Source organism: Pseudomonas sp. SC11, assembly GCF_047039205.1.
In the GTDB taxonomy this organism is placed as follows: domain Bacteria; phylum Pseudomonadota; class Gammaproteobacteria; order Pseudomonadales; family Pseudomonadaceae; genus Aquipseudomonas; species Aquipseudomonas boreofloridensis.
Map to the genome: position 1 here is coordinate 5,125,680 of NZ_CP178183.1, position 57,671 is coordinate 5,183,350.

Genomic DNA, 57,671 nt, shown 5'->3' on the forward strand with positions numbered 1-57,671 from the left:
GCGTTGCAAGCAATTCATGTCCAGCCACCGCTAACGGAGCAACACATGCAGACCTACAAGAAATTCCTCCTGGCCGCGGCCGCCACGCTGGTGATGTCGGCCAACGCCCTGGCTGCGGAAAAACTGCGCATGGGCATCGAGGCGGCCTACCCGCCGTTCAACAATAAGGATGCCAGCGGCAACGTGGTCGGCTTCGACAAGGACATCGGCGACGCCCTGTGCGCCAAGATGAAGGTCGAATGCTCGGTCGTCACCTCCGACTGGGACGGCATCATCCCCGCCCTGAACGCCAAGAAGTTCGACTTCCTGGTGTCGTCGCTGTCGATCACCGACGAGCGCAAGCAGGCGGTGGACTTCACCAACCCGTACTACTCCAACAAGCTGCAGTTCATCGCGCCGAAGAATGTCGACTTCAAGACCGACAAAGACTCGCTCAAGGGCAAGATCATCGGCACCCAGCGCGCCACCCTGGCGGGCACCTGGCTGGAAGACACCTACGGCAGCGACATCACCATCAAGCTGTACGACACCCAGGAAAACGCCTACCTCGACCTGACCTCGGGCCGTGTCGACGCCATCCTCGCCGACAAGTACGTGCAGTACGACTGGCTGAAGAGCCCGGAAGGCCAGAACTACGAGTTCAAGGGCGAGCCGGTGGTCGACAGCGACAAGATCGGCATCGCCGTGCGCAAGGGCGATACCAAGCTGCGCGACGAGCTGAACAAGGCCCTGGCCGAAATCAAGGCCGACGGCACGTACAAGAAGATCAACGAAAAGTACTTCCCGTTCAGCATCGAATGATTCACCCCGACCGGCACCGCCTTTGCGCGGTGCCCGTCCCTTGAATGCACCCTGCCCATGAATATCGATCTGCACGGATTCGGTCCGGCCATGATGGCCGGCACCCTGATGACCGTAAAACTGGCGCTCTGTGCCCTGCTGCTGGGGCTGGTCCTCGGCCTGCTCGGCGCCTTGGCCAAGACCTCCCCGTTCAAGCCCTTGCAGTGGCTGGGCGGCACCTACTCGACCCTGGTTCGCGGCGTGCCCGAACTGCTGTGGGTCCTGTTGATCTATTTCGGCACCGTCGGGCTGATGAACAGCCTCGGCGAGGCCCTGAACATGCCGGGCCTGGAACTCAGCGCCTTTGCCGCCGGGGTGATCGCCCTGGGGCTGTGCTTCGGCGCCTATGCCACGGAAGTGTTCCGCGGCGCCATCTTGGCGATTCCCAAAGGCCATCGCGAAGCGGGCCTGGCGCTGGGACTGTCCAAAGGCCGCATCCTGTCGCGCATCATCCTGCCGCAGATGTGGCGCGTGGCCCTGCCGGGGCTGGGCAATCTGTTCATGATCCTGATGAAGGACACCGCGCTGGTGTCGGTGATCGGCCTGGAAGAAATCATGCGTCACGCGCAGATCGGCGTGACCGTGACCAAGGAGCCGTTCACCTTCTACGCCGTGGCCGCATGCATCTACCTGTGCCTGACCATCGTCGCCATGATCGGCATGCATTTCCTTGAACAACGCGCCGCTCGCGGCTTCGCGAGGGCTGCGCAATGAACTGGGAAGTGATCATCAAGTGGCTGCCGCGCCTGGCCCAGGGCGCCACGCTCACCCTCGAACTGCTGGCCATCGCCGTCATCGCCGGGCTGATCCTGGCCATCCCGCTGGGCATCGCCCGCACCTCGCGCCATTGGTACGTGCGCGCCCTGCCCTACGGCTACATCTTCTTCTTCCGTGGCACGCCGCTGCTGGTGCAACTGTTCCTGGTGTACTACGGCCTGGCGCAGTTCGACGTGGTGCGCAGCAGTTCGCTGTGGCCGTACCTGCGCGATCCGTTCTGGTGCACGGTGCTGACCATGACCCTGCACACCGCCGCCTACATCGCCGAGATCTTGCGCGGCGCCTTGCAGGCCATCCCGAAAGGTGAAATCGAGGCCGCCCGGGCGCTGGGCATGTCACGCGGCAAGGCGCTGGTCTACATCATGCTGCCGCGCGCCGCCCGTATCGGCCTGCCGGCCTACAGCAACGAAGTGATCCTGATGCTCAAGGCCAGCGCCCTGGCCAGCACCGTGACCCTGCTGGAACTGACCGGCATGGCCCGCACGATCATCGCCCGCACCTACCTGCCGGTGGAGATCTTCTTCGCCGCCGGGGTGTTTTACCTGCTGATCTCGTTCGTGCTGGTGCAAGGCTTCAAGCTGCTGGAGCGCTGGCTGCGCGTCGATGCCTGCCAAGGGCGCTGACCCCCTTCGCGGGTGAGTCGCCCCGGCGATCCACCCGCGCCCTTCCCTCACCGACGCACCGTCATGCCTCAGCCCACCTTCCTGCGCCCCGAACAACTGAGCACGCGCTTCCAGGCCCTGGACCTGTTCCTGCGCCAGCACGAACACCTCTGGAAACCCCGCCCGTTCACCGCCCTGCACCTGCCATGGGAATCCCAACACCCGGAGCTGGCCCAGTGGCTGCGCACCCGCACCCTGGATGAGGCCGAAGCCGCGCAGCAGCACCTCGAGCGACTGCCCGCCCCCGCGCCCTTCCCGCAACTGGCCCACGAGGCCGTGCAGTTGTCCGCCCTCGGCGAGCTGCCGCGCAGCGAGCTGCACGCGCCCGGCCATCGCCTGGACGTCCACGTGCCCGGCCGCAAATGGCAGCAGATCGAAGCCTTCGGCAGCCACCTCAGCTTCGGCCAACCCGCCCAGCACTGGCTCGACTGGTGCGCAGGCAAAGGCCACCTGGGCCGACGCCTGCTGCAACCTGGCCAACACCTCACCTGCCTGGAGTACGATCCAGCGCTGGTGACGGCGGGCCAGACACTCAGCGATCACCACCGACTCGCGGCCCAGCATGTGCAGCAAGACGTACTGGCCCCCGGCAGCGCCGACCATCTGCACCCGGACAGCAGCGTGGTGGCCCTGCACGCCTGTGGCGACCTGCATGTGCACCTGCTGCAACTGGCCAGCGCCCAAGGCTGCCGCCAGATCGCCGTGGCCCCGTGCTGCTACAACCGCATCCAGGCACCGCAGTATCAACCGCTGTCCCTCGCCGCCCAGGCCTCCCCGCTGCACCTGAGCCTCGACGACCTCGGCCTGCCCTTGAGCGAAACCGTCACCTCCGGCGCCCGCGCCCGTCGCCAGCGCGACCGCTCCATGGCCCGGCGCCTGGGCTTCGACCTGTTGCAGCGTCAGCAACGCCAGACCGACGACTACCTGCCGACCCCCTCGCTGCCCACGGCCTGGCTGGAAAAATCCTTCGAGACCTACTGCCGCGACCTCGCCGCCCTGCGCGATGTGCCGCTGACCGGCAACCCCGACTGGACCGCCCTGGAAGCCGCAGGCTGGCAACGCCTGGCCGAAGTGCGCAACCTCGAAGCGCTGCGCAACCTCTTCCGTCGCCCACTGGAACTCTGGCTGGTGCTCGATCGCGCGTTGTTCCTGCAGGAACAAGGCTACGACGTCAGACTCGGCGTTTTCTGCGACTACCCCCTGACGCCCCGCAATCTGCTCCTGTTAGGCGAACGAAAATAGCGGAGCAACCTGTGGATAAGTCTGTGAACAAGCTTTTGATGAATCTCTCCGTTCATCTCTAACCCGCGACGTTTTGCCTCTTTGCTTATTCCACATCGCTGATCTAACACCAGCAAAAACAGGCCTTTGCGCAAAGACCAACGGACTGTCATAAATCCTTGCCTTTCCCCCAAGCTGTGCTTCGCGCTTGTGCATAAGCCCCGCGCCTGCCGCTCACGACACCACCCCACACGCCGCGAAAAAGCGGCACAGCAGCCCCCGCCATCTCAGCCCATCCCCCGAGTCAAACAAGAACCCCATCACACCCACCACACCTCACCCTACCCACTGCCCCACGCAACCCGTTAAAATCACGCCCGCGCCCACCCACCGGCAACACCCACCTGCGCATCCGCCCACCCGGATAGCTTGATGAACGGATCTCGACTCGTGAAACAGACCACGCCCCTCACCTTCCTGGCCCTCGCCCTGGCCCTCGGCGGCTGCACGCCCAACAGCGCCTCCACCCCGAAAACCGCCAACCTCGGCTGGGAAACCCCCGCCATGCAGCTCGGCGGCGACCGCGGCCTGCCCCTGCAAGCAGACGCCCCGTGCCGCAAGCGCGGCTGCGACAATCACAAGCTGTTTTTCAACCCAGCCGAACCCGAGCCGAACGTCACCAGCATCCATCGCGGCTGGTAGGATTTTCTTCTTTCGCGGCGGTGACTTAGATGATTGCGAGCGAATTGCAAGGAAGTGGTTTACAGCAGCCCGGCGATCGCTATAATGACGCCCCTGTGCCGGTATAGCTCAGATGGTAGAGCAACTGACTTGTAATCAGTAGGTCCCGGGTTCGATTCCTGGTGCCGGCACCATATAAGGTTTCAGAGAAGGCTGTTTAAATCTCTGGAACATACGAAAAACCCGCCTTTTGGCGGGTTTTTTCGTTTTGGTGGTCCGTTGGGCTTCGAGGGCAGTCAGCGCTGGCAACGGTCTAGCCCTATGCCAAAGGTTGCCCCTAGCCCGCACCATGGCCCCGCTGATAGACACCACCTGCCGCATGGCCAAGCCCTGAGCGCGCGGGTACACGCGCTTCGACGGCAATAGCCTCTTCCAGCCCAAGCACACGCTCGGTTCAATGCCAAAAGCACGGTCATCCATCGCCGTTAAAGCAACTGCCCCACCTAATTCCAAAAAGCCATCACAGAACCCTGTGGGAGCGGGCTTGCCCCGCGATCTGCCGCAAAGCGGCAGCAAAACCTGAGTCCACTGAATCTTTGACACTATTGAATATCAGGCAAACAAGCGCTGAGCCCACCATCGCCGGACAACCTCGTCTCTCAAACTTTTCGCACAGAGCCCAAGACCCAAGCCGTGGTTAACGACCACCCCTTCGGAGGTGTTGCACTCGACTGGCATTCCAACATGGCGCCCAAATAGCTGCCCGACCACACCAAGACATCCTCCAGACCGACCACTCCATGCGGCTTCTGAATACCGTGATGAAACGCAGCACCATCGAAGCGACACTCAACATCTGTGGCTACCTGCAACGCATCCCGCTTGAAGCCAAACGGCTGAGACTGATAACGGCGCCCCCAGCTCACGACCTCAATGGCTTGATCAAGACACCATAGGTAACTCACCACCCAATCGCGACTACCAGTGCAGTTCGCATGCACCGAGGACTACAGAGGCTGCCCGCTCTTGCGCCTCATGTCGATGCTGTACCTATTCGTGCGCTCCAGCGAACCGCGCTTCGCCCGTTGGAACGAGTTCGACCTCAAGCGGGGAATCAGGGAGATCCCGATACCCGCCCGGCGCTGGATGGTGCGCTCTTTTCCACAAGAGGTACAAAGATAGCCGGGGATATCCACGTTGTACCCTTAACGCCGCAGGCAGTGGCTTTGCTTGAGCAGATCCAAGTGATCACCGGCAAGTTCGAGCTGGTGTTCGCGAGGGATGCCAAGCCGTGGAAACCGATGTCCGAGAACACAGTGAATGCCGCACTCAGGACGATGGGCTACGACACCAAGGTGGATATCTGCGGCCACGGGTTCCGCGCCATGGCTTGCAGTGCGCTGGTCGAGTCCGGACTGTGGTCGGAGACGGCTATCGAGCGGCAGATGAGTCACAAGGAACGCAACAACGCACGGGCCGCTTATACCCACAAGGCTGAGTTCCTCGAAGAGCGCCGGATGATCATGACCTGGTGTAGCCGTTTTCTGGAGGCGAACCGCGAGGACCATGTGACGCCGCATGAGTTTGCCAAGCAGACAGGCGAGAACGTCACGCGCCTACGCAGTGCCAAGAGGACCGAGTAACCCGCCGTACCACCACCTCAAACTCGCTGTGAAGTTACCCACAGCACCGCCTGAAGCTCCTCCGCGCGGGTCTTTTCAAACGGGGCTGCAAAGCCGCCCCGTTTGAAAGGACCATGCCTAAGAAAAAATCTGCTGGCACGGCGTACGTCTGTGGAAAACCACCGATGTCCACTGGGGGATAATTTTATCCACAGGCGCTAAATCCCTGAAATCGCTTTGCTTGACGAACATTGTCCACAGGACTAGACCGGGAATTGCAAACGCTGTCGATGGCAGCACCCCAGGTGACCCGAACCTTAAAGGTCACGCCGCTCCAGCGGTGGTTCTCCCCAAGGGCGATTCGCATCCGGCAGCTGGCCCGGTCACTACCCATGTGATGGATGCTATTACACATATACCGCTCGTGCGCCAGATACTCCATACCTCGCTGTCCTGCAGCAACCTATCCGCTTGGCCGACTATTGCGCCAACCTGTGCCCGTTTCTTTCTTCTGGAAAGAGACGGGCACTTCTACCACTGCTGCAACCCTGATCGCACCTGGCTTTGCGGCATTCCCCCTCGTGACAATCGGCGTGACAAACGCCGATGTCACCAGCAACAGCGCTGTAGATGATGGTGCCGCAGACCAGGGAATGGACTGCACCTGACTGACAGTCAGGCATGCCCCGGTCATCGCATTGCTGCTTGCACCTGGCTCAGGATCTCGCGGCACTGGTCTCGTCAGCCAATGCAGCCTCCACCCGCCCACCGGTAACGGTGTTCAGGAGGCCAGATCATGAGATGCCCTTGCTCCCGGACGTAAGGAGCCGCCAGTCCCGCGTTAGAGGACATCCCCACAGGTCGCAGGGGCCTTGATCCCTGATAACACTCAGCATTCTTGGCGGGATGACGTGGGGCGAGGATCGGAGATCGGAAGATGAGGTGACTGGCATGGCATTGGTGGGTAGACGCGATGGCCGCAATTTCGGTTACGGCAGACAATTGAGCTACGCAGGGCCGCAGGCGCTGAAAGCTATGTTTGACGGTGGCCATTACGGCACGGTCAAGGCGCACAGTGATCGATGGTTGGCATTCGTGAGGTGGTGCCGCTCCGAACAGGGGCCCGGCATCAATGATGCGCGGCAGATTGATCGCAAAGTGTTGGCCGACTATGCATTGGATCTGCGCGAAGTGGTTGGGCGCGGCGACATCGCCGTCAGCACCGCACAAAATCGGCTATCCAGCGTTAACAGAACCATGGCGGCGCTTCGCGGTGATCAGTGTGTGAAATTGCCAAGTCCGAGCGAGGCGTTGGGTATGAAGCGCACCGGGATTCGACTTTCAGTTCCGCAGGGCCAAGACCGCGGTCAAGTTCAGCAGATTGTCGATGTGCTTTGCCGCCAACATCAGTTCCGGGCCGCCGCGATCATTCTGTTGGCTCGAGCCACCGGGATGCGCTTGCGTGAAGCCATCTTGGCTGACCTGCCTCGCCTTTGTCATGAGGCTAACGACCTAGGCAGGGTTAATATTCAGGATGGCACCAAAGGCGGCCGTATCGGGGCATCAGCCCATCGCTGGGTTACAGTGGATGAGCATGTGCGAGTCGCACTTCGATTTGCAGAAGAGGTGTCGCCAGCAAGGAGCCGCAACTTAATTGCTAAAGGCGAAAGCTACCGGGGCATTCTGCAGAACATCGTACGCCCTGCACGAGAAATCCTTCATGCAAACGTCCTCAAGGGCTTTCATGAGCTGCGAGCGGCGTTCGCGTGCGAACGCTATGAGCTGATCACATCGCACCGCGCGCCTACTAACGGCGGTCAATGCTACCGGTTAGATCACCGGCTTGATCATCAAGCGCGAAGGCAGATCAGCTACGAACTGGGGCACAGTCGGATTGACGTAGTCGCGGCGTACATTGGTGGGCGGGCATGAGTAAGCGATTCGACATGGAGCTGTTCTTGGCTGGATTTCTGACCGGCTCGCACTCAACCCGACACGCCATCTACGCCAAGCGAAAATCATCCAGGCAGAAATCGCACAGCGCTGGCAACGAGAAACGCCATGGGGCTGGCAGAGGAAGCATGTGGCTTGGTTTCTCGAGCATCGCATGATCGACCGCAGTGCGACAACGCGGTACTACTACCTGCTGACGGTCCGGCTGCTCGCTCGACGTCTAGACACGGCATGGACCTTCAATCTGTAAGTACAGCTTACTTGTGACTGCAAGGATCGACAGCAATCAGCCACATAGATTTCTCATTATAATCAAGATGTTAGGTTGCAACCCTGATTAAAATGGCGACTTTTTTGAGCTACAGTGCGCAGTCGCCAATGACCATCCTTGGACTGAGTGATGCTGCGCTGACAACGGCACAGAGCAGCAATATGGATTTGCTGTACTCCCTGCACAAAGCGATCTGAAAATGGCATAAGGCCCTTTACGTGCCTGCAGTTGTCGAGGATGATAGCAAACTGCCAGAAAAGCCAAGGAATATGGTATGGAAAAGTTTTGGGTTGCTGCCTTAAAATACGGCGGGAGCGCTACTGTCGGAGCCTTTGTTGCTTACAGCATTTATCCCGCAATAATTTCTTCCCCTATTTTAAAAAACCTGAATAGCACTCAACTATACGGACTACTATGTCTAATCAGCGTGTTAACATTTCTTATTTGCACCCTTCTTATAAGCCTTGTGACAAAAAAGGCGCAAAGTGGCAACACAATAACAATCACTAATTCAAAGGTACGTGGAGGCATTACCGGCGGAAATCGAAGTTCCGGAAAGCCCGAATGAACAAAATAGCCATTAATAACTCGGACGTTAAAGGCCCAGTAATTGGAGGTGACCAAAATAACATTACATACGTCGTTGCAGCTGCTCCGGACCCCAGCATTATTAAAGCGGGGCTCGAGAGGATCAGTGCACTGTCAGAAAGTGACGAGGAATTTAGTGATTTTATTGAAGTCTTTAATTCCTATCTCAATGATCGAGTCGGCCGTCCAATCATCGGATTGAAGCAAAAACTTCTCAATGGAGATAGGGAAGACCTAGTTGAGGAAGCAATAGAACATAAAGATCGATTTGCAAAAATTGCAGCAAAAGCACAGCTATCACCCAGAAGACAGTACATTTACTTTTACATTCTTCAAAAGATAAAAGCAGCATTTGACGGCCAAATCCGGCCACTCATAAAAGCTGGAGCGCTTCCAGAGAATATAGATCAAACCATCTATCACAATATAGTAAACTCTATATTCTGCGAAGTAAATAGTGTCGACATATCTATCGACCAGCATTTGATTTATGGGATGCTATATTATTTAACCGGGAAATGTCACCTGGTCTGGGAGGCATGAAATGTTAATTTATCATCCCGCATACGATGCCAACCACTGCCTTTATAGATTACTGGCAATACTGCAAGCAACCATAGACTCTTCCATCACATGGGATCAGCTTAGAGTTCTAGACTATTATTACCTATTTCCGAGCCAATTAAAAAACATTCAGCCATGGCCCGCCAACATCAAAGAATTCAAAGTTAAGCTGAAGTCCATACCAGATCAGTTTGAAGACATTAACAACCCAGCTCGAGTTCTGTACGACCTTCAAGTCTTTCAGAAAACCGCAGCATTGGAATTGATTGCAAAAGAAATAATTTCGAAGACAGACTTCGAAGATGGCAAAATAAAGCTTAATTATAACTCACTTCCGGATGGCTACTTAAAGCTTGTGGAAGATGATTACTTCCTGAGAAGCGATGCTTTTGAAATTATCACAAAAGCTTTGCCTAAGGTTGATTTCAATGGAGCATCCGGGCTGAAGAAGCGCTCGGGACTAATGGAATATATTTATGACATCAAATAAATCAACATTATTTATAGATCGCTTTATTGTTATGAAATCTGGTCGTGCTGTCTATGATCAGAATTTTCATTCGGGCATAAATATAATTCGTGGCGACAATAGTATTGGCAAATCCACGATAATGGATCTACTTTTTTTGGACTAGGCGGTGATCTAAGGGAAGAGCGCTGGAACAAAGAAGCAGCTGCTTGCGACCACGTTATAACTCAGATTGAAATAAATGGTTATACGTTAACAATTTCAAGACCTATAGAACCTGCAAATAAACCGCCTATGCAGTTTTTCCCTGGCGATTACGAAAGCTCAGTTAAAAATCATACCGACTGGATTCAATACGGTGTAATTCGCACCGCCAACAAACATAGTTTTTCGCAACAGATTTTTGAGCTATTCGGCTGGCCTCATCATCAAACAGATGACAATTCAAATCTAACCATTCACCAGATACTACGCTTGATTTATGTAGATCAAGACACGCCAGTGAATAAAATTCTTAAAGCTGAGCTTGCATTCGATAAGCCGAGCATGCGCCAAGCAATCGGAGACTTCCTACTCGGGGTTGATGATCTGGGTACGTATGGGCTAAGACAGCAACTATCTAAAGCCGAGGCAGAGTTTAGCAAAATATACGGTCAGCTCGAAGCCATTTACAAATATATCTCACCTACAGAAGGGGTTCTGAGAGCTGAGCACCTTGATAAAGAAATTACAGAAGCGAACACTGAGCTATCTGAACTATTAACAGAACGACAGCAAACAGCACTGCAGCCAGATACTAACTCTAGCCCAGAAATTAAAGAGGTCGCCACCAAGGTTGCGGAGCAAATATCAACTTTGGCAAAAGAAATCGACATCAGAACCTCAAAGCGAGTTGAGTTAGTAAATGAGGTAGTCGAATCAGAGCTTTTCATCAAAGCCATTGACTTCAGACTCAAGTCCTTGCAAGAGTCGCAAGCAACCTACGATTTTTTTGGGGAGGTTAGATTTAAATTTTGCCCATGTTGCCTATCTCCTATTTCGCCCCAAAGCAATGGAGCATGCCATCTTTGCAAAACTGAAGTAGACGATGAAAAAAGAAAAAGCTCTTACCTGGCGGCACTGAATGACTTAAATTTTCAGAAGCGTGAAAGTGAATCAGTTCTAGCTGAGCTCCGGACACGATTAAAGGAGGCGGACAGATATATACAAGTAGAATCTCATCAACTTAACACCTTAAAGTCTAAGCATAAAGCTGCGCTGACGCTTAGCTCTGACAAAGTCCTGAAACTCTATACGCTTTCCTCTAGAATTGGAACACTTGAGGAACGGATAGCGAACTTAAAAAGCAAAATAAAACTTGTCTCTAGCGTCGAACAACTCATATCAACGCGTGACGAACTAAACAATAAAATATCTTACTTAAAGGATGAAATAAAAAAGAATACATACTTAACTGAAGCCAGGAAATCTAAACTAGAATCCAATTTATCTGAAAGAACGATCACACTTTTGAGGCAAGACGGAGGTTTTGAAAGCGACTTCATAGATCCTGAAAAATTCGAGTACGACTTTGGCAAAGACTTAATGCTAGTTGACGGCAGATCAAAATTCTCAGCAAGCTCTGAAACAATTATGAAAAACAGCTTCCACCTTGCGATTCTTCAGGAATCAATTTGGGACGAACAAATGAGATATCCTCGTCTATTGTTAATGGACAATATAGAGGACAAAGGAATGGGGCCGAAGCGGAGCCAAAACTTCCAAAGACTTCTAGTCCGCTCACTCGAGGGAGTTGAGCAGAAATATCAGATAATCATGACTACATCCATGATTGATCCAGGTCTAAATGAAAGTGGCTATTGCGTTGGGCCGTACTATGAAAAAGGAATGCATACGCTGCAATTATCTGGAGCATCGAACAGATAGATATCTAGGCGTTTTTATCAAGCCCTCAAATTTTATATTTTTCCATCACATTATCGAAAGCAGCTCAAAATGGACTTAGCCTGGATATCAAATCTTTTATCAACGAACACTACTATTCTTCAAGCATCCCTAATATCAGCAACAATCTCCGCCTTTGTTGCTTATGCTTTCAGAGTTCGGGAGCACCGAAAAAAGCTCATCGCGGATTATGATCACGAGCAACGAAAAGCTCTCCGACAGATCATTGGACGCTCACATGGCCGCTTGCTGCATTCAACTAACAGCCTAAATTATCGACTATGGAACCTATACACAAACCAGGACAAGGGGTGGTTAATTGCAGAAAATTTAAGGCGTCCGGAAAATTATTACCTTAATAGTTTTGTTTGCCGATTCCTTGCTGTCTTTGCCCTTATTCGCGAATTCGAGCGTCAAGCCGTTTACGTTGACGCGCGGATTGCCTCTAAGCAAGATTTGATTTTCGTCAAATATGTAGCAGCACTGCACTGGTGCATGACTGATACTGAGCTTTTTCACGGACTGGAATACGATACATTTAATCCCGTAGACCATTTTTTCTCTGACACTTTGCGCGAGTATTGCGAAATTTGTATTGGAGTGGATGGAGAAGTTCTAAAAGCTAATGCCATTCTAGAGCTTGGTGACAAAGTCGAACAAGTTTTCGTTTTCTTTCAAGGGTTATCAGCAACAGAAAATCGTTTTCGCTGGGATCGCCTTGTCTGTCTCCACCTATTGATTGCGACTTTTATTAACTCGATTGGATATCCCGAACATCGAACCTCTCGTGAAAAACTATCAAAAATTGCTGCACAGATTCGTAACAAGACCGCGTTGATCAATTTAGTCTCCTGGTTACCTCGGCATGGACTTGGTAGAGATTCTGACAGCAAAAAATTAATATCAGTATGCAAGAAAATATATAAAGGCACTGGTCATTCATCTTTACTAACTGCAGGCTCACGGATTTGATTCAGACCTCTTTTTAAGCTTATTCTTTTATAGACGAGCAGGCACACCCTCTTCAGGTATGGCGACAGGGCGCTTATGGAAGTTAGCATTTTTTGAGCTTTCGCATTCGCTGGCTTGGATAGCTCAGCACCCTTCTTTCATGGATATAGAGTATGCAACCTTGCCTTCAAGGCAACTGGCTGCAAATTAGCTCTGTTTGCTAATACATAAATTAAGTAAGCGCATAAGGATATTTTTAGAGATATAGCATCCAACTCTTGAAAACAAAATTCATACAATTCAGATTGTTATTGTTTTTTTCGACTCCTGGTGCCGCACTTGATTTCCACAGACTAGCCCCCCGGTCACATCTCAGACAACACCCGCATAGCCGCCGAAGCCAAAAACCCCGACCGGCTTTTCTGCTCAGGATGATTAGCAACATAGTCATCAATCCGCTGCAACGCACGCGATCCATAAACCCCACCTGCCCAACAGTGGGGTAACGGGCTACCGTAGCATCTCTGGCGAGCAGTTCCACGGTAACAGCGCTTCGTAGTCTGCTACGGACGAGGCGTGCGGTAGCCGTTCAAGTACGTGGCGCAGCCACGTATAAGGCTCTTGGCCGTTGACCTTGGCGGTCTCGACCAGGCTGTAGATCTTCGCGCTGGCACTGGCGCCGTTGACGGTGTCGCTGAACAGCCAGGCCTTGCGCCCTATGACAAACAGCTTGATCGCTCTTTCGGCCGTATTGTTATCGATGGGCAAGTAACCCGCTTCGACATAGCGCTCCAGTCGACTCCAGTTATTCGCCAGGTAATGCACTGCCTTGCCCAACGCACTTTGTGCGGTCACCTGCGACTGGGTTTTATCTAGCCAGATTTTCAGTTGTGTCAGGATCGGCAGACTTTTCTCCTGTCGACCAGTAAACCGCTGTTCATCACTGACGTCCTTGAGCTCGCGCTCGATGCCGTACAGCTTGTTGATCATCGCCAGCGCGATATCAGCCCGTCCGGTTTTACCTTTGGGCTGCACTTTTTGCGCGTCCACGAACTTGCGTCGCGCATGGGCCATGCACGCCAGTCGCTCCACGCCCGGCTGCAACGCCAACGCGTTATAGCCGGCGTAATCATCAGTCATGACATAGCCACGGTAACTTTCCAGCAAGCGCAACGGCACCTCCTGCGCACGGCTGGACGTGTAATCAAACAGCACAACTTTTCGATCCGGTGGGCCACTGGCTTGCACCCACATCCAGGATTGACTGGCCGGATCTCGATCCGGTTCTTTCAACACCTGGACACGGGTTTCATCGCAGTGAATCACTGGGCTTTCCAGCAACCGATCACGCATCAAATTAAGCAGTGGCTGGAAATGCTCGCTGCACTGGATCACCCAGCGTGCCAGCGTTTGCCGAGGGATATCGATACCGTGCCGGCTGAGTACCGTTTCAAACCGATGCAACGGTAAACCGTCGACATACTTGGCGGTCAGTAGCATGGCCAGCACGCTGGGACTGGCCATGCTTTTCTCGATCAACTGGGCGGGCTTGTCGGCGGTGACCGGTGCGGCTTCACAGCCACGGCAAGCGTAGATCTTGCGGATATGTGTGATGACCCGGATCTGCATCGGCACGATATCCAGTTGCTCACTGGTTTCTTCCCCGATGGCATGTTTGCGGCAACCGCAAGCACAGGTCAGTTCGTGTTCGGGCAGTTCGTGGATGACTTCGATACGCGGCAGATTGGCTGACAACGGCTTGCGTTTGCCACGACGCACTGTGGGTGCAACGACTTCCTCATCGGCGTCGCCAACCAACGGCATTGGCTCGCTTTCAGGCTCATTGAACAAGGCCAACTGTGGCGTGTTGGGTTCTACGGATTGCTCGGACTTGCGTCCAAACAGACGGTCACGCAACAGCTTGATCTGTTCTTTCAGGTCGACGATGTGAGTCTGATAAGCCTGAGCGGTTTCCTCCTGACGATTGAGGGCCTCAAGCAACAGTTGCTTGAGCAAAACAGGATCATCAGGAAGGTCATCGGGCAGAGAAATCATGGCCCGGATTATACCGGGTCATGCCACGTAGCGCGGCGTCAAAACCTGATGAGGACGATTACGCCAGAGGTCAAAACCGTCGAGCAGCCAGTTGAGTTCCTGGACGGTCAGAATGATCGCCTCGTCGGTGGCGTCTGGCGATGTTTTGAAACGCTCGGATTCGAGGCGCTTGAGCCAAAGGCAGAAGCCGTTTCGTTCCCAGTAGAGGATCTTCACGCGGTTGCGCGGCTTGTTGATAAACACGAAAAGCACGGGGTCAAACACCGCCACTTTGATATCCAGTTCGACCAGAGCGGCCAGGCCGTCAATCGACTTTCGGAAGTCGACGGGCTTGGGGTAGAGATAGACTTTTTCGACTTTGGCGTCGGGTCGCATCATGACGGGGCTGGCTCCAGAAAGAGATCGGGAGCACAGCATTGGGGATCAGCTTCGCGCTTTGAATGTGGGGTTCATGGAGCGGTTACGCTGCAACAGATGCTCGGGCAGGGTCGCATTGAAGCGTACCGATTTACCCAGGTACGGCGTGACGTCGAAGTCCACTACAGCCCACACACCGCCTGCATAGTCTGGATTGTGCAGATGTGCGTCTATCGGCCGACCATTGGGGAGGGGCTCTCCCTCAGCAATGGCGCCCTCGCAGTAAAGCGCCAGGGCTTCGAGCACGTTATCCAGCGCTTCCTCGACCGTTTCGCCACCGCTGAAGCAGCCGGGGGCATCCGGGACGGTCACGCCGTAGTCAGAATCGGGGTCCTTATGGACCACCACTGGAAATTTCATTGAGTTCTCCTGATGGAAGCGGAGCCGGTCACCCCATGGATGTGCAGCACAGCCGCACCAACAACCGGCCATATTTCAGTGCCGCGATCAGATTTAGAAAGCGCGCCGGAGCTGTTGCGCCTGATCAGACGCATGTCCTAACCACCACTCTGCATGCCCGTTAAATCAGCGATATGACACATCAAAAATAATACACATCATACACACCATACTAATGCATACGTGTCGGGCCTACACCGCTAAACCCTAGAGCCAAACAGAGCGAGCAGAGCTCACAGCCTCCACCTCACGCAGAAAATCCCCCTTCCTTGACCTCAATCACCCCCACACTCACCACCCCCACCTACCCTATCCAACACTCCCCACCCCAGCCTCCCACTCCCCATGGCCAAAAAATTCCCCACCCACCCCGCCCACCCCGAACGCATCTGTTGGGGCTGCGACCTCTACTGCCCCGCCAAATCCCTGGCCTGCGGCAACGGCGCCGACCGCACGATGCACCCCGTCGAGCTGTTCGGCGAAGACTGGACCACGTTCGAACCCGATCCACCCTCCACTTCACCGTCCCCCAAAAACAGCAATGCCGGTCACTAGGACCGGCATGCCGACACACATTTAAACAACCCTCACCCGAATCACCTCAAAAATTCGTACTCACCGTCAACGACAAACTCCGCGGATCCCCATAGATCGCCCCCGCGTAGAACCCGTAGCGGGTGTAATACCGCTTGTCGAACAGGTTGTCGGCATTGAGGCTGACGCTGGTGTCGTCGGTCACCTGATACTTGGCCATGGCGTTCCAGATCGCATAACCCGACCAGTTCACGTCAGTGGCGCTGCGGCTTACGCCGTTGGTCGGCTGCCCCGCCGGGGTGGACAGCGCGCGGATGTTGGTCTGCGCCGTGACGCCGGCGCCCAGGGTCAGGCGGTCCAGCGGGCCGGACAGGCGATAGGTGGTGGAGGCCTTGAACAGGTGCGACGGGTCGCTGCGGCCGTCGCTGTCGAGGCGGCGGAAGTGCAGGTAGGTGTAGCCGCCGTAGACGTTCCAGTTTTCGGTCAGGGCGCCGGCCAGTTCCAGGTCGATGCCGTCGGTTTCCTGGCCGGAGCCGGCCTTGTAGGCCGTGGCGCCGGTCGGGGTGAGCAGGTCGCCGTCGGTGACCGCCTTGTTTTCCTGCTTGGTGCGGAAGTACGCCGCCGAAGCGTTGAGGCGACCGTCGAACCAGGCGGCCTTCAGGCCGGTTTCGTAGCTCTGGCCACGGATCGGCTCGACCTTGCTGCCGCTGGCGGTTTCCTGGGTTTGTGGATTGAAGATATCGGTGTAGCTGGCGTACAGCGAGTAGGTGTCGTTCAGGTCATACACCGCGCCCAGGTAGGGGGTGACGATGCCATTGTTCTGCTGGTTGCTGCGCACGCCGCCGACGCTGCGTGTGGTCGAGGAATAGTCGGTCACGCGGGCGCCGAGAATGACGGACAGCGGATCGGTGATGCTCAGCCGGGTGGCGGCGTACATGCCCTGCAAGCGCGTGGTGGTCTTGCTGTGGCGACCGGTTTGCGAGGCGAGCATGTTGTAGTCGCTGTCCACGCCGTTGAGCCAGTTGCTCAGCGGGAAGCCGTTGTTGGCGCGGAACTGACAGCCCAGCGCCGGCGCGCTGACGCGGTTGGCGCTGGTCAGGGTGCAGGTGTACTCCGGCGACCAGGCCACGGTGCGGCTGTCGTTGTAGCCGACCATCGCCTGATGGGTGCGACCCAGCAGTTGGAACGGGCCGGAGAGGTCGATCTGCGCTGATTGCTGGGTGGTGTCGCTGGAGCTGTGCAAACCATTGAGCACGGCGCCGCTGCCGTCCTGGTCCCAGTAGCCGCCGTACACCCCGCGTCCCGATGAGTTGACCTTGGCCAGGCCGCGATGGTTGAGCGCATCGGTGGTGCTCTGGGCGCCTTTGAGGTCCAGGGTCCAGTCGTTGTCGAAGCGGTGCTGCAGCGAGCCGAAGGTGGTGCGGGTGATGTATTCGCCGAAGCTCCAGCTCGGCACCACGTTGCTGCTGCGTGGCAGGTGGGTCTTGCTGCCGTCGCCGTACCAGATCGGGATGTTCGCGCCCCAGCCGCCGCCGACCACCTTGTTGTACTCGTACTGGTAGCCGGCGCCGAGGGTGGTGGCGTCATCCAGGTCGAACTCGAAGTTGGCCAAGGCGGCGCGGGCGCGCTGGGACTCGTTGTCGCGGAACGAGTTGGCGTCTTGTTGGGTGACCACGAAGCGCGAGCGCAGGCGGCCGTCTTCGGACAGCGGAACGTTGAGGTCGGCGCCCAGGCGCCGTTTGTCCCAACTGCCGTAGGTGGCGTAGGCGCTGCCGCCGAAGGTGCGGGTCGGGGCCTTGCGAATCAGGTTCACGGTGGCCGACGGGTCGCCCGTGCCACCGAGCAGGCCGTTGGCGCCGCGAACGATGTCGATGCGCTCGTACAGGTCGAGGTTCAGGGCGTTACCGCTGCCGCTGAAGTCCGAGCCGCCCGGAAATTGCAGGCCGTCGAGTTTCCAATTAGTGATGGCGTAGCCACGGGCGCGGAAGTCGGTACGTCCGCCCACTTCCATTTTGCTGACGCTGATCCCCGGCGCCGTCTCCAACGCCTGCTCGATGCTGTGCACATCGCGGTCGTCCATTTGCTGACGGGTGATCGTGGTCACCGACTGCGGGGTCTGGCGTGGGGTAAGATCGAGCCCGGTGGAGCTGCGTGTGCTCTCGACCGTGTAGCCAAGCTGCCCGGTGGCGTCGGCGCTGGGCAGCGCGCTGTCCTCGATGCTGGTCGCGCTCAGTTCGATGGGCTGGCCGTCGGCGGCGTAGGCACTGGTGCACAGGCTGAAGGCAACGCACAGGGCGAGCGGCGAGAGACGACTGCCGCCACGGCTTGAGCGTGCGTAATCGCTGGAAAGATTCAGGGGGTTCATTTGGGAAGGTTTCGTATTCGCAGATGGTTTTTGCTACGATTCTAGGGATGTGCCCTCCGGGCTCCATGCCCGACATGTACGGGCATGTAATGGAACGTAACGGCGCGCCAGCGCGCGCCACACAGGTGCCCCTGCAATGAGCACGACCCTGCTGGTCGTCGACGACGACGACGAGATCCGCGAACTTCTCTGCGATTACCTGGCAGATGCCGGCTACCACGTGCTGGCTGCCGCCGACGGCGAGCGCATGCGCGAGCAACTGGCGCAACACAAGGTCGAGCTGGTGGTGCTCGACCTGATGCTGCCCGGCGAAGACGGCCTGAGCCTGTGCCGTTACCTGCAAACCCAACCGGGCCTGGCGGTGATCATGCTCTCGGCCAAGGGCAGCACCCTGGACCGCATCATCGGCCTGGAAGTGGGCGCCGACGACTACCTGGCCAAGCCCTTCGAGCCGCGCGAGCTGGTGGCGCGGATCAAGGCGGTGCTGCGCCGCCCCCAGCGCCTGGACGCCCCTGCCGAAGAACAGGCCCAGTCCCTGCAGCGCTTCGCCGGCTTCAGCCTCGACCACATCAAGCGCCTGCTCACCCTCCCCGACGGCCAGACCCTGAACCTGCCCCGCTCCGACTACCGCGTGCTGCGCGAACTGCTGGACGCCAACGACCGTGTGGTGTCGCGCGATCACCTGACCCGCAGCGCCTTCGGCCGCGACCACCTGCCCGACGACCGCTCGGTGGACATGTGCATCAGCCGCCTGCGCCAGCAACTGCGCCGTGGCGCCGAGGGCAGCGCGCAGATCCTCACCATCCGCAACGAAGGCTACCTGCTCAGCATCGCCCAGAGGCCGGGCGTCTAAGGTGCGCCTGCTGCGCCGGCTGTGGCCCCGTACCCTGTTCGGCCAACTGCTGCTGATCATGATCAGCGGCACGCTGCTGGTGCAGTTGGTGTCCAGCAGCATCTGGTTCGACGTGCGCTTCGCCCAGGTGTTCGAAGCGCCGGTGCGGCTGATCGCGGCGCGCAGCGCGCCGTTGATCGCCCAGGCCGATTGCCACGCCACCCCACCCCGTATCCCAGCCCGCTATCACCTGCGCTGCGCCGAATCGCTGCCCTCGCCACAGGCCGACGACCCGCACAGCCGCCACCGCATCGAACTGCTGCTCAATCAGGCCCTGAGCTACGAACTCGGTCATGCGCTCAAGGCGCGCGTGCTCAAACTGCAGCTCACCGACGAACTGGGCCGACCGGTGCTGTGGCGCAGCCTGTTCGGCCTGCGCATCGCCCAGGCGCACTTGCAGTTCGCCGTACCGCTGGAGGACGGCCACTGGCTGCTGGTCGATGGCGAAGAGTTGCAGGGCTGGAGCGGTGAGTCGGCCTGGGTGCTGATCAGCGACTACCTGCTACGGGTCTATGCCCTGCGCATTCTGGCCGTGCTGCTGGTGTGCCTGGTGGCGGTGCGCCTGTGCCTGCGCCCGCTGCGGCGCCTGGCCGACGCCGCGCTGGGCCTGGGCCGCAACCTCGAACAGCCGCCACTGCCGCTCGAGGGCCCGGAGGAAGTGCGCCAGGCCGCCCAGGCGTTCAATGCCATGCAGCAGCGGCTGATCGCCATGGTCAACGACAAGGCCTACTTCCTCGCCGCCGTGTCCCACGACTTGCGCACCCCGCTCACGCGCATGCGGCTGCGCCTGGAACGACTCGAGGACGGAGAGCACAAGGTACGGCTACAGCAGAACATCGCGCAGATGGACGCGATGATCGGCCAGGTCCTCGATTACCTGCATGCCGGGGAGCAGCAGAACCTGCAAGAGGTTGACCTGGACCGGCTGGTGGCGCGGGTGTGCGCCGATTTGGCCAGCGCCGAGGAGCCGCTGCCGGTGCAGGGCAGTGTCGGCAAGGTGCGCGTCGATGCGTTGCTGATGCAGCGCTGCCTGCAGAACCTGCTGGTCAATGCGCTGCGCTATGGGCGCCAGGTGACGCTGCGACTGGACGCTGACTCGACACATATACGCCTCCACATCGAAGACCGCGGCCCCGGTATCGACCCGGCATTGCTGGCGACCGTCACCGAACCCTTCGTCCGTGGCGAGACCTCGCGCAACCACCGCTCCGGCGGCTACGGCCTGGGCCTGAGCATCGCCCAGCGCATCGCCGCCAGCCATGGCGGCGCGTTGCATCTGGAGAATCGGGAAGCCGGCGGACTGGTGGTGACGGTGACGGTAGCTCGGTGATTCAGGGTTTGCGCGCGGCGCGCCGCTGCTCGCGGAGATGCGCCAGGCCTCGGCGCATTTCGCGATGGCGCGAGCTGTTCAACACCAGGACCGCCAGCAACGGCATCGCCGTCACAATGGTCAAGAGAATTGGGCTCAACCCCGTGCCTACGAGGCTCAAGGCCATCAGCCAAGTGAGTGCCAGCGATAACAGCACGACCCATATCGCCCAGCCCAAGCCGCGAATCATCGCGAAGTGACCTACACACAGCAGCAGTGATAGCACACCACACGTCAGCAGGGTGTAGAGGGAATTATCCGGGTGGTCGCGCCAATGATTATCGACCCACAGCGCAACCGCCAAGACCATCGATAGGATCGAAACGAACAGCCCCGTCAGGAAGATGGGAAAGTACTGCCGCATGAAGGCTTGGAAAGCGCTGAAGTTCGTCATCAGTCGATTTCCTCGTAGAGCCCCACGGCAATGCTCTGTACCGTCGAACTTCCCGCCAGGCCGAACGATGCGCCCAGCGAGTCGCGCAACAGTGTCTGGGTCGCGTGGTTGATCTGGGTGGGTGTATATCGCTTGGTCATGGTCCCGGCGGCCTGCTGCAACTTGAGCTGCTTGGGCGTCAGTGACGGGTGCTTGATCGAGAGCAACTCATCGGTCAACGCCTTGCGCTGCTGACGGCTGAGAGATCTGGTCAATTCAAACCAACTGCGGCCCGTCGCGGCCTTGTGAACCTGAAGGTATTTGAGAGTGGTCAGGCCGGAAGCCCCTACCCCCATGAGCGAGACCGCATCAAGCACCGTGGAAGTCGCCTGATACCACTTACTGTCGTCCATTGCGTCATTGGCTGCAGGATTAGTGACCTCACGCACCGTACGTACTCCGCCAATGAGGCACTGGGCCGTGCTCGCCGTGGCTGCCGCTCCCCCGATGTACGTCAGCACCAAGCTGGTGCCTGCTGTGAAGGGCGCCGCAATGGTGCCACTGAAAACCACCCACCAGCCGATGATTGCACCTGCGCAAGACAGCGTCGTGTTGACCGCCTCCTTCACCACGCGTGTTTCTCGCGGATTGTTCTGTAGCTGCTCTGTGTACTGTGCAGGTGTCTGGTACTTATTGATCTCACGAAGAATCACGCGCTTGGGCTTGATGCTGCAAATCGGCTGGAATTCACGCAGGGTGATGACGTTGTAATCGGCATCTACGTAAACCACCCCAGCCCCCACGATGCGCGGATCCGCATCGATGGCAGCGAACATTTGCGGCAGATTGATACGTGACTGAAGACGCTGCCGCGCCATGAATTGCGAAGAGTTGGCCAGTTGATTGACCAGAAGATCCGTCATTGAAAGCGTCCCCGTTCAACACGCAGCGCAGCCCCTGAAACCTCGGCGCTGCACCCGACGCGCCACCGGTCGCACGGGGCGGACCGGCGTCGCGAAAAGGGGCGCGCAGCGCCCCCATGGCATCCCATCAAACGTTCGGGCAAGGTACCGGTGCCCAGTCGCCCATGTCCGGGTTGCGGCACATGCTGTTGACCTGATCGGTACCGGCCTTGGCTACTTGCTGGGCCTGGGCCTTCTTGCTGCTGGCGTTCTGCAGGGTCTTCTCGGTGGCTACGGCTTCGCTCGGCACGGTGCTGCTGGCCTTGGACGACGCTTTCTTGCCAGCCGCTTTGCCGGTGGCCTTCGGCGGCTCGACCGCAGCGACCACTTGCGAGCGCTGCACGCCCACTTGCTTGAGGTCTTGCTCGTAGGCCTGGGTGTAGTTGTTCAGGTTCTCACCCAGACGACCGTTCACGGCGGTCAGCAGGTTGTTCGATTCCTGCAGGCCCGAGACGATCTCAGCCAGGCGCTTGCGGCCTTCGGTGTCGTTGATGCGGTTGGCCTTGCGATTCTGGATCAGGCTGGCGAACTCGCGCTGGTAGCACGACTGCGAGGCCTTGGCGTACTGGGTGGTGCGGTCCAGGTCGGCGGCGCTCTTGTCGATGTCGGCGGCGTAGGAGGCGATGCGCTGCTTGTCGTCGCTGATCTGCTTCTGACGCTCGGTGTAGTACCCCGCCGCGCCGCCCACCAGGGCACCGCCGGCCGCGCCGATGGCAGCGTTACGGCCACGCTTGTCGCCATCGACCATGGCACCGGTCAGGGCACCGCCGACAGCCCCCAGCAGCGCGCCGGTGGCGACCGAGCGGGTCATGTCACCGTCGGTGGAGCGCAGGTGCTGCACCGGCTCGTAGCAGTTGGGGTAGTACTCCACCTTGGTGCTGGCGCCCACCTTGGACACCGGCGAGCCGGCGCAGCCGGTCAGCAGCACGGTGCTGAAGCCGGCGGCGAGCAGCAGGGCAGTTCGAGCCTTGGAAGCGGAGATCAGGGAGGTGCGATTCATGCGCATGGTCGGGTTCTCTCTCGGGTTGTGCAAATCCGGCCAGCGTCATGCCGGCCGGAGGTTGGGCAAAGGGTTCAGGGTCGTGGAGCGGCCGAGGCCAGCAGCTCCTTGAGAATCGTCGCCGGGTCGGCCCGCCGGTTCTGGCGGTATTCGCCGACGTGGCGAACGAACAGGGTCGCGCGCGCCTCCAGGCTTCGGCCCAGTACCGGCTTGCGCTCCAGTTCCTGCTTGACCTGCTGGAACTGCGCCTGGATCACCGCATCGGTGTAGCGCGTGCCGCTGGCCAGGTTGTCGATGTAGATCGCCAGCGCGCCGTCCAGCGCGCTGCGACCGTTGGCGATGGCCGCGCCGTACAGCTTGGCGCTGGTCTGGTCGCCCGCCGCCTGGGCCTTGGCCTGGGTGTTCTGCAGGTTGGTCAGGCGGATGTTGTAGTTGTTGATGGTCTCGGCCACCAAAGCGGCGGACTGGATCAGGTTGCCGGCCGCTTCCTCGCGCTGGCGGGCGATCAGCGAGACATTGCGCTTGAGTTCTTCGTTGACCAGGCCCAGCTCGGCTTGCAGGCGCGGATCGCCGGAGCCGGCGATGATGCTGTCCAGGCGTTGGGTCGGGTCGGCGGCGGCGTCGATGTCATCGGTCAGGCCCGCCAATCGGCCTTCCTTCTGCCACTGCTCGAACAGTTCCTGATAGCGCGAACGCGGCGCCGACAGCGCACCGATGGCGACCCGGAAGCCGGTGGTTTCGTTGCGCTGCTCGGTGCCGTCGGCGCCGAACAGCGGGTACTCGCGGCGCATGCCGGTGAACAGTGTGGTTTCGCCTTCGAGGTAGTTGCCGCCCTTGACCACGAAGCCGCCATAGGCACCCTGGCGACGCCCGGCATGCACCAACTGGAACGACTCCTGGACCATCTCGGCGGCATTGCCGATCACATCGAACAGCCCCAGCGGATTCGGCAGCTTGGTGCCGATCGGCATCAGCCGCGCCGCCTGGCCGGTGCCGCCGGCCACTTGGTTGTACACCGCCCAGTCGGCAAGCGGGCCCTCGCTGTCGCTGCCCTCGACCTGGCGCGGGAACAACCGACCGTCGAGCTGCTGGCGGCTGACCGCCGAGCCGCCACGGGCCGCGAATTCCCATTCCACTTCAGTGGGCAGGCGCACGAAGCCGATGCCGCCGTCCTCGGCCTTGCTGCCCCGGCCACTGACTGGCAGCAGGTCGCGGTGATGCTTCATCAACCAGGCGCTGTACACCGCCGCGAAGCGCTCGGCCTCGAAGCGCGACAACTTGACCTTGGGCAGGCGCCCGGCCGCTTCGGTGACCGGCTCGCAGGTCGGCGCCGCCTCGCCACTGGCTAGCGACTGGGCCTGGGCCATCACCTGCGCGTACTGCCGCGCGGTGACTTCGTATTTGCCGATGAAGTACATCATCGGCTTGAGCGGGCTGCCGGCCTCGACCTTGGGCAGGCTGCTGGCGATCCGTTTCTGCCAGTCGGACGACAGGTCCTTCACGCTGAACTGACCGTTGATGAAGTCGCGGCGATAGCCGGAGATGAACGACTGCTTGTAGCCCGCCTCGCCCTCGCTGAAGGGATAGCCCAGGTTGACCTCGCGGTCGTCGAGGCTGCCTTGGGCCAGTACGTAGACGTGGCGGAAGACGATTTCACCGCCGCACGGCAGCGGCAGGCTGACGTCGTCCGGCAGCGGCTTGGGGTTGTCGAGCTTGCTCAGGGCTGCGGGGTCGGGCGTGGCCGCAGCGGCGCTGGAGGAGGATTTGGGCTTGTCGTCGCCATCGGCGGGGGAGCAGGCGCCCAGCGCCATCGCGGCCACGACCAGGGACAGCACCTTCAGCAGCGCCGGGGCCGCTGCGGTTGATTTACACATCACGAATTCCTTGCGAAGCGTCGATCCGCGCCACTCGCCAGCCGCCCAGGGCAGCGGCGGCGGTGCTGGCCAAGAGCACGGCCAGCAGCGCGACGAGATAGTGCATGGGCAGCAGATGCGCGGCGTATTCACCCGGCACCTGCATGAACAAGCGGTTCAGGCCTTGCTCGGCCAGCAGGTACAACAGTGTTGCCAATAACACCGCCAGCAACCCGCTGTACAAGGCCTGCAACACCACGAACAGCAACAGCGCGGCGGTGCCCAGGCCCAGCAGGCGCAGCACCGCCAGTTCGCGCTGCTTGCGCTGCACCGCCGCCACCGCACCCGCCGCCGTGGCCGCTACGGCGCCGGCCACCGCCAGGCTGGCGATGATCCAGAACACCAGGTCCAGGTTGCGGCCCAGCGACTGCACCTGGGCGATCTGCGCGGCCTGGGTCGACACCAGCAGCTTGCGCTCGGCGAAGAAGCGCCGCAGCGGCTCCACATCGTCGAGCGTGCGGGCGTAGAGGCGAAACGCTGGATAGACCCGCGCCGCAGCCGCCACCGCGTCCGGCGCCTCGCCGCTCCAGCCCAACGCAGGCACCGCGCGGCCGTCGCGGTAGTCTTCGGCTGCCTCCAGCAACGCCAGCGAGGCAAACAGGCCGTCGCGCTCGAAGGCCGCCAGCGGCAGCACCGCACGCACATGCAACGGCGTCTGCCGCCACTGCACATCGCCGCCCTGCTGGCGATTGAAACTGCCCAGCAGACGATCGCCCGCCCGCGCGCCAAGCTTTTCTGCAGCGGTGAAGCTCAGCACCACATCGCGCAGATCGGCGGGGTCCGGTGCCACCGCGCCATCGAGCAGCGGATCGCCCGCTGCGGTGGGCAGCATCTCGACCGTCACCCCGCGCCCCTGCGCCGGCAGCAACAGCTCGGCGGTGGCAGCGATCTGCCGGGTGCGCGGGATGGCGAAGGCCACGTCGGAGCGCGCTGCCAGGCGCGCGATGAACTCGGCGCTAAAGCGCCCGCCGCCCAGCGCGATGATTTCGCGCACACCGGGGTCGCGTTGCAGGCGCTCGGTCAGGCTGCCGATCAGGCCGAACTTCAGACCGAACAGCACCAGCAGCGGCGCGATCACCGCCACCAACGCCAGCACCGCGCAGGCCGACAGCCGCGCGTCGGTGCGATAGTCCTGCCAGGCCAGCCTGGCGATCAGCAGCGGGCGCATCAGGCGGCCTGCTCCAGGGTGGTGGTGACGCCGCCATCGGCATCGCGGCGGCACTGCATGCGCAGCACCCGCAGCCCGGCGTTGCGCGCCAGCGTCTCGTCGTGGGTGGCGATCACGCAGGTCACCCGGTGCGCCTCGGCCTGGCGCAGCAGCAACTGCATCACCCGCTCGGCGTTGAGCGGATCGAGCGCCGCGGTCGGCTCGTCGGCCAGCAACAGCGTCGGTGCATGGACCAGGGCACGGGCACAGCTGACCCGCTGACGCTGGCCCAAGGAGAGATCTGCCGGCCGCTTGTCCAACTGATCGCTGACGTCCAGCGCCGCCGCCAGCCGCTCCACGCCACCGTCATCGGCCAGGCCGAGCAATTGGCGCGGCAGGCGAATGTTGCCGCGCACATCGAGAAACCCGAGCAGGCCGCCCGCTTGCAGCACATAGCCCAGATGGCGGCTGCGCAGCGCCGCCAGGCGATCGAGCTGGCGCGCCCGCCATAACCCGGCGATGTCCTGCGCAGCGCCGTCCAGTTCGAGACTGAAACGCTCGGCAGCGTCCGGCGCCAGCACCAGCGCCAGCAGATCGAGCAAGGTGCTCTTGCCGCAGCCGCTGGGGCCGACCAGCGCCACCTGCGCACCGGCCGCCAGATGCAGCTCGCCGATCTCCAGGCTGTAGCGCTGGGCACCCTGCCCGCGCGTTTTGCGCACCCCCTGCATGTTGATCATCACGGCAGCGTCGACAGTGGGACACGGTACAAGGCGTCGCCCGGCTCGGCCTTGCCGAAACGCACCCAGTTGGCCATGTCATTGTGGAAGGTTTCGTAGAGGCGAATCTTCGACTCCAGCTCGTCGATGAAGTCTTCCTGCTCGGCCACCGACAGCGACAGCCACAGGTCCTGGGTCATGCTCAACGACTTGCTGCGATACGGCAGGCCTTCGAGGTACTCGCCGAGCACGCCACCCTGGGCCAGGTTGGCGCCCTTGCTCAGTGCACTCGGGTCGCGGCTCATGTAGGCGCTGGCGCTGGCGATCTCGTTGAAGAAGTCGCCCGGCGAGCTGCGGGTCTTGCGCGCGGCATCGACGATCAGCTTGAGCGATTGCTGCAGGTCGTTGAGCTGCAGCTTGGTGAGCATCACGCACACTTGCAGGGTTGGCAGCGCCGGGTTGGTCAGGTCGCGGTCGGCGGTCCAGGCGCTGACCAGTTGCGGCGCCTGGCTGGCGCTACGCCGGCCGAGGAAGTCCATGTGCATGGCGTAGCCCACCGCCTGGGTCTTGGCCGCCAGGCTGGAGCCGGCGCCCAGCATCGGCACCGGCTGCGGCTGCTGGCTGCGGACCTGATGCACCAGGTCCGCAAAGGTCGAACCAATTTCCCGCACCCGTTCGCCGAAGGCATTCACCTCACCGCCCGGCACGCCTACGTAGAGATCGCCAATGCGCGGGTTGCTGTCGGCGGTGAGCACGCGGTACTGCTGCTCGGCCGAACCGTGGTTCTTGATTCCGGCGGGGGTGCGCAGGTGCAGCGCGTAGATCTTGATCTGCTTGCTCAACGCTGCCTGACGGACTTCGGCTTCGTTCATCTGCGTGCTGCTTTGCGGATCGCTCTTGCGCAGCGCGCCCGCATCGGTGACCAACAGCACGATGCGCCCGCCATAGCCGGACCAGTCCATGCCCTCGACCGCCTGCATCACGCCGGCAAACGCATCCTCGTTGAACGACTGGCTGGAGACGGTGGTGGCCTTGACCTGCGCGGCGGCCTTGAGGAACCGTGCCGGATCGCGGCCTTCGTCCAGGGTCACCAGGGTCTTGCTCAGGTATTCCAGCCCCGGCGTGCGCTTGATGCTGTTGCGAAAGCCCACCAGGCCGAAGCTGACGCTGTCCAGTTCGCCGCGGTCGGCCAACTGCGCCTGCAATTCGCTGACCACCTGGCGCACGCGGTCGATGTAGGGCTGCATCGACACCGAGGTGTCCACCACCAGCACGATGCCGGTACGGAAGTTGTTGTCGGCTGCGCCCGTGGCAGGCGTCTGGGACGCGTTGGTGGCCTCGCCGGACGCGCCCGCACCGGGATCGATCGAGGCGATGTTAAGCAACTGCGCAGGTTGTCCGTCGGCGTCGAAGCTCTCGCGGTAGTCGAAGATCGGCATCAGGTAGAACTGGTCTTGCGGCACGGCGTTGGCGGTAGGCTCCAGCGCCAGCACCTCGGGCGCCTGGGCCGGATCGTTCTGCGCCTGGAGCAATTGCGCACGGGCGCGGTTGCTGTCGTCGAGCAACTGCTGCACATCGTCGGGCTGACGCATGAACATCACCGGCGCGCGGCCGGAGCGTTCGGTGAACTTGAGCACCAGGCTCTGCTTCCAGTCACTGGTCTGCTCGGCGGCGAGCCAGCCTTCACGCTGCCCGTCGCTGGCAGCACCGACCTGCACCCAGGACTGACCGTCGACGTCCTTGCGCTGGTAGACGTAGAGCACCGAGAACGCCGGCAGCGGCTCGCCCGCCTGACCTCCAGGACTGTCGGCCAGACGCGCACCAGGCTTGGTCAGCACGCGTTGGAACAGCGTCTTCTTGCCGGGCATGAGCAGCGGACGCTGATCGTCCGTGGCGGCTGTCGTCAGAGGCGGCGGTGTCTGGGCGTGAGACGGTGTCTGCACCCCCGGCGGTTCGACGGCAGGCTCGTCACCGCCACTGAACAGCCAGTAGCCACCGGCAGCCAACCCCAGCGCCGCCGCGATGGCCACCGCAAGCAGGGCGACCGCAGGCTTTTTCTTCGCAGCCTTGGACGGCGCGGGCGCGGGCTGGGGCTGGAGAGGTGGCGGTTTGATCGGCTCTGGGCGCGCAGCGGCCTGGGGAATGTCGATGGAGACCGGGGTCAATCCGCCCAACGCCGGCGCCGGCACGGACACCGAGTCCGGCCCGATGCTCGCCACGGGCATGAACACCGTGCTGTCGCCCTCGGCGGGCAGACGGTCCAACGCCGCCAATAGCGCGTCGGCATCGGCGAAGCGTGCAGTAGGATCCTTGGCCAGCAAGCCGTGCAGGATGTCCTGATAACGGCCGTGCTCGATGGGCAGTTCCGGCAGTGGTTCGGTCAGGTGCGCCAGCGCCGTGGACAGCGCGTCGACACCGTTGTACGGCAGCTTGCCGACGAGGATTTCGTACAGCACCACGCCCAGCGCGTAGAGGTCGGCGCGCCCGTCGATCTCGAGCCCGCGCGCCTGCTCCGGGCTCATGTAGCTGGGCGTGCCGATGGCGAAGCCGGCCTGGGTGAACTGGGTGTGGTCATCCAGCGACTTGGCGATGCCGAAGTCCGACAGCACGGCAGTGCCGTCGGCGCGGAACAGGATGTTGGCCGGTTTCACATCGCGGTGCACCAGGCCCTGGGCATGGGCATAGCCCAGCGCCTGGGCCATCTGCCGCACGTAGACCAGCCCCTGCTCGGCGCTCAAACCCGCCGCGATGCGCTCCTTGAGCGTGCCGGCCGGCAGGTACTCCATGGCCATGTAGTACAGCTCGCCGACATTGCCGATGTCGTGGATGGTGGCGATGTTCGGATGCGCCAGGCGCGCCAGGGTGCGGCCTTCGCGCAGGAAGCGCTCGCAGAAGGTCGGATCGGCCGCCAGGCTGGCCGCCATCACCTTCAGCGCCACCTTGCGTTGCAGCGAACGCTGGGTGGCCAGGTAGACGCTGGCCATGGCGCCCTGGCCAATTTCGCCGTCGATGTCGAAACCGGGGATCTGCATGTCGATGTCGTTCTTCAATTGGCCTTCACCACCACGGCTGTGATGTTGTCGGGGGCGCCACGGGTCAAGCCGAGATGGACCAGCCCGCGCACCACCTGATAGGGGTCGGCGTGGTGCAGCACCTCGCCGATTTCGAGGTCTTCGGCGGTCTTGGTCAGGCCGTCGCTGCACAGCAGGTAGGTATCGCCGGGACGTACTTGCACCGAGAGACTCTGCAATTGGAGCTGATCCTCCACGCCGATGGCGCGGGTGACGATGTTGCCGCGTGGGTGCACGCGCGCCTCGGCTTCGCTGAGCAGGCCACTGTCCTGCAGCTCCTGGACGTAACTGTGGTCATGGCTGAGGCGCTCGATGCGTCCGTCGCGCAGGCGGTACAGACGGCTGTCGCCGGCCCACAGCGCGACGCCCTGATCGCCGCGCACGGCCAGTACCACCACCGTGCTGCCCATCATCGACACGCCCCGGCGATGGGTTTCCTCGCGGACCGCGCGGTTGACCCGCACCAGGGTGTCGCGCACGGCTTGGGCGCGCGCCTCGAGCGGCGCAGGCAGTGGCAACTGACGCAGGCTGTCGACGGTCAGGCTGGCCACGTAATCGCCCGCTGCATGACCGCCCATGCCGTCGGCCACAGCCCACAGGCCATCGGCCGCCAGGTCCAGGCAGGCGTCCTCGTTGATCTTGCGCACCATGCCAACGTGGCTGTAACTGGCGGCACTGTAATGCAGGGTCGTCATACCCCGCCTCCCTCGTCGCCCAACAGGAATGCGGCGAAGTGCTCGCTGCGCGGCAGACCTGGGTAACGCATCAGGCCCGGCGCGATGCGCTCCGAGCCGCGCCCCCACCACAGGCTCATGCCTTCGCAGGCGCACTCGGCCAGCGCGTGTGCGCGGCCCTCGGGGGTGGTCGCGGCCAAGCGTTGCAGGCCACCGACGCTGGGTACGGATGCCGCGCCCTGAATGCCCGTGCTGTCGGCGCCATAAGGCTGCACGGCGCGCTCGAACGCGTCGAACGGCGCCCCTTCCTCCAGCGTGTCCAACAGTGCCGTCTCGACCGCCTCGAACCAGGCATCGCTGCCGGCCACGATCGCCGCCAACGACGTCTGCGGTGCCAGCACCTGAGCGACGGTCAGCGGGAAGTAGCGCCCGACCCGGTCGATGCTGGGCATCACGACGCCAGTCACCGCTTGAGGCCCGCACACGCCGGGCGCCAAGGCAAAGCGCCACAATGGGCTGACCAGGTAGGCCTGTAGCCACTGTTCGCCCAACTGCCGCTGACTGGCTTGAATGCCAGCGGCCAGCCACTGATCCCAGGGCTGGATGAAGGTCTGCGGCAGGTCGCGGCTGACGAAATCGCCGCGACAGGCCATTTTCCCGTAGAAACCCACGTCGTTCACAAATGCTCCGGCAGGCTGAAACCGCTGACCACTCGGCTGCGGAACGGATTGAACGCGCTGCTGGCACGCAGCTCGTAGGACACGCTGGCGCCATCGACGCGCAGGCGTAGGTTGAAGCGCTCCGGCGAACTGCCGGCACTGAGATCGGACTGATCGAGCAAGCGGAACCACGCCCACGGCCCCTCCAGTGTCATCCCCGAGCGACCGCTGGCCGCCGGGGGCGAGATCGACAGGCGCACCACGCCGATACTGTTGGGGTTCGGCCACTGCAGCGACACCGGGCGACTCGGACCGTGGTCGTAGCTGACCTGCTGACCATCGAGGTCGAGCAGGAACTGAGTGATCGAGGCGTCCATCGCCACCGGCTTGAGCTCGAAACGCACCCCCGGTTGCAGGCCGCCGCTGGTGCGGAAGAAGGCATCGCGAATGGTCGCGGCGCGCTGGAAGGTGTTCAGCACGCCGCCACCGATACCCAGCTTCTGCGCGGCGCCCGGCTGCCAGCTCCAGGGCGACGTGGCCGTGTTGACGTAGGGTTGCAGGTACTTGCGGAAGTAGTTGTCCATCACCCCGCCCACACCGAAGAACTGGCCGAAGTCTTCCAGGGTGGCATCGCGTGGGCTGCCGGCGCTCAGGGGATAGCGCCCGCTGAGCGACTGACGGTAGACATTGACCACCTCGCTGGTCCAGGCGGCGTTGAGCTGATTGCGCACCCCGCCCATGACGATGGCATTGGTCGAGCCGACCACCGAACCGACCAGGTTCTGCACCAGCTTGGGCTGGCGCGCCGCGCCCAGCGACACGCGCTGCGAAGCCGCCTGCGCCTGGTTCTTGGCCTCGCCCAGCAAGGCATCGCCACTGGCGCCGACCATGGCGCTGACTTGCACGTACAGCGCGTTGAGGTCGGCCAGCAAGCCGTCGAGCGAACTCGGTTGGCCCTCGCCGCTGGCGACCAGTTCGGCCAGTTCAGCGAAGTGGGCCGTGACTGGGTCCACCTCGCGCGCCTGCGCCTCGGTGCCCGGAATCGGCGTGTCGCCCAGCAGGCCACCGAGGCGCTGGCGCAACTGATCAACCCCGGCCTGCTCCACCTTGGCTTGGGCCTGGTCGAGCACGGTCGGCTGTTGCAGGTCGGTTTCCTTGGCCACCGCCTGCAGCAGCTTCTTCAGCGGCGAGGTCGGCCCGGACAATACGCGCAGCACGTCGGCAGCCTGCCCGGCGCTGGTGATGGGTACGAAATCGAGATCGGCCAGCAGCGCATCCCACTGGCGGATGTAGTCCTGGTAATAGAGCTGGCGCACGTCGTCGGCCAGGCGCTTGGCATCGCTGGCCTCGCTCAGCTCGCGACCCAGCACCCAGCGCTCCTCGGCCAGGGTTTCGGCGTGGGCGACGCTGGCGGCGAGAAACGCTTTGCGGTAACCGTCGACGGTGAAGATGCCCGGCAGCGGATCGGTCAACGGTTTGCCGCTCTTGCGCTGGAACACCAGCGCCGCATCGCGACCGGCCGCGTCGCTGAGGCGAAAATCGCTGACACCGTTCGGCAGTTTCTGACGCTTGACTCGGTCATACACCCGTTGCGCCACCGGCAATTGCTGCAACTGACGGCGGGTGTCGTCGATCAGGCGCTGATCCAGTCGCGCATTGGGCGGGCGCTTGTCGAACAACGCCGAGAGGTGCTGCTCCAGTGCCTGACGTTGTTCCGGGGCCAGATCGCGCGGCAGGTGACGCTCCCAATCCAGGCTGATCCAGGCCTTGATGAAGTCGGCGTCGTAATGCTCGCTGTCGGCGAGCATGAGATAGGCCTTGAGGCCTTCGTAGAGGTAGTCCGATGGACCGCCGGCATACAACTGTTCCTCGATGCGGGTGACCAGGCGCGGGGCGAAGATGGCGATCAGCAGCTTGCGGTAGACGCTATCGGACTCGCTCTCGAGCATATCGCCCTGATACAGGCCCAGGCCCTCTGCCCAACTGGGCGGATCGTTGGCCAGGCGGCGCACGGCATTGAGCAACGGCAGCACCTCGATCACTTCGCGCTGCGCCGGGCTCAGTTCCTGGACGCTCTTGCCCAGCGGTTTGAGGCGGCTGTCGACTTCCGCGATGTACTGCTGGTTGGCGCGGTAGCTCAAGGTCCACAAGGTGCCGACCACCAGCACCAGCGCCACGCTCAAGGCCAGGGCACCGCGTGCGATCCATTTGCGTCGGCGCTCCACCTTGGGATCGCTGCCCACCAGCCCGCGTTCGGCGAAGGCCACGGCGGTGAACAGCTTCTCGATGAAATAGCTGCGCCCCGTGCCGGTCTGACGCGCCAGGTGCGCACGGTCCAGGCCCATGCTCTGCGCCATGCTGCCGATCAGGCGGTCGATCGGGCTGCCTTCCTGGGTGCCGCTGGTGAAGTACACCCCGCGCAGCAGCGCCCGCTCTTCGAAGGCATTGGGTTTGAACACGCCGTCGAGGAAGCTCTTGAGGTTGCCACGCAGCGCCGCAAACTGCTGGATGAAGCCATAGACCAGATCGCGCCGCGCCGGATCGCGTTCCTGCTGGAGGCGTTCGACCAACCGCTGGTTCAGACGCGTCTCCAGCAGGCCGAACTCTTGCTCGAACTGCGCCAGCGGCCCCTCGCCCTGCTGACCCTCATCCAGCGCGAAGGTCATGCCCCACACCTGAGCACGTTCTTCCTTGCTCAGGTTGTCGAAGAACTCCATGAACCCGGGCACCAGGTCGAGCTTGGTGAGCATCAGGTAGATGGGGAAGCGCACGCCGAGTTGGGTATACAGCTCCTGGATCCGCGTGCGAATCGCCGTGGCATGGGCGGCGCGTTCTGCATCGCTGCCCAGCAGCAGATCCGACAGGCTGATGGCGATGAAGGCGCCATCGATGGGACGCCGTGAGCGCTGCTGCTTGAGCAGGTCGAGAAAGCCCAGCCAGGCGGCTTTGTCGACCTGAGCATGGCTGTCCTGAGTGGTGTAGCGGCCAGCGGTGTCGAGCAGCACGGCCTGGTCGGTGAACCACCAGTCACAATTGCGCGTGCCGCCAACGCCGCGGATGGCGCCTTCGCCCAGTTGCGCGGCCAGCGGGAAGTGCAGACCGGAATTGATCAGCGCAGTGGTCTTGCCCGAGCCGGGCGGGCCGATGATCACGTACCAAGGCAGCTCATAGAGATTACGCCGCTCGTCGCCGCCCAGACGCGCCTTCTTCAGCAGCACCAGGGCTTCGTCCATGCGCTGGCGCAGGGTCGCCAGTTCTTCGGCAGTGGCCAGGCTGGTAGGGTCCGGCGCCGTCTCGGCAGCCAGGCTTTCCAGCACCTTGGCCGCCTGGCGGCGGGTCTGGACGATGCGCCAGGTGCGGTAGGCGACCCACACCGCGAACAGCAGGATGATCAGGATCCAGCGCGGCGCAGGCGGGGCCAGCACATCCAGCAGCGGACCCAGGAACCAGATGATCAGGCTCAGGGCGATCAGCCCCAGCACCGGGATCACCCAGCGGATGACGAAACTGAAAAACGCCTTCACTCGACGCCCTCCGCCAGAACTGTGATTTCCACCCGACGATTCTTCGCCCGGCCTTGCGCGGTGTCGTTCGACGCCAACGGCTCGGTGTCGCTCAGCCCCTGGGCGGTGAAACGCTCGGCCTGACCGGTGCGCGCCACCAGCAGCGACTTGACCTCTTCGGCACGGGCCTGGGACAGCGCCCAGTTCGAGGGGAAGCGGATCGTGGCGATGCGTTGGTTGTCGCTGTGCCCGGTCACGCGCACATTGCCCTTGACCTTGGAGACGGCCGCCGCAATGCGCTGCAGCAGGGGCTCGAAGTCGCCCTTGATGCTGGCGCTGGCCGACGCGAACAGTTCGTCACCGCGAATGGTCACCACCGAACGGTCGACCGCATCTTCGACTGAGACCCGGCCAGCCTTGATGTCATCGGCCAGGAAACCGGCCAGACGCGGGCGCTCGACGGGCTTGGGCTGCACCACGGGACGGTCCATGGCCTGCACCGGAATTTCCCCCAGCGCGTGAATGCCACGGAACACCGGCTCGGCGTCGGAGGCGAGCTTCATGCGCAGGCCGAACAACAACAGCAACAGCAACGCCAGGGCCACGGCCAGGCCGACCCATGGCGGGATGAACTGCGCCAGGCGGTCGCGGCTGACCGAGACGCCGCGCCAATGCGGCGACAGTTCGCGCTCGATCTCGCCACGGGCGCCGCGGATGGCTGCGGCGGTGCGTTCGCGCAGCGCTTCGAGCTGCGCGCGGCCCCCGTTCATGACCCGATAGCGGCCTTCGAAACCCAGGCTGGTGCACAGGTACAGCAGCTCCAGCAGGTTCAAGCGCTCACGCGGGCTCTGCAGGCAATGCTCGAGCAACTGGAAGGTCTTCTCCCCGCCCCAGGCCTCGTTGTGCACGGTGATCAGCAGGCTTTGCTTGCCCCAGTCGCTACTGCTGCCCCACGGGGTGCTCAGCACCGCCTCGTCGAGGGCGGTGCACAGGGCGTAGCGTGCCAGCAGCACTTCGTTACGCGGCACACCGGCGGCGTCGGCACGCTCCTCGAACTGACGCAGGTAGGCCAGCAATTGTGCGCGCAGGCTGGCCGGGGCGGGATGGGCGATGGTGTTGCGCAGGCGTGTGAGCAAGGCCAGCAGCGGCCCGGCTGCCTGCTCCAGTGGATTGAGCCCGGCGCCCTGCCCAGGCGCCAGCGGCTCGGCCGGCACGCTCAGAGGCGGCGGTGCGGGCTGCGCCGGTGTCGAGGGCTGCGGACCACGGCCACCGGGGCGCGGCATGAATTGGGTCCGGTCATTGCCTTGAGGATCGTCGTGCTGCATCGCGGCTTATCCTCGAATGGCCCAGAACGCCAGGCTCAACCCAGGGAACTCGCCAGCGACGTAGAAGGCGAAGCCACCGGAATGCTGCAACTGTTTCCAGTGCTCGCTGCCACGGTCGAGCTCAAAGTAAGTGGAACCGGCATGGAACGGGATCTGCCTGGGCGCCACCGGCAACGGCAACAGGCCGATGCCAGGCAATTGCAGGTTGACCAAGTCGCGGATGTGTTCCACCGAGCCGATCTTGCTCTGCTGGCCGAACCGACTGCGCAGGGTTTCGCTGGGCACATCGGCGCGCACCACCAGGATGAAGCTGGCGCTGTCCAGCAGGCTGCGGTCGGCCAGCATGCCCACGTGCACGCCATAGGCTTTCTCGACGATCGGAATGGCCACCGCCTTGCTGTCGATCAGCATCGACAGGGCTTGGCGCAGGGAGACCATCAGCGGCTGGAACGTCGCCGCCAGATCATCGTGCTGATACGCCGGGAAGCTCTCCGGACGCCGGCCGTCCTGGGTGAAGGTGGCGAACTCGCCGGCAAGGGCGACCAGTTCGCTGAACAGCCGCTCCGGGTGCAGCGGGCTGAGCTGGCCCAGGTGCTCGACCAGCGGCTGCGCCCGGTTGACCAGTTGCAGCAGCATGAAGTCGGCGATTTCCGAGGCGCCGCCGTTGGCAGAAGCCACCACGCGCCCGGCCAGCGCTTCGCCGCGTTGATGCAGCAGGCCCAGCAGTTCGCTGCGGAAATTCGCCAACGTATCGCTCACCGCCACGTCCAGCACGGGCGGGATGTAGCTGTCATCGAGCATCAGCGCGCGGTCGGCGCGCTTCTCACGGATACGCAGCACGCCCAGCGCCGCGTAGTCGCCCAAGCCCTCGCGTTCGGACAACAGACGCAGGGCGCGACTGCCCAGGGCCAACGGCGCGCGGTTCTCGAACGGCGCATTGTCGTCGCGCACTTCGCTGACCCGGGCGACGTAACGCGCGCCGTCCAGCGGTTCACCTTCATCGACGGTGTCACGGGCGCCGGCGCGCTTGAGCGGCAGGCCCAGATAGATCACCGCATCGCGCAGGTCTTCGGGAATTTCCAACGGCGGCGGTGGCAGGTCGTCACGCGGGATGTCGAACGGCGTACCGTCCGGCAACAGGCCACGGGCGCTGATGATCGCCAGCTTGCCCTGGGCCAGCAGGCCCTGGTCGATCAGCAACTCGGAGAAGCCCCAGGCGGCCGTGGACAGCGGGCGACTGCGGGCATCGATGAACGTCTCCAGGTAGCGGTCGTGCTGCTGGAAGTGCTGGGTCGTGATGAACATGCCTTCCGACCAGACCACGCGATTGTTCCAGGACATGGGTTCTCCGTTTGCCTAGCGGGCAGGGACAGGTTGTGGTGTGGCCACGGCGCTGCGCACGGCGCGCACATCGAGGCTGATCTGGTAGTCGTGTGGCGGCACCGGCAGCACGCTGCGCCATTGCGCCCGATCGACCTCGCGGTAGCCGACGACCAGGCCGACCAGGCGCGTGGCCGGGTTCAGCGGACGGTCGAGTTGCAACTGCCGGCCGGGCTGCAGCAGCACCTCGTCCTGATCGACGAGGTCGGCCCCCAACGTGGCCTGAGCGCGCTCGGCCAGGGCGAAATAGTCAGCGCGCTCGAACGCGGCGGCGTTCTTCAGCTCGTAGACCCGCACCCGTACCGGCGCGGGCGTGCCGTCGGCGCCCGGATTGAGGCCAGCGGCGGCGCTGAAGTACAGGCTGACGCCGGGCGCCTCGTGGTCAGCCGACGCGGGTGCGGGCGCGTCTTTGCTGCAGGCACCGAGCAGCACCAGGGCCAGGGCCGCGATCAGTCGTGTTGCATTCATGTTCGTCCTCATGACGTCCTGTAACTCTTCCTGTCCTGAAGCACGGCCTCAGGAACGTTGCATTCTTGCGGTATGGGCTTCGTAGGCGCGGCTGAACTCGCGGCCGAACAAGTCCTGGAAATCGTCCTGCGCTTCGCGGGAAATCTGCCCGTAGAGCTGGGTGAACTGCTGCCACAGATGGGCCTGGCGCGAGCCACCGAACAGCTTGGCCAGGCCTGCCGCAGGCGCCAGCCGCGCTTCCAGTTGCCCGGGCTCGAAGCGGGTCAGCAGGTGCTTGATGGCGGCTTCGACGCCGGCCATCACTGCCAGTTGGTGGGCACGCAAATCATCGAAACTGTCGCGCACGGCCTGGTCGGCCGGCATGAACGCCTGACTGCCCTGGCGCAGCAACAGCAGCAAGGCCTCATCGGCATTGGGGGCGAACTTGAGCGGGTTGTTCTGCACCGGGGCGATGGTGGTCTGCTGCATGCGGAACTCGCCCTTGAGGCTGCTGCGCGCGCGCAGGACATCGATCAGCCCTTCGACCATCAAGCGGTAACTGCGCCCGACGGCCTCCATCTGCGCAGCCGCATCCTCGGCGTCGAAACGCAGGTGGTCGATCCCGGCACCGCGCAGGAATGCCTGTAGAAGACCCTGGTCAGCGGCAGGCGGGGCGGGCGGCGCTGCCGCGACGGGCGTTGAGGGCGGCGGCTGAGGCGTCTGCGGCGGGGCGATCGGCGGCGCAGGCTCAGCCGCCAACGGGCTTTCGAAAGCCGGCATGGGCGGGATGTCTGGCGCGGCAGCGGGCGCAGGCGCAGGCGCGGGACTGTCGTCGAAGGGGTTCCAGTCCGCTGGAATGGCCCCGATACCAGGCGCTGCAGGAGGCGGCGGCGCAGGAGCGGGCGCAACGGGCGCAGGTGGCCGGAAATCGTGTTGTTGGGCCGGTACGTGGTCGGGCTGGCTGGCCGGAGGCACGCTCGATGCACCCAGGAAATCGAACAAATCTGGCAGGGTGTCGTGGCTGGACGCCCCCTGCAGCAACGCCGCAGAGGCCGGAGCGATGGGCAAGCTCGACGCTGCGACCTGATTGGCCATCAGCGCCTCGAAGCTCTGAGCGCCTGGCTGACGACTCTCGTCGACGGAAAAGCCCGAATCGATACGCGCCTGGATCTCGTAATCGCCGATCCGGATGAGTTCTCCGTCCATCAACGGTTCACTGTTTCCACGGCGAAGACGCACGCCGGCCTGAACCAACTCGATACCGTTGGTACTGCTATCCGTTATGTAGTAACGCCCTTCACGGAATTGGACTACACAATGACTTGAAGATACCAACCGCTCAGGATCAGGTAATACCCAGTCATTGTTAGGACTTCTTCCTATGCTGACGGCACCATTTTCCACCGTGATCTCCGAGCATTGCCCTGGGGTGATCTTGTGGTAACTAGTGATAGTTAGGCAAAGTGCCATCACGCCTCCTGCATAGACTATAAACCTTGATTCCATTCAAATGGATGGACTGCTTTGCGCTACAGGACCAGACCTTGAAATCCATGTAATTTCAAAGGAGATGCGCTATTTATCGCTACAGAACCTGACAATCTAACTCACTCAAGCTGCACTTTGATGTCAGTTTCAGCGGCCGGCTGAAATTCTGCTGAAACGATCACACTCGGGTTTTCAGCGCGCTAGCTTACCTTGACAGCATTTTGGAAATAAACCATAAATGCGCAACTTTGAGCTGCAGCCGCTGATATCGGTTCAATATCAACCCTTAAAGTTCACCAGCGTTTTGTGCGCTGGTTCACACTTTTAAATTTTGACCCTGCGCCATTTGCAGAGCCCCGCCACGGGCCGATATGGAGATCGATATCTGGTGAACTCCCAGGCACTGCTAGCCGCTGTTTCAGATGACTTCCCTTGTGGCGAAGACCTGGAATACGACGCCGACTTCCTGCAACTCGAACGCGATGCCCAAGGGCGTCCGGAACGGGTCATGGGCGATGCGGTACAGCCGGCCGAACCGCCTCAGTGGCGCACCCTCGAACAGTCCTGTATCTCCCTGCTGCAACGCAGCAAAGACCTGCGCATTACCCACTTCCTGGTTCAGTCCAACCTTGCCCTGCACGGTTTCGTCGGCCTGGCCGACGGCCTGGAACTGATCCGCGATCTGCTGGGCGAGTACTGGCTGCACCTGCACCCGCAACTCGATGCCTCGGACGACAACGACCCGACCGTGCGCGTCAACGCCTTGGCCGGCCTCACCTGCGAAGCCAACATCGCCTTGCTGCGCGAAGCCGTCCTGGCACGCTCGCGCGCGTTCGGCCCGGTGACCCTGCGTGCCGGCCTGCACGCCGCTGGCCTGCAGCACTTCGCCAGCGAAGACCTCAGCATCGAAGCCTTGGCCGCCGCACTGCGCGATGCCGACGCCGAAGAGCTCGAACAGACGCGCCAGGCACTGACCCGAGCGCGCGAAGCCTGCGAAGCCATCGAACGACGGGTGAGCGACCACGTGGGATCCGCTTCGGGCGTCGACCTGAGCGCGCTCAAGCAGCCGCTGCGCCTGGCCTCGCAAGTGCTCGCCGACTACGCACCCGGTGGCTCGCCATCGGCCACGGTACCCGACACGCCTGCGCATGAACCGCTCGACAACGACCAGACACCATCGACCAGCGCCGCTACACCGAGCGCCCGCCCGCCAGCGCGGCCCGGCGAAGTGAGCAGCCGCGACGATGTCCGCCAGAGCCTCGACCGGCTGCTGCAGTACTACGCCCGCCACGAGCCTTCGAGCCCACTGCCCGTGCTGCTGCGCCGGGCCAAGCACCTGGTCGATGCCGATTTCGCGACCATCGTGCGCGACCTGATTCCCGATGGCCTGTCGCAGTTCGAGAACCTGCGCGGGCCCCAGGACGACTGATACCACCGACAGCCGCAACGAACGACAGCGCCCCCAGCGGCGACCAGGAGGAACCACGTGGCCAAAGACAGCTCCCAGAAATTCATCGCGCGTAACCGCGCGCCGCGCGTGCAGATCGAATACGACGTCGAACTGTACGGCGCCGAGAAGAAGGTCCAGCTCCCCTTCGTCATGGGCGTGCTGGCCGATCTGGCCGGCAAGCCGGAAGAACCGCTGCCGGCGGTGGCCGACCGCAAGTTTCTGGAGGTCGATGTGGACAACTTCGACTCGCGGCTCAAGGCGATGAAGCCTCGCGTGGCGTTCAACGTCCCCAACGAACTCACCGGCGACGGCAACCTGAGCCTGGACATCACCTTCGAGAGCATGGACGACTTCAGCCCGGCCGCCGTCGCGCGCAAGGTCGATGCCCTCAACCAATTGCTCGAGGCACGTACCCAGTTGGCCAACCTGCTGACCTACATGGACGGCAAGACTGGCGCCGAGGACATCATCCTCAAGGCCATCAAGGACCCTGCCCTGCTGCAGGCCCTGGCCAGTGCCCCGAAACCTGCCGACAACGAGCCGAGCGCCTGAGGAGCCCGCCATGACCGACACATTGCGCGACAACCAGGCCGCCGAGGCCAGCACCGAGCAGACCAGCGAGTTCGCCAACCTGCTGCTGCAGGAATTCAAACCCAAGACCGAACGCGCCAAGGAGGCGGTGCAAAGCGCCGTACGCACCCTGGCCGAGCAGGCCCTGGCGCAGACCAACCTGATCTCCGACGACGCCATCGGCTCGATCGAGCAGATCATCGCCGCCATCGACGCCAAGCTCACTGCCCAGGTCAACCAGATCATTCACCATGACGACTTCCAGAAGCTGGAAAGCGCCTGGCGCGGTCTGCACTACCTGGTCACCAACACCGAGAGCGACGAGCAACTGAAGATCCGTGTGCTCAACGTGTCCAAGACCGACCTGCACAAGACCCTGAAGAAGTTCAAGGGCACCGCCTGGGACCAGAGCCCGGTGTTCAAGAAGCTCTACGAAGAGGAATACGGTCAGTTCGGCGGCGAGCCCTACGGCTGCCTGGTGGGCGACTACTATTTCGACCAGTCGCCGCCCGACGTCGAGCTGCTCGGCGAGCTGTCCAAGGTCTGCGCCTCGATGCATGCGCCGTTCATCGCTGCCGCCTCACCGACGGTCATGGGCATGGGCTCATGGCAGGAGCTGTCCAACCCGCGTGACCTGACCAAGATCTTCACCACCCCGGAATATGCCGGCTGGCGCTCGCTGCGCGAATCGGAAGACTCGCGCTACATCGGCCTGACCATGCCACGCTTCCTGGCACGTCTGCCCTACGGCGCCAAGACCGACCCGGTCGAAGCCTTCGCCTTCGAGGAAGACACCGACGGCGCCGACAGCAGCAAATACACCTGGGCCAACGCGGCCTATGCCATGGCAGTGAACATCAACCGCTCGTTCAAGCACTACGGCTGGTGCTCGCGCATCCGCGGCGTGGAATCGGGCGGTGAAGTGCAGGGCCTGCCGGCGCACACCTTCCCCACCGACGACGGTGGCGTGGACATGAAGTGCCCGACCGAGATCGCCATTTCCGACCGCCGCGAAGCGGAACTGGCGAAGAACGGCTTCATGCCGCTGCTGCACAAGAAGAACACCGACTTTGCCGCCTTCATCGGCGCCCAGTCGCTGCAGAAGCCGGCCGAATACGACGACCCGGACGCCACCGCCAACGCCAACCTGGCCGCGCGCCTGCCGTACCTGTTCGCCACCTGCCGCTTCGCCCATTACCTGAAGTGCATCGTTCGCGACAAGATCGGCTCGTTCAAGGAAAAGGACGAGATGCAGCGCTGGCTGCAGGACTGGATCCTGAACTACGTCGACGGCGATCCCGCGCACTCCAGCGAAACCACCAAGGCCCAGCACCCGCTGGCCGCCGCTGAAGTGGTGGTGGAGGAAATCGAAGGCAACCCTGGCTACTACAACTCGCGCTTCTACCTGCGCCCGCACTATCAGCTCGAGGGGCTGACCGTGTCGCTGCGCCTGGTCTCGAAGCTGCCGTCGGCCAAAGGGGCCTGATCGACGCTTGACCTTCCGGGGAGTGGTTTCCCTCTCGATCGAGCCGGGAAGCCTTGCCAACCTGCGGACCTTGTCCGGCAGGTGAAGCAGCGCCCCCGGAACTGTACGACCTCACGACGAACGCCAACCGACGCGATATATCGAGGACATCATGGCTGTAGACATTTTCATCAAGATCGGCGACATCAAGGGCGAGTCCGCAGACAAGGCCCACAAGGAAGAAATCGACGTGCTGAACTGGAGCTGGGGCATGTCCCAGTCCGGCAACATGCACATGGGCAGCGGCGGCGGTGCCGGCAAGGTCAACATCCAGGACCTGTCGATCACCAAGTACGTCGACAAGTCCAGCCCGAACCTGATGGCCCACTGCTCCAGCGGCAAGCACATCGACAAGGTCAAGCTGACCGTGCGCAAGGCTGGTGGCGAGAGCCAGGTCGAGTATCTGATCATCAACCTGGAAGAAGTCATCATCAGCTCGCTGAGCACCGGCGGCTCGGGCAGCGATGACCGCCTGACCGAGAACGTCACCTTGAACTTCGCCAAGGTCACCGTGGACTATCAGCCACAGAAAGCCGACGGCACCAAGGACGGCGGCGCCATCAAGTACGGTTGGAACGTGCGCCAGAACGTCAAGATCTGATCGCGCAGCGATGTGCTTCGCGGGTGAGCCCGCTCCCACAGGGCTGGCACACAGCCCTTCTTGTGGCAGGGGTTCATCCGCGAATGGATACGACAACCTTTCGACGTTTGAAGGAATCAGAACGTGGTAGCCGACATCGCCGCCCGCGACCGCCTGCAACCCTCGCTGCTCGATCGTCTGACCGACGATGATCCCGGCAACCCGCAGGAAGCTCCGGACAAACGCGTACTGTCGCTGCAACAGCTCAAGGCCTCGGTCCTGCGCGACTTGGCCTGGCTACTGAATACCACCTCGTTGCTCGACAGCGACGACACCCTGAATACCCCGGCCGGCACCTCGGTGATCAACTACGGACTGCCTGCGTTGGCCGGCAACTGCGCCACCAACATCGACCTGCTGGCGCTCGAACGCATCATTCATCAGGCCATCGCCACCTATGAGCCGCGTATCCTGGCCCACACGCTGCGGGTTCGAGCACTCACCGCGCCGGCTGAAATGAACGCCAACGCCTTGAGCTTCGAGATCGAGGGCGATCTCTGGGCTCAGCCTGCGGCCCTGCCGCTGCTGTTGCAGACCGACCTGGACCTGGAGTCCGGGCAGGTGCGCGTGACCACGGCCGATCGTCGGAGACGCGCATGAATCCGCGCCTGCTCGAACTGTACAACCAGGAACTGCGCCACATCCGCGAGAGTGCTGCTGAGTTCTCCCGTGAATATCCCAAGATCGCCGGGCGCCTGACGCTCTCCGGCATCGAATGCGCCGACCCTTATGTCGAGCGGCTGCTCGAAGGCTTCGCCTACCTGACCGCACGGGTGCAGTTCAAACTCGACGCCGAGTATCCGACCTTCACCCACAACCTGCTGGAAATCGCCTACCCGCACTACCTGGCACCGACCCCGTCGATGACCATCGTGCAGTTGCAGACCGACCCCGACGAGGGCTCGCTCAGTGCCGGTTTCCCGCTGCCGCGCGGCAGCGCATTACGCGCCAACCTGGGCCGCGATTCGCAAACCCCCTGCGAATTCCGCAGCACGCAAGAGGTGACCTTGTGGCCGCTGCAGGTGACGCGCGCAGAGTACTTCGGCAACCCAGGCGCCGTACTCGGCCACCTCGCTGCCAGCGAGCCCAAGGCCCGCGCGGCCTTGCGCCTGACCCTGCGCAGCGGCGCCGAGATTCCATTCTCCAGCCTGCCACTCAAGCACTTGCCGTTGTACCTCAATGGTGCCGACGAGATGCCCTACCGCCTGTACGAGCAGTTGCTCGGCAGTGCCTGCGCGGTGTTCGCCCGCCAGCCCGGCGCCGACTGGGTCGAGCGCATCCCGCTGGAACAGGCGCTGCGCCCGTGCGGCTTCGACGACCATGAGGCCGCCCTGCCGGTGGTGCCGCAAGCCTTCCAGGGCTACCGCCTGCTGCAGGAGTATTTCGCCCTGCCGCAACGGTTCCTGTTCGTCGACTTCGCCGGGCTCGAGCGCGCAGTCAAGCGCTGCAACGGCCAGGAGCTGGAGCTGCTGGTCCTGTTCGAGCGTTTCGATTCGACCTTGGAAAACAGTGTTGGCGCCGAGCGCCTGGTGCCCTTCTGCACCCCGGCGATCAACTTGTTTCCACGCCGCACCGACCGTATCCACCTGACCGACAAGGTCAACGAACACCATGTGATCGCCGACCGTACCCGGCCCACCGACTTCGAAATCCACTCACTGCAGGCCGTCACCGGTCACGGCACCGGCTCGGACCAGTCGTTCCTGCCGTTCTATGCGGTGCGCGACCCATCGCGCTACGGTCGCGACCAGGCCTACTACATCCTGCGCCGCGAACAGCGCGTGCTGTCCAGCGAGCAGCGGCGTACCGGCACGCGCTCGAGCTACCTGGGCAGCGAGACCTTCATCAGCCTGGTCGACGGCCAGCAGGCGCCCTACCGCCACGACCTGCGCCAGTTGGGCATCAGCGCGCTGTGCAGCAACCGCGACCTGCCACTGTTCATGACCGTGGGCGACGGCCGTAGTGACTTCAGCCTGGCCGACAGCGCGCCGGTTTCGGCGGTGCGCTGCCTGGCCGGTCCCAGCCGGCCCAAGGCCAGCCACGCCCATGACAACCGCGCCTGGCGCCTGATCAGTCAACTGTCGCTGAACTACCTGTCGCTGACCGAACAGGGCCAGGGCGCGGCAGCGTTGCGCGAACTGTTGCGCCTGTACGGCGACAGCCAGGACAGCGCCTTGCACCTGCAAATCGAAGGTCTGCGCGAAGTCAGCGCCAAGCCTTGCACCCGGCGCCTGCCGATGCCGGGGCCGATCGTGTTCGGTCGAGGCCTGGAAATCACTCTGGAATTCGACGAGAACGCCTTCCGTGGCACGGGGGTGTTCCTGCTCGGTGCGGTCTTCGAACGCTTCCTGACCCGCTACGTCTCCATCAACAGCTTCACCGAAACCGTACTGCGCACCACTGAGCGCGGCGAGATCATGCGATGGAAAGCCAAGCCCGGACGCAGGCCGACCCTGTGAACATTCTCCAGGACATGCAGGCCGAGCCCTGGGCCTTCGACTTCTTCCAGGCGTTACGCCGTCTGGAAGCCGAACACCCGGAGTTGCCGCGTTTCGGCCACGCCCAGCGCCTGGCCGACGAGCCCGTGCGCCTGGGTCAGCACCTCGATTGCAGCTTCGCCCCGGCGACCCTGGCCTCGGTGACCCACAGCGACACCGGCCCGGCACGTCTGGAGCAGTTCTTCTTCGGCCTTGGCGGTCCCAACGGCCCGCTACCGCTGCACCTGACCGAATACCTGCGCGAGCGCCAGCGCAATCACGCCGACCACACCAGCAAGCGCTTCCTCGACATCTTCCATCATCGTTTGCTGACCCTGTTCTATCGGGCCTGGGCCGAGGCACGGCCGACCGTCAGCCACGACCGTCCCGGCGACGACTACTGGGCCGCGCGCCTGGCGGCCCTGAGCGGCCGCGGACAACCCGAACTGCAAGACCAGGGCACCCTGCCGCACACGGCCAAACTGCACTACTCCGGTCACCTCGCCGCGCAGACGCGTTATCCCGACGGGCTATGCAGCATCCTGTCGAGCTACTTCGGCGTCCCGGTGCGCATCGAAGAGTATGTCGGCCAATGGCTGGAGCTGCCCGAGCGTAGCCGTCTGGGCGTGCAAGCCAACCGGCTCGGCGTGGACTTGTGCCTGGGCCGTCACGTGTGGGACCGCCAGCACAAGTTTCGCCTGTGCATCGGTCCGCTGAGCCTGGAGCAGTACCACGCCCTGCTCCCCGGTGGCCAAGCCTTCGTCGAACTGGCGGCTTGGGTCGCCGAATACCAGGGCCACGAACTGGACTGGGAGCTGAACTTGATCCTGGACCGCGACCAGGTGCCTGCACTGCAACTCGACGCCCGCCGGCGGCTGGGTTTCGACACCTGGCTGGGGCAACCCGAACACGATGCCAACGACCTCAAGCTGGCCCGCTACTACGCCGAGCAGCCGGTTCAATCCCCCCGTACAAGGAGTCCGCAACATGGGTGAAATCAGTCGCGCCGCGCTGTTCGGCAAACTCAACAGCGTGGCCTACAAAGCCATCGAAGCCGCCACGGTGTTCTGCAAGCTGCGCGGCAACCCCTATGTGGAACTGGTGCATTGGTTGCACCAGTTGTTGCAGTTGCAGGACAGCGACCTGCACCGCATCGTGCGCCAGTTCAACGTCGAGCCGGCGCGCCTGGCCCGGGATCTCACCGATGCCCTGGACCGCCTGCCGCGCGGCTCCACCTCGATCACCGACCTGTCTTCGCAAGTGGAAGAAGCGGTCGAGCGTGGCTGGGTGTACGGCAGCCTGATGTTCGGCCAGAGCCAGGTGCGAACCGGCTATCTGCTGGTCGGCATTCTCAAGACGCCGAGCTTGCGCAACGCCCTGCTGGGGCTGTCGAGCGAGTTCGCCAAACTCAAGATCGAGGCCCTGAGCGAGCGCTTCGACGAATACGTCGGCGACTCTCCCGAGAACGACCTGGGCGCCAGCGACGGCTTCAACGCCGCGGTGCCAGGCGAGGCCAGTGGCGCTGTCGCCCCCGCCGCGATGGGCAAGCAGGAGGCGCTCAAGCGCTTCACCGTCGACCTCACCGAGCAGGCGCGCAGTGGCAAGCTCGATCCAATCGTCGGACGCGACGAGGAAATCCGCCAACTGGTCGATATCCTCATGCGCCGCCGTCAGAACAACCCGATCCTCACCGGCGAAGCCGGAGTGGGCAAAACCGCCGTGGTCGAAGGCTTCGCCCTGCGCATCGTCGCCGGCGACGTGCCGCCGGCGCTCAAGGACGTCGAATTGCGCAGCCTGGACGTCGGCCTGCTACAGGCCGGCGCCAGCATGAAGGGCGAGTTCGAGCAGCGCCTGCGCCAGGTCATCGAAGACGTCCAGGCCTCGCCCAAGCCGATCATCCTGTTCATCGACGAAGCCCATACGCTGGTCGGCGCCGGCGGCGCAGCCGGCACCGGGGATGCCGCCAACCTGCTCAAACCGGCCCTGGCCCGCGGCAGCCTGCGCACCGTGGCCGCCACCACCTGGGCCGAGTACAAGAAGCACATCGAAAAAGACCCGGCACTCACCCGGCGCTTCCAGGTGGTGCAGGTCGATGAGCCGAGCGAGCCCAAGGCCTTGCTGATGATGCGCGGGGTGGCCTCGACCATGGAGAAACACCATCAGGTGCAGATCCTCGACGAAGCGCTGGAAGCGGCCGTCAAGCTGTCGCACCGCTACATCCCCGCGCGGCAATTGCCGGACAAATCCGTGAGCCTGCTCGATACCGCCTGCGCACGCGTTGCCATCAGCCTGCACGCCGTGCCCGCCGAAGTGGACGACAGCCGCCGGCGCATCGAAGCGCTGGAAGTCGAGTTGCAGATCATCGCCCGCGAGGCAGCCATCGGCGTGAACACCACCCAGCGTCAGGCCTCGGCCGAGCGCCTTCTGGCCGAAGAGCGCGAGCGCCTGCACACCCTGGAAAGCCGTTGGAGCGACGAAAAGGCGCTGGTCGACGAGTTGCTGGCCACCCGCGCACGGCTGCGTGAGCAGGTCGGTGTCGTCGACCAGGACGTGGACGCGCAGGGCAGCCATGAACTGCGTGAGCAACTGATCGACCTGCAACAGCGCCTGAGCGTCTTGCAGGGCGAAAGCCCATTGATCCTGCCCACCGTCGACTATCAAGCCGTGGCTTCGGTGGTCGCCGATTGGACCGGCATTCCGGTCGGGCGCATGGCGCGCAATGAGATCGAGACGGTCCTCAACCTCGACAGCCACCTGGCCAAGCGCATCATCGGCCAGGACCACGCCTTGAAGATGATCGCCAAGCGCATCCAGACCTCTCGCGCCGGGCTGGATAACCCGAACAAGCCCATCGGTGTGTTCATGCTGGCCGGCACCTCGGGCGTGGGCAAGACCGAGACGGCGCTGGCCTTGGCCGAGGCCCTGTACGGCGGCGAGCAGAACCTGATCACCATCAACATGAGCGAGTTCCAGGAGGCGCATACCGTCTCCACCCTCAAGGGCGCGCCACCCGGCTATGTCGGCTACGGCGAAGGCGGAGTGCTGACCGAGGCCGTGCGTCGCCGGCCGTACAGCGTGGTGCTGCTCGACGAAGTGGAGAAGGCTCACCCCGACGTGCACGAAATCTTCTTCCAGGTGTTCGACAAGGGCGTCATGGAAGACGGCGAAGGGCGGCAGATCGATTTTCGCAACACGCTGATCCTGCTCACCACCAACGCCGGCACCGAGCTGATCGCCGACATTTGCCAAGATCCACAGACCCTGCCGGAGCCCGACGCGGTGGCCACCCTGCTGCGCAAGCCGCTGCTGGAGATCTTCCCGCCCGCCCTGCTCGGCCGCCTGGTGACCATCCCCTACTATCCGCTCAGCGATGCCATGCTCCAGGCCATCACCCGCCTGCAACTGGAGCGTATCCGCAAGCGCGTGGAGGCTACGCACAAGGTCGGCTTCGCCTACGACGACGCGGTCGTGGAACTGATCGTCTCGCGCTGCACCGAAACCGAGAGCGGCGGGCGGATGATCGACGCCATCCTCACCAACGGCCTGTTGCCGGACATGAGCCGCGAGTTCCTCACCCGCATGCTCGAAGGCAAGCCGCTGGCCAGCGTGCGCATCACGGCTCAGGACAACGAACTGCACTATGACTTCAGCGCGGCCGATTGAGCGCCGCACTCACGGGATCCTCCATGCTGTTCACGCAAACGACGCGCCTGGCGCAGATCAACAGCCCCTTGGGGCCGGACGTGCTGATTCTCAGCGAGCTGGGCGGCAGCGAAGAGTTGGGCCGGCTGTTCGAGTTCGAGCTGAGCCTGACCAGCCAGAACCCAGCAGTCGATCTCAACCTGCTGCTCGGCGCGCCCTTGAGCGTTTCCGTGCAGACCCACGGCCTGAGCCAACGGCACTTCCATGGCATCGTTGCACGCTGTAGCCAGTCCGTCGCCCGTGGCCAATTCGCCAGCTATCGGGTCACGTTGCGGCCCTGGCTGTGGCTGCTGACGCGCACCAGCGACTGCCGGATTTTCCAGAAGATGACGGTGCCGCAGATCATCCAGCAGGTGTTCCGCGACCTGGGGTTCTCGGACTTCGAGGACCGTTTGAGCCGCAGCTACCCCGAGCGCGAGTATTGCGTGCAGTACTGCGAGACCAGCTTCGATTTCGTCAGTCGCTTGATGGAAGATGAGGGCATCTACTACTACTTCCGCCATGAAAAAGCCCGTCACGTCCTGGTGCTGGCCGACGCGTTCATCGCCCACCACAAAGCACCCGGTTATGAGGCCGTGCCGTTCTACCCACCGGATGGCCAGCACCGCGAGCGTGACCACATCAACGACTGGCATCTGGCCCGCGAGGTACAGCCAGGCTCGCTGGAGCTCAACGACTACGACTTCGAGCGTCCCAGCGCGCGTCTGGACGTGCGTTCGGTCATGCCACGGCCACACTCCGGCGGCGCCTATCCGCTGTTCGACTACCCCGGTGGCTACAGCAAGACAGAGGATGGCGAGCAATATGCGCGCACGCGCATGGAGTCGTTGCAAAGCCTGCACGAACGTATCGACATGCACGGCAACGCCCGAGGGCTGGCCTGCGGCCACCTGTTCGCCCTCACCAGCTTCTGGCGACTGGACCAGAACCGTGAGTACCTGATCGTCGCGGCGCGTTATCACATCATCCAGGAGTCACTGGAAACCGGCGGCGGCAGTGGTTCAGGCCAGTTCGAAAGCGACCTCACCTGCACCGATGCATTGCAGACCTTCCGTTCGGTTTCCAGCACCACCCGGCCAAAGGTCATGGGTCCGCAGACCGCCCTAGTGGTCGGCCCCAAAGACGAGGAAATCTGGACCGACGAACACGGCCGGGTCAAGGTCCACTTCTACTGGGATCGCCATGACCAATCGGACGAGAACAGCTCCTGCTGGATTCGTGTTTCGCAATCCTGGGCCGGCAAGAACTGGGGCGCGATGCAGGTGCCGAGGATCGGCCAGGAAGTCATCGTCAGCTTCCTTGGAGGCGACCCTGATTCGCCGATCATCACCGGTCGTGTCTACAACGGTGAGCAGACAGTGCCCTACGACCTGCCGGCCAACGCCACCCAGAGCGGCATGAAGAGCCGCTCGAGCAAGGGCGGCAGCGCAGCGAACTTCAATGAGATCCGCATGGAGGACAAGCGCGGGGAGGAACAGCTCTACGTGCACGCCGAGCGCAACATGGACACGGTGGTGGAGCAGAACGAGACGCTGTCGGTGGGCGCCAGCCGGGTGCAGACGGTGGGCATGCTGGAAACCATTACCATCGGGATGGACCGCCTGCGCGCCGTGCGCCGCGACGACACGCTGATCGTGGGCGCGAGCAAGACCGACAGCGTCAGCACCCGCTATCTGATCGAGGCGGGCGAGACCTTGCGTCTGGTCTGCGGCAAGAGCGTGCTCGAGCTCAACGCCAGCGGCCATATCAACATCAGTTGCGAGCAGTTCAACTTTCACGCCCGCGAGGATGCGCAGATCAATACCGGCGGCACCCTGGACCTCAACGTCGGCAGCGGCGCGCAGACTGCTCCGGACGGTGACGGCGTAAAAGACGCCATCGATGCGGCCGTGAAGAGCCGCTTCTCCGACGCTGGCCATTGACGAGACCTTTGCATGACCTACCGCCTCAACGAATTCCGCCTGGCGCTGCCCGATACCGACGTGCGCGACACCAGCATCAACATCCTGCGCTTCGAACGCTTGGGCACTTCGCTGATCGTCAGCCGCAGTGCGCTCGCGGATGACGAAACGCTGCAGAGCAACTTCGATGGTCAATTGCAGCGTCTGCAACAGCAGGTCAAGGACTTGCAATTCCAGCCGGCTCACCCGGTGAAGGTGGGCGCTGGGCAGGACATCGAGGCCATCGAGCTGAGCAGCCAGTTCAGCAAGGGCCAGGAAATGGTCTACCAGTACCAATTGGCGCTGGTGCTGCCGGGTACGCGCAAGATGTTCGCCCTGAGCTACGTGAAGCCCTCGCCCCTGGGTGACGCCGAAGCGTCGCACTGGGCCGCCATCAAGCAGTCGCTCGACTTCGACAACCTGGGCTGAACGGGTATGTCGGACGCATTCTGGGCCGCGCGCGAGGGTGACGCGCTGATGCACACCTCGATGATGGCCGATATCGTCGGGGGCGTGCTGGAAGTGGCAGCCAACGTGGCGATCGGCGCACTGGCCACCGCGGCCGTTGGCGCAGCGCTGGGCATCACCGTTGCTACCGGTGGACTGGGCTGCTTCGTGCTGGGTGCCGCAGTCGGCCTGGTGGTCGGCGTGGCCATGGCCAAGAGCGGTGCCGATACCGGCCTGAGCCGATTATGCGACGGCATCGGCAACGCGCTTTTCCCGCCTTCGGTGCAGGCGCACATCGCTACCGGCTCGGGCAACACCCACACCAACGGCAAGCCTGCCGCCCGTGCAGCAGGCATCGTCACCGGGCCGGTGGGGCCGGCAGCGGACGCCTCCGGCCAACCAGCGGGCGAGGAGCCGGAAGAAAGCTTCCTGGACATGGCCAAGGGCTTCTTCTCCCAGATGTGGCGGCCGACCGTGGCGACACCGGCGCCCAATACCCAGGAAGCGGAAGACGACAAGATCCTCTGCGACAAACACCCGGCGATGCCGCCGCAATATCTGGCCGAAGGCTCCAGCAAGGTGCTCATCAACGGCCACCCGGCCTGCCGCAGTGGCGATCGCAGCACCTGCGAGGCGGTAGTGGTGGATGCTGGCGAGATTTCCAGCAACGTGCGCATCGGCGGCGAGCCCATCGTGGTGCGCGAGATCCGCAGCGGCAAGACACCCGGCATCGGCCTGGCGATCACCGCGCTGATGCTGCTGCGCGGGCGCGGCGGCAAGTTCTACAGCAAGTTCGGCTGTATGCTCATCGGTGGAGTGACCCAACTGGTCACCAGCCAGGTCACCAGTGCCCTCACCTCGGCCATCGTCGGCTCGCCGAACCCGGTACATACACCGACCGGCGCCAAGCTGCTCAATGGCGAGGACGATCACGACTTCGACCTGCCGGCCCTGCTGCCCATCACCTGGCAACGCTACTACAACAGCCACGGCCAACGCGAAGACGGGCTGCTGGGCACCGGCTGGAGCGTGCCGTACGAGGTCTACCTCGAGCTCAAGACGCACACGCAAGGTGGCGAAGAGCTGGTATTCGTCGACGAGCAGGCCCGGGCCATCGAAATGGGCAGTATCGTGCCAGGCGATGCGGTCTATAGCGCGGCCGAAGGCTTGAGTGTGCGTCGCGACCACAACGGCGAGGTGTTGATCGAGGACCGCGACGGCCGCTACCGGTTGTTCCAGCCCTCACCCACCAACCCCACGCGCCTGCGTTTGAGCCAGATCGGTGATCGCAACGACAACCGCCTCTTTCTCGATTACGACGACAGCGGACGGCTACGTGGGCTACGCGACACGTTCGACCAGACCGAAGCGCTTTTGAGCTACGACCCACAATGGCCGCAGCGCCTGAGCCAGATCGAGCGGCGCCTGACCGACGCGAGCGTCGAGCCACTGGTGAGCTACGGCTACGACGGCGCTGGTCGCCTCGCGCAGGTCAAGAATCGCCACGGGCAGGTCATGCGCCGCTTCAGCTACGACACTGGCGGACGCATGGTCGAGCACCAACTGCCCACCGGTTTGAGTTGCTACTACCAATGGGCGCAGACGGCGGATGGCTGGCGAGTGATTCGTCACTGGACGGATGCAGGTGATGAGTACAGCTTCGAGTACGACCTGACAGCGGGCATCACACGTGTCACCGACGGAATGCAACGGGTCACCACACGCCACTGGAACGACCAGTACCAGATCACGGCCTACACCGACGCCTTGGGGCGCACCTGGCGTTTCGACTGGAACGCAGACCGGCAATTGCTCGGCGCCAGCGACCCGGACGGCGGACGCTGGTCGTTCAACTACGATGAGTCCGGCAACCTCAGCGAGACCTTCGACCCTCTGGGCCGCTGCGTATCGACGCAGTGGCTGGAGCATTGGGCGCTGCCCCGCTCACGCATGGACGCCGCCGGACACTGCTGGCGATACCACTACGATGCCCGTGGCAACTGCATCCGCGAGACCGATCCGCTCGGCCAGACGACCCACTACCGGTATGACCCACACGGTCAGGTGATCGAAATAACCGATGCTGCAGGTCGGGCCAAGCAGTTGCAGTGGACCGACTTCGGCGCCCTGCGTGCCCTGACCGACTGCTCCGGCTACACCACGCGTCTGGATTACGACCACCGAGGACATCTGGCAGCACTCATCGACGCCCACGGCGAACGTACCGACTACCAGCACGATGCGTCCGGACGACTGGTGCAGGTGCGCCTGCCCGACGGCCGCACTCAATCTTTCGACTATGCCGTGGGCGACCGGCTGGCTCGTCATACCGACACTGCCGGCCATCAGCGTCAGTTCCAGTACGATGCGCGCGGCCAGTTGCGGCAGTTGGTCGATCCCTTGGGCCGTACCGTGGAGTACCGCTACGACCTGTACGGCCGATTGCTCAGCCTGACCAACGAAAATGGCGAGCAGTACCGCTTCACCTGGGATGCCGCCGATCGTCTGGTCGAGCAGCGGGACCTGGACGACAGCGCCAAACGCTATCACTACGACGCTCTCGACTGCCTCTCGCGGCTCGACTACCTGCCCGGACCGCACGGGACCGGCCTGGCGCTGGTGCCCCCGACGCCAGCGGCCGTCATCAGCCATTTCTTCGAGCGTGATGCTGGCTGCCGGCTGCTGGCCAAGGTGACCGACGATGGCCGTACCGAGTACCAGTACGACGCCCTAGACCAACTGCTGCAGGCCTGTTTCACCGACAACCAGGGCAAGCGCGAGACCGTCGCGTTCGCTTTCGATGCCCTCGGCCAGCGGACCCAGGAGCAGGGCAGCAATGGAACTCTTCATCACCGCCATGACGCACTGGGCAATCGCCTGCAGACCTTGCTGCCGGATGGGCGTACGCTCAACCAGCTGTACTACGGCAGCGGCCATCTGCATCAGGTCAACCTGGACGGCAAGGTCATCTGCGATTTCGAGCGCGACCGCCTGCACCGTGAGGTGCTGCGCATTCAGGGCGGGTTCGAGACGCGCAGCGAGTACGATCGCGCCGGCCGCCTTCGCTCGCGCCTGAGCCACCCCCGAACAGTGCCCCGACTTCTGCCCGCACCGTTGCAGCAACGCTTCGAGTACGACCTGGCGGACAACCTGGCCGTGCGCTTTCGGCAGAGTCCCGAGGGTATCGTCCAGCAACACCTGCAACACGATGCCAACGAGCGAATCGTCAGTAGCAGCCAGCCCCATGCTGCGCTGCCCGACGAAGTCTTCGCCTACGATGCAGCCGCCAACCTGCTCGATACGCCGTCGCTGGGCTGGGTACGGCATAACCGCGTGCTCACCTATCAGGACAAGCGCTATCGCTACGATGCCTTCGGCAGGCTGATCGAAAAGCGCAGCGCCAGGCGTGGCCTACAGCGTTTCGCCTACGACGCCGAACACCGCCTGATCGAGGTGCGCAGCCACAACAACGGCCGCGAGCGGATCGTGCGCATGACTTACGACCCTCTGGGCCGGCGTATCGAAAAAAGTGAACACGACGAGACGGGACGCCAGTTGGGCCTTTCGCGTTTCGGCTGGGATGGCTATCGCCTGCTGGAGGAAGTCCGGCATGGCCAGCACAGCCTTTACCTCTATGACGACCAGGACAGCCATGAGCCTCTGGCGCGCGTTGAAGGTGTAGGCGCTCACCAGCGGGTGCATCACTACCAGAATGACCTCAATGGCCTGCCGGAACGCCTGAGCGACGACACCGGCCAATTACTGTGGCAGGCCCAGTACCAGGTGTGGGGCAATACCGTCCAGGAAGTTCGCCAGGACGGCTTGGTCCAGGAGCAGAACCTGCGCATGCAGGGTCAATACCTGGATCGCGAAACCGGCCTGCACTACAACACCTTCCGCTACTACGACCCGGATATCGGACGTTTCACACAGCCCGATCCGATTGGTCTGGCGGGCGGCTTGAATCTCTATCAGTACGCTCCGACACCCGCGACCTGGATCGATCCGCTGGGGTTGGAGGTCTGCAGGCTGAACAAAAAGAACATGGCGAAGCTGGACGCCAAGAAACCGACCAACATGGTCCGGCCGCATCGCCACCACATCGTTCGCGAATATGCGCCGCGGAACTGGAAGCAGGAAAATCGCGACTACATCCTCAACGCCCAGGCGATCATGAAAAAGCACAAGATCAACCTGAATACGGACTTGAGGAATTTCACCTGGGCGGAGAATGGCCGTGGGACGCACAGCGTCGCTTCGGCCAGGAAAGTCTTCGAGCGCCTGCAGAAAGCCGATGCAAAAGGGACGCCGGCCGTGGAGCGAGCGCTCGCCAGATTGGGCAAAGCCTTCACAGCGGGAACGATCAACAAATGAACGAAGCGCAGAAACTCTACGAAAAGCATGAAACCAAACTTGATCGACTTTATGAAGACATCGCTGAAGGCAAAGTGGCGAAGGTGGTCGCCTTTGTACAGAAGTTTCCTGACCTGCTGACTCTGCTCCGCTACGGCGAGGGCGATGAAGAAAGCTTATTGCATATGGCGGCCAGCGCCAGCCAGACTGAAATCTGCGCCTTACTGCTCGACGCAGGCCTGGATCCCAATCTCACCTGCCTGGACGATGGTCACTCCACCGCATTGGAGTTGGCAGCCAGCGAGGGCGATCTGGCAACGTGCACATGCCTTCTGGACGCAGGTGCCTGGCCAGACGGCTCGCCCTGGAGCGTGCGCCCGCCCCTGTACGCAGCCGCCCAAGGTGGCCACGACGACGTAGTGTCGCTGCTGCTTCAGCGAGGCGCGCGACCCGACCGACTGCACCTCTACCTCAACAGAAGCCCTCTGGACGCAACGCGTGTTTGGGGCCACCCAAGCACCGAGCGGCTGCTGCAGGACAACGGCGCCCACGGCACGCAGGATCCCGAGACCGGCGTCGAAGACAGTGCAGCGCATACCCTGGTCAACTTCGTCGACCAGACCCTCGGGCACGTGCTGCCCACTGCCTTCTCGCCCCCCACCAATGACTCGGGCATCGACCTGCACATCAGCCTGATCGACGGCAAGACTACCCACAAGCTCTTGTTCACCACTGGCCTGTACCAGGCCACGCCGATGACCGAATTATGCCTGTGCCTGCCAGGCGAGTGGCCCCTACCTCAGGCCGGAATCCCCGACGATACGGCACGACGCTTTCCGGTCAGCCTGCTGGAGCGCCTGGCTGCGCTTACCTTCGAGGAGGCGCCGCTGAGTGAAGGCACATTGATCCTGCGCAGCGACACACGCTTTGCCGACCTGGCCTGGCCCGAGAAAACCGACGCCTTGCTGACGGTCGACAAGCCCTGGAACAAAGCGGCGGACAGCCGAACGCACACGCCGGACAGCGTTTACCTGCTGACGCTGGCTCCGCTGGCCTTCAAAAAGTGTCCGACCGGCAAGGCCTTGACCTCACTGATCGAGCGCAAGCGCAAGGCCAGCTGGAAGACACTGGCCCTGGTGTTGCCAAATCCGTAGTGGTGGACTCGTGCCATGTGACCCACAGTATCGCTTCGGCAAGCAAGGTTTTCGAGCGTCTGCAAATGGCCGAAGGCAGGCTACTCAAGGTAGTGGTGCAGGCACTCGCCGAACTGGTCAGTGCCTTGCCCGTCCTGGCCAGCATGGCAGCACCGAGAAAGGTCAATACGAGGACATGCGG

Annotated in this window: 47 protein-coding genes, 1 tRNA gene and 2 pseudogenes (2 of these 50 cut by a window edge); 31 read left to right on the forward strand and 19 right to left on the reverse strand. The window is 62.5% G+C overall.

Annotated elements, in window-relative coordinates:
• From ACK2SD_RS22805 to ACK2SD_RS22875, 15 genes and pseudogenes are all read left to right on the forward strand, one after another.
• On the forward strand, positions 1-34 hold the 3' end of the coding sequence (locus ACK2SD_RS22805; protein WP_039582666.1) for an ABC transporter ATP-binding protein. The gene continues 740 nt to the left of window position 1, outside the view; the window shows 34 of its 774 coding nt (coding positions 741-774); its start codon lies beyond the left edge, outside the window; the stop codon is at positions 32-34.
• Positions 35-45: 11 nt separating this feature from the next.
• Positions 46-801, forward strand: coding sequence for an ABC transporter substrate-binding protein (locus ACK2SD_RS22810; RefSeq protein ID WP_029612669.1), 756 nt, complete (start codon positions 46-48; stop codon positions 799-801).
• Positions 802-858: 57 nt separating this feature from the next.
• Positions 859-1,554, forward strand: coding sequence for an ABC transporter permease subunit (locus tag ACK2SD_RS22815; RefSeq protein ID WP_317870331.1), 696 nt, complete (start codon positions 859-861; stop codon positions 1,552-1,554).
• Entirely contained in the window at positions 1,551-2,240 is a 690-nt protein-coding gene (locus tag ACK2SD_RS22820) for an ABC transporter permease (protein ID WP_029612671.1), read from the forward strand. The genes ACK2SD_RS22815 and ACK2SD_RS22820 overlap by 4 nt, the downstream gene beginning before the upstream one ends.
• 63 nt (positions 2,241-2,303) lie before the next feature.
• Positions 2,304-3,521 carry a methyltransferase gene (locus tag ACK2SD_RS22825; RefSeq protein ID WP_412460907.1) on the forward strand — a complete coding sequence of 406 codons (1,218 nt, stop codon included), beginning with the start codon at positions 2,304-2,306 and terminating at the stop codon, positions 3,519-3,521.
• 429 nt (positions 3,522-3,950) lie between these two features.
• A complete protein-coding gene (locus ACK2SD_RS22830) occupies positions 3,951-4,202 on the forward strand; it encodes a hypothetical protein (RefSeq protein WP_039582662.1) in 252 nt (83 codons plus the stop codon).
• A 97-nt stretch (positions 4,203-4,299) separates the two neighbouring features.
• A tRNA-Thr gene (locus tag ACK2SD_RS22835) sits at positions 4,300-4,375 on the forward strand.
• 1,032 nt (positions 4,376-5,407) lie between these two features.
• Positions 5,408-5,824, forward strand: coding sequence for a tyrosine-type recombinase/integrase (locus tag ACK2SD_RS22840; RefSeq protein WP_412460908.1), 417 nt, complete (start codon positions 5,408-5,410; stop codon positions 5,822-5,824).
• Between the two features lie 930 nt (positions 5,825-6,754).
• The gene (locus tag ACK2SD_RS22845) at positions 6,755-7,735 is read left to right on the forward strand and encodes an integrase domain-containing protein (protein WP_412460909.1); all 981 of its coding nucleotides are present in this window, start codon (positions 6,755-6,757) and stop codon (positions 7,733-7,735) included.
• Positions 7,732-8,006: pseudogene (locus ACK2SD_RS22850) on the forward strand (hypothetical protein). The gene ACK2SD_RS22845 and the pseudogene ACK2SD_RS22850 overlap by 4 nt, the downstream one beginning before the upstream one ends.
• 295 nt (positions 8,007-8,301) lie before the next feature.
• Positions 8,302-8,595, forward strand: coding sequence for a hypothetical protein (locus ACK2SD_RS22855; protein WP_412460910.1), 294 nt, complete (start codon positions 8,302-8,304; stop codon positions 8,593-8,595).
• Positions 8,592-9,158: an ABC-three component system protein gene (locus ACK2SD_RS22860; protein ID WP_412460911.1), complete on the forward strand. Its 567-nt coding sequence runs from the start codon at positions 8,592-8,594 to the stop codon at positions 9,156-9,158. Before ACK2SD_RS22855 ends, ACK2SD_RS22860 begins: the two co-directional genes overlap by 4 nt.
• Before the next feature lies 1 nt (position 9,159).
• Entirely contained in the window at positions 9,160-9,669 is a 510-nt protein-coding gene (locus ACK2SD_RS22865) for an ABC-three component system middle component 5 (protein ID WP_412460912.1), read from the forward strand.
• A gap of 273 nt (positions 9,670-9,942) precedes the next feature.
• Entirely contained in the window at positions 9,943-11,574 is a 1,632-nt protein-coding gene (locus tag ACK2SD_RS22870) for a hypothetical protein (RefSeq protein ID WP_412460913.1), read from the forward strand.
• 69 nt (positions 11,575-11,643) lie between these two features.
• Positions 11,644-12,564: a hypothetical protein gene (locus ACK2SD_RS22875; protein WP_412460914.1), complete on the forward strand. Its 921-nt coding sequence runs from the start codon at positions 11,644-11,646 to the stop codon at positions 12,562-12,564.
• 344 nt (positions 12,565-12,908) lie between these two features.
• Here ACK2SD_RS22875 and ACK2SD_RS22880 read toward each other — a convergent pair.
• The 4 genes and pseudogenes from ACK2SD_RS22880 to ACK2SD_RS22895 all read right to left on the reverse strand — a co-directional run.
• Positions 12,909-13,007: pseudogene (locus ACK2SD_RS22880) on the reverse strand (type II toxin-antitoxin system HicB family antitoxin); the annotation flags it as partial.
• A gap of 46 nt (positions 13,008-13,053) precedes the next feature.
• The gene (gene tnpC / locus ACK2SD_RS22885; RefSeq protein WP_412460915.1) at positions 13,054-14,598 is read right to left on the reverse strand and encodes an IS66 family transposase; all 1,545 of its coding nucleotides are present in this window, start codon (positions 14,596-14,598) and stop codon (positions 13,054-13,056) included.
• A gap of 18 nt (positions 14,599-14,616) precedes the next feature.
• Positions 14,617-14,976, reverse strand: a complete 360-nt coding sequence (gene tnpB, locus ACK2SD_RS22890) for an IS66 family insertion sequence element accessory protein TnpB (protein ID WP_412460369.1) — start codon at positions 14,974-14,976, stop codon at positions 14,617-14,619.
• A 45-nt stretch (positions 14,977-15,021) separates the two neighbouring features.
• On the reverse strand, positions 15,022-15,375 hold the full coding sequence (locus ACK2SD_RS22895; protein WP_412460916.1) for a type II toxin-antitoxin system HicB family antitoxin: 354 nt from the start codon (positions 15,373-15,375) through the stop codon (positions 15,022-15,024).
• Between the two features lie 384 nt (positions 15,376-15,759).
• Here ACK2SD_RS22895 and ACK2SD_RS22900 point away from each other — a divergent pair, with 384 nt between their 5' ends.
• Positions 15,760-15,969: a DUF3079 domain-containing protein gene (locus ACK2SD_RS22900; protein WP_412460917.1), complete on the forward strand. Its 210-nt coding sequence runs from the start codon at positions 15,760-15,762 to the stop codon at positions 15,967-15,969.
• Positions 15,970-16,015: 46 nt separating this feature from the next.
• On the opposite strand, the gene ACK2SD_RS22905 is transcribed toward ACK2SD_RS22900, so the two are convergent.
• Positions 16,016-18,313 (reverse strand): TonB-dependent siderophore receptor, encoded by a 2,298-nt coding sequence (locus ACK2SD_RS22905; protein WP_412460918.1) that lies wholly within the window; start codon positions 18,311-18,313, stop codon positions 16,016-16,018.
• 136 nt (positions 18,314-18,449) lie between these two features.
• Here ACK2SD_RS22905 and ACK2SD_RS22910 point away from each other — a divergent pair, with 136 nt between their 5' ends.
• Positions 18,450-19,166 (forward strand): response regulator, encoded by a 717-nt coding sequence (locus ACK2SD_RS22910; RefSeq protein WP_412460919.1) that lies wholly within the window; start codon positions 18,450-18,452, stop codon positions 19,164-19,166.
• 1 nt (position 19,167) lies between these two features.
• Positions 19,168-20,535: an ATP-binding protein gene (locus tag ACK2SD_RS22915; protein ID WP_412460920.1), complete on the forward strand. Its 1,368-nt coding sequence runs from the start codon at positions 19,168-19,170 to the stop codon at positions 20,533-20,535.
• A gap of 1 nt (position 20,536) precedes the next feature.
• Here the strand turns inward: ACK2SD_RS22915 and ACK2SD_RS22920 are convergent, their stop codons facing one another.
• The 14 genes from ACK2SD_RS22920 to tagH form a co-directional block, all read right to left on the reverse strand.
• On the reverse strand, positions 20,537-20,968 hold the full coding sequence (locus ACK2SD_RS22920; RefSeq protein WP_412460921.1) for a hypothetical protein: 432 nt from the start codon (positions 20,966-20,968) through the stop codon (positions 20,537-20,539).
• Positions 20,968-21,870: a hypothetical protein gene (locus tag ACK2SD_RS22925; RefSeq protein WP_039582649.1), complete on the reverse strand. Its 903-nt coding sequence runs from the start codon at positions 21,868-21,870 to the stop codon at positions 20,968-20,970. The genes ACK2SD_RS22920 and ACK2SD_RS22925 overlap by 1 nt, the downstream gene beginning before the upstream one ends.
• A 127-nt stretch (positions 21,871-21,997) precedes the next feature.
• The gene (tagQ, locus tag ACK2SD_RS22930; RefSeq protein WP_039582648.1) at positions 21,998-22,915 is read right to left on the reverse strand and encodes a type VI secretion system-associated lipoprotein TagQ; all 918 of its coding nucleotides are present in this window, start codon (positions 22,913-22,915) and stop codon (positions 21,998-22,000) included.
• Positions 22,916-22,983: 68 nt separating this feature from the next.
• A complete protein-coding gene (locus ACK2SD_RS22935; RefSeq protein ID WP_412462358.1) occupies positions 22,984-24,744 on the reverse strand; it encodes a formylglycine-generating enzyme family protein in 1,761 nt (586 codons plus the stop codon).
• A 31-nt stretch (positions 24,745-24,775) separates the two neighbouring features.
• Complete coding sequence (locus ACK2SD_RS22940) at positions 24,776-25,990, reverse strand: FtsX-like permease family protein (RefSeq protein WP_317870921.1); 1,215 nt, start codon at positions 25,988-25,990, stop codon at positions 24,776-24,778.
• Positions 25,990-26,706 (reverse strand): ABC transporter ATP-binding protein, encoded by a 717-nt coding sequence (locus tag ACK2SD_RS22945; protein ID WP_412460922.1) that lies wholly within the window; start codon positions 26,704-26,706, stop codon positions 25,990-25,992. The genes ACK2SD_RS22940 and ACK2SD_RS22945 overlap by 1 nt, the downstream gene beginning before the upstream one ends.
• The gene (locus tag ACK2SD_RS22950; protein WP_412462359.1) at positions 26,706-29,723 is read right to left on the reverse strand and encodes a serine/threonine-protein kinase; all 3,018 of its coding nucleotides are present in this window, start codon (positions 29,721-29,723) and stop codon (positions 26,706-26,708) included. Before ACK2SD_RS22950 ends, ACK2SD_RS22945 begins: the two co-directional genes overlap by 1 nt.
• 8 nt (positions 29,724-29,731) lie before the next feature.
• Positions 29,732-30,451: a PP2C family protein-serine/threonine phosphatase gene (locus tag ACK2SD_RS22955; RefSeq protein ID WP_039582640.1), complete on the reverse strand. Its 720-nt coding sequence runs from the start codon at positions 30,449-30,451 to the stop codon at positions 29,732-29,734.
• Positions 30,448-31,110 (reverse strand): type VI secretion system-associated protein TagF, encoded by a 663-nt coding sequence (gene tagF, locus ACK2SD_RS22960; RefSeq protein WP_412460923.1) that lies wholly within the window; start codon positions 31,108-31,110, stop codon positions 30,448-30,450. Before tagF ends, ACK2SD_RS22955 begins: the two co-directional genes overlap by 4 nt.
• A complete protein-coding gene (gene tssM / locus ACK2SD_RS22965) occupies positions 31,107-34,613 on the reverse strand; it encodes a type VI secretion system membrane subunit TssM (protein WP_412460924.1) in 3,507 nt (1,168 codons plus the stop codon). Before tssM ends, tagF begins: the two co-directional genes overlap by 4 nt.
• Positions 34,610-35,917, reverse strand: a complete 1,308-nt coding sequence (locus tag ACK2SD_RS22970) for a DotU family type VI secretion system protein (protein WP_039582637.1) — start codon at positions 35,915-35,917, stop codon at positions 34,610-34,612. The genes tssM and ACK2SD_RS22970 overlap by 4 nt, the downstream gene beginning before the upstream one ends.
• A gap of 6 nt (positions 35,918-35,923) precedes the next feature.
• Complete coding sequence (gene tssK, locus ACK2SD_RS22975; RefSeq protein ID WP_412460925.1) at positions 35,924-37,258, reverse strand: type VI secretion system baseplate subunit TssK; 1,335 nt, start codon at positions 37,256-37,258, stop codon at positions 35,924-35,926.
• Positions 37,259-37,273: 15 nt separating this feature from the next.
• On the reverse strand, positions 37,274-37,765 hold the full coding sequence (gene tssJ, locus ACK2SD_RS22980) for a type VI secretion system lipoprotein TssJ (RefSeq protein WP_342649949.1): 492 nt from the start codon (positions 37,763-37,765) through the stop codon (positions 37,274-37,276).
• A gap of 48 nt (positions 37,766-37,813) precedes the next feature.
• A complete protein-coding gene (gene tagH, locus ACK2SD_RS22985) occupies positions 37,814-39,214 on the reverse strand; it encodes a type VI secretion system-associated FHA domain protein TagH (RefSeq protein ID WP_412460926.1) in 1,401 nt (466 codons plus the stop codon).
• Between the two features lie 406 nt (positions 39,215-39,620).
• Between tagH and tssA the strand changes: the two genes are divergently transcribed.
• The 13 genes from tssA to ACK2SD_RS23050 form a co-directional block, all read left to right on the forward strand.
• Positions 39,621-40,661 (forward strand): type VI secretion system protein TssA, encoded by a 1,041-nt coding sequence (gene tssA, locus ACK2SD_RS22990; protein WP_412460927.1) that lies wholly within the window; start codon positions 39,621-39,623, stop codon positions 40,659-40,661.
• A gap of 57 nt (positions 40,662-40,718) precedes the next feature.
• Positions 40,719-41,234, forward strand: a complete 516-nt coding sequence (gene tssB / locus ACK2SD_RS22995; RefSeq protein WP_029613826.1) for a type VI secretion system contractile sheath small subunit — start codon at positions 40,719-40,721, stop codon at positions 41,232-41,234.
• A gap of 10 nt (positions 41,235-41,244) precedes the next feature.
• The gene (gene tssC / locus ACK2SD_RS23000; RefSeq protein ID WP_029613827.1) at positions 41,245-42,738 is read left to right on the forward strand and encodes a type VI secretion system contractile sheath large subunit; all 1,494 of its coding nucleotides are present in this window, start codon (positions 41,245-41,247) and stop codon (positions 42,736-42,738) included.
• A 151-nt stretch (positions 42,739-42,889) separates the two neighbouring features.
• Positions 42,890-43,378, forward strand: a complete 489-nt coding sequence (locus ACK2SD_RS23005) for an Hcp family type VI secretion system effector (RefSeq protein ID WP_029613828.1) — start codon at positions 42,890-42,892, stop codon at positions 43,376-43,378.
• A 123-nt stretch (positions 43,379-43,501) separates the two neighbouring features.
• The gene (tssE, locus tag ACK2SD_RS23010) at positions 43,502-44,017 is read left to right on the forward strand and encodes a type VI secretion system baseplate subunit TssE (RefSeq protein ID WP_029613831.1); all 516 of its coding nucleotides are present in this window, start codon (positions 43,502-43,504) and stop codon (positions 44,015-44,017) included.
• Entirely contained in the window at positions 44,014-45,876 is a 1,863-nt protein-coding gene (gene tssF / locus ACK2SD_RS23015; protein WP_412460928.1) for a type VI secretion system baseplate subunit TssF, read from the forward strand. The genes tssE and tssF overlap by 4 nt, the downstream gene beginning before the upstream one ends.
• The gene (tssG, locus tag ACK2SD_RS23020; RefSeq protein ID WP_412460929.1) at positions 45,840-46,889 is read left to right on the forward strand and encodes a type VI secretion system baseplate subunit TssG; all 1,050 of its coding nucleotides are present in this window, start codon (positions 45,840-45,842) and stop codon (positions 46,887-46,889) included. Before tssF ends, tssG begins: the two co-directional genes overlap by 37 nt.
• Positions 46,882-49,557, forward strand: a complete 2,676-nt coding sequence (gene tssH, locus ACK2SD_RS23025; RefSeq protein WP_412460930.1) for a type VI secretion system ATPase TssH — start codon at positions 46,882-46,884, stop codon at positions 49,555-49,557. Before tssG ends, tssH begins: the two co-directional genes overlap by 8 nt.
• Positions 49,558-49,580: 23 nt before the next feature.
• Entirely contained in the window at positions 49,581-51,518 is a 1,938-nt protein-coding gene (locus ACK2SD_RS23030) for a type VI secretion system Vgr family protein (RefSeq protein WP_295486373.1), read from the forward strand.
• A gap of 12 nt (positions 51,519-51,530) precedes the next feature.
• The gene (locus ACK2SD_RS23035; protein WP_412460931.1) at positions 51,531-51,965 is read left to right on the forward strand and encodes a DcrB-related protein; all 435 of its coding nucleotides are present in this window, start codon (positions 51,531-51,533) and stop codon (positions 51,963-51,965) included.
• Between the two features lie 6 nt (positions 51,966-51,971).
• Complete coding sequence (locus ACK2SD_RS23040) at positions 51,972-56,357, forward strand: RHS repeat-associated core domain-containing protein (RefSeq protein WP_412460932.1); 4,386 nt, start codon at positions 51,972-51,974, stop codon at positions 56,355-56,357.
• Entirely contained in the window at positions 56,354-57,490 is a 1,137-nt protein-coding gene (locus ACK2SD_RS23045) for an ankyrin repeat domain-containing protein (protein ID WP_412460933.1), read from the forward strand. Before ACK2SD_RS23040 ends, ACK2SD_RS23045 begins: the two co-directional genes overlap by 4 nt.
• A 17-nt stretch (positions 57,491-57,507) precedes the next feature.
• Positions 57,508-57,671, forward strand: the 5' portion of a protein-coding gene (locus tag ACK2SD_RS23050; protein WP_412460934.1) for a hypothetical protein. It continues 7 nt past the right edge of the window; the window shows 164 of its 171 coding nt (coding positions 1-164); its start codon is at positions 57,508-57,510; its stop codon lies off the right edge, out of view.

What these genes read in the sequence shown, in the direction of transcription:
- ACK2SD_RS22810 (WP_029612669.1), top strand. Translation starts at nt 46, where the DNA reads ATGCAGACCTACAAGAAATTCCTCCTGGCCGCGGCCGCCACGCTGGTG.
- ACK2SD_RS22815 (WP_317870331.1), top strand. Translation starts at nt 859, where the DNA reads ATGAATATCGATCTGCACGGATTCGGTCCGGCCATGATGGCCGGCACC.
- ACK2SD_RS22820 (WP_029612671.1), top strand. Translation starts at nt 1,551, where the DNA reads ATGAACTGGGAAGTGATCATCAAGTGGCTGCCGCGCCTGGCCCAGGGC.
- ACK2SD_RS22825 (WP_412460907.1), top strand. Translation starts at nt 2,304, where the DNA reads ATGCCTCAGCCCACCTTCCTGCGCCCCGAACAACTGAGCACGCGCTTC.
- ACK2SD_RS22845 (WP_412460909.1), top strand. Translation starts at nt 6,755, where the DNA reads ATGGCATTGGTGGGTAGACGCGATGGCCGCAATTTCGGTTACGGCAGA.
- ACK2SD_RS22855 (WP_412460910.1), top strand. Translation starts at nt 8,302, where the DNA reads ATGGAAAAGTTTTGGGTTGCTGCCTTAAAATACGGCGGGAGCGCTACT.
- ACK2SD_RS22860 (WP_412460911.1), top strand. Translation starts at nt 8,592, where the DNA reads ATGAACAAAATAGCCATTAATAACTCGGACGTTAAAGGCCCAGTAATT.
- ACK2SD_RS22865 (WP_412460912.1), top strand. Translation starts at nt 9,160, where the DNA reads ATGTTAATTTATCATCCCGCATACGATGCCAACCACTGCCTTTATAGA.
- ACK2SD_RS22870 (WP_412460913.1), top strand. Translation starts at nt 9,943, where the DNA reads ATGCAGTTTTTCCCTGGCGATTACGAAAGCTCAGTTAAAAATCATACC.
- ACK2SD_RS22875 (WP_412460914.1), top strand. Translation starts at nt 11,644, where the DNA reads ATGGACTTAGCCTGGATATCAAATCTTTTATCAACGAACACTACTATT.
- tnpC (WP_412460915.1), bottom strand. Translation starts at nt 14,598, where the DNA reads ATGATTTCTCTGCCCGATGACCTTCCTGATGATCCTGTTTTGCTCAAG.
- tnpB (WP_412460369.1), bottom strand. Translation starts at nt 14,976, where the DNA reads ATGATGCGACCCGACGCCAAAGTCGAAAAAGTCTATCTCTACCCCAAG.
- ACK2SD_RS22895 (WP_412460916.1), bottom strand. Translation starts at nt 15,375, where the DNA reads ATGAAATTTCCAGTGGTGGTCCATAAGGACCCCGATTCTGACTACGGC.
- ACK2SD_RS22900 (WP_412460917.1), top strand. Translation starts at nt 15,760, where the DNA reads ATGGCCAAAAAATTCCCCACCCACCCCGCCCACCCCGAACGCATCTGT.
- ACK2SD_RS22905 (WP_412460918.1), bottom strand. Translation starts at nt 18,313, where the DNA reads ATGAACCCCCTGAATCTTTCCAGCGATTACGCACGCTCAAGCCGTGGC.
- ACK2SD_RS22910 (WP_412460919.1), top strand. Translation starts at nt 18,450, where the DNA reads ATGAGCACGACCCTGCTGGTCGTCGACGACGACGACGAGATCCGCGAA.
- ACK2SD_RS22920 (WP_412460921.1), bottom strand. Translation starts at nt 20,968, where the DNA reads ATGACGAACTTCAGCGCTTTCCAAGCCTTCATGCGGCAGTACTTTCCC.
- ACK2SD_RS22925 (WP_039582649.1), bottom strand. Translation starts at nt 21,870, where the DNA reads ATGACGGATCTTCTGGTCAATCAACTGGCCAACTCTTCGCAATTCATG.
- tagQ (WP_039582648.1), bottom strand. Translation starts at nt 22,915, where the DNA reads ATGCGCATGAATCGCACCTCCCTGATCTCCGCTTCCAAGGCTCGAACT.
- ACK2SD_RS22940 (WP_317870921.1), bottom strand. Translation starts at nt 25,990, where the DNA reads ATGCGCCCGCTGCTGATCGCCAGGCTGGCCTGGCAGGACTATCGCACC.
- ACK2SD_RS22945 (WP_412460922.1), bottom strand. Translation starts at nt 26,706, where the DNA reads ATGATCAACATGCAGGGGGTGCGCAAAACGCGCGGGCAGGGTGCCCAG.
- ACK2SD_RS22955 (WP_039582640.1), bottom strand. Translation starts at nt 30,451, where the DNA reads ATGACGACCCTGCATTACAGTGCCGCCAGTTACAGCCACGTTGGCATG.
- ACK2SD_RS22970 (WP_039582637.1), bottom strand. Translation starts at nt 35,917, where the DNA reads ATGCAGCACGACGATCCTCAAGGCAATGACCGGACCCAATTCATGCCG.
- tssK (WP_412460925.1), bottom strand. Translation starts at nt 37,258, where the DNA reads ATGTCCTGGAACAATCGCGTGGTCTGGTCGGAAGGCATGTTCATCACG.
- tssJ (WP_342649949.1), bottom strand. Translation starts at nt 37,765, where the DNA reads ATGAATGCAACACGACTGATCGCGGCCCTGGCCCTGGTGCTGCTCGGT.
- tagH (WP_412460926.1), bottom strand. Translation starts at nt 39,214, where the DNA reads ATGGCACTTTGCCTAACTATCACTAGTTACCACAAGATCACCCCAGGG.
- tssC (WP_029613827.1), top strand. Translation starts at nt 41,245, where the DNA reads ATGACCGACACATTGCGCGACAACCAGGCCGCCGAGGCCAGCACCGAG.
- ACK2SD_RS23005 (WP_029613828.1), top strand. Translation starts at nt 42,890, where the DNA reads ATGGCTGTAGACATTTTCATCAAGATCGGCGACATCAAGGGCGAGTCC.
- tssF (WP_412460928.1), top strand. Translation starts at nt 44,014, where the DNA reads ATGAATCCGCGCCTGCTCGAACTGTACAACCAGGAACTGCGCCACATC.
- tssG (WP_412460929.1), top strand. Translation starts at nt 45,840, where the DNA reads ATGGAAAGCCAAGCCCGGACGCAGGCCGACCCTGTGAACATTCTCCAG.
- tssH (WP_412460930.1), top strand. Translation starts at nt 46,882, where the DNA reads ATGGGTGAAATCAGTCGCGCCGCGCTGTTCGGCAAACTCAACAGCGTG.
- ACK2SD_RS23030 (WP_295486373.1), top strand. Translation starts at nt 49,581, where the DNA reads ATGCTGTTCACGCAAACGACGCGCCTGGCGCAGATCAACAGCCCCTTG.
- ACK2SD_RS23035 (WP_412460931.1), top strand. Translation starts at nt 51,531, where the DNA reads ATGACCTACCGCCTCAACGAATTCCGCCTGGCGCTGCCCGATACCGAC.
- ACK2SD_RS23040 (WP_412460932.1), top strand. Translation starts at nt 51,972, where the DNA reads ATGTCGGACGCATTCTGGGCCGCGCGCGAGGGTGACGCGCTGATGCAC.
- ACK2SD_RS23045 (WP_412460933.1), top strand. Translation starts at nt 56,354, where the DNA reads ATGAACGAAGCGCAGAAACTCTACGAAAAGCATGAAACCAAACTTGAT.